This window comes from Pseudomonas hormoni (assembly GCF_018502625.1).
Lineage (GTDB): Bacteria > Pseudomonadota > Gammaproteobacteria > Pseudomonadales > Pseudomonadaceae > Aquipseudomonas > Aquipseudomonas hormoni.
The window spans coordinates 3,571,418-3,627,170 of record NZ_CP075566.1 but is presented as its reverse complement, the minus strand read 5'-3'; the positions used below and the strand labels follow the sequence as shown (position 1 = coordinate 3,627,170).

Here is a 55,753-nt window from a genome sequence, read left to right as displayed (position 1 = left end):
GCGCTGTTCGGTTTGTTGTATTACCTGCTGATTGGTGGAGGGCTGATGCTGGTGGCCTGGGCCCAGGCATTGGGGGCAACCCTGATGGTGTGCGGTGCGCTGGCGTTGCTGCTGACGTCGGTAAAAAGCAGATCCATTGCTGTTTGATCGTAGGCAACCATGCAAAGCAACGTAGGAAAAAACCGAAGGTGTGGGTCGTATTTGGACAATTTCTATCCTGAACTTCTTTCCTGAAGTTTCAGAAATATTCGGAAAAATGCCGCTGGACGCGAAGTTACAAACCCTGTGCTAGCTTGATTAGCAACTTTGAAGCGCATGGATAGTGGCTTTGGGTATCCACGGCTAAAGCCTATAAAAACTCGACATTTTCACGAGCAAGGACGCCCAGTTATGCCGTTACAGCGGCCCATTTCGTCATTACCAGCCAGCGACTCCTTCGGTAACACTTTTCAAGTGAAAGTGTCCGTTGTACCTATGACCAAGGCGTTGGCAATGCAATGGCACGAGAAAGTCCAACCGCTCGTCAATAGCCATTACGCGCATGACGGTACGACGAGCAAGAAAGTAAGGGCAGATGTTGGATGGCGCTGGCCAACTTACCTTAAGTTCGTGGCTATCCATAATTACCTTACCCGGATGCCGGGAAATGCCTCCGAAAAAGGAAAAGCAATGTGCGTTGTCGTTTCCAAGGGCGAGCAAAAATTTCCGATAGGGATGCTTTCCATTGTTCCGAAGCTCTATTGCAATGTTGAGGTGTTGAACGGCAGCGAGCGTTCACCTGGTACCTTTCTGATGCACCGTCGGAGGCTTATGAGCAGTTTTTGAATCAGCCAGTCGTTCGAGGTGTTGCCAAGGCGTTAATCGATTGCACGATTCAGGCTGCTCTGGACGAAGGCGAAGACGGGGAATCGTTGCTGCATGCAGATCCCAAGGGTGGCAGAAAACTCATTGAGTTCTACGGAGCCAGCTGCAGGATGAGACGTCTATCACCCACCAATGGCTGCATCACGGCAGTAGGGCGCCGCGGACGGCCTGAAGAATATTTCCATTTCAACGGGGCGGACGCACAGGCGTTTTCTGCTCTGTATGATGCTCGGCGATAGGCAGCCATGGGTACGCTTTGCGCTACTGAAGGCCGAAAGGTAGAGTGAATTTTATGCCAAACACCATACCTCAACTCTCAAAGGCTGAACTTGCCCACGCGCTTCGTGAATTGAAGGGGTTCAGTGCTGATCTGGATACTCAAAGTGGTTACGACGCGTCAGCCGTGCTGCTCGCTGAAATCATGGCTGACCCGATTCAACGAGACCGACTCGTTGCTTTACTGGAGCAGTTTGAAGAGGAACATCCTGAGCATTCAGCAACCGGCTGGGTAAACGACGGTTTACCCGTCGACAGGACTTCAGCGTCACCGGTTTCGGATGACCTCTATTATGATTTGCCGACAGGAACCGAAGACACTCGTTTGAGCGCAGGGTCTGCCGGAGCAACTGTGGAAAAATTCTTGAGCAAGTATAGAGAGGAAATGGTTGCCTCTCTTTCCTATGGCACTTGCATGTCCCCCGAGACGCAATATGTGCTCAAGGGGCCAGTCAGTGAGTGCTTCGAATGCACCCATTATGCTTCCTTTGACGTTGACGCCTGGAGTCGAGTATTGGTCCTGGCGGAGCAGCGATTGCAGGGGGAAGCTACTCGTCGGACTTCTTTTTTATCCAGGCTTGCGCAGGTTTTTCATGAGAACGAACCTCCAGAATGGGAGGTTCAAAAGTGCCCGATTACCGAAAATTCATTTTTAATCATTTTGAATCATGGTGCTGATCGTGCATCTATCGGATTTGTAGGCAGCGAGCAAAGTGCTTTTGTCATGGTGTCCATCAACGACAGCGCTTTGACAATCAATGAATCCTTCCAAAATACTCAAAAATTTGCAGCACGTATCGCGGACTTTTTTACCGATGCTCCAAAGTCCGGTCACAAGGCGATCCAGCATATGCTCAGAGCATTGTGATAAGGATTGTCCGGGTGTCAAAAGTGCCTACCTTCGAAAGGGCAGGCACTTAATACCAGACATGCGCCACACCCCCATTCGGGGTATGGCGCCGATCACCGAATCACCGAATAGTAAGGTCATCCGCTCATCCAGAGCCGAACTCGCTTGATAAGGTGAATTTGCTATGCGCAAGGCCCTCACGGTGATTTCCAGCCTGTTTCTCATACCTCTGATGACCCACGTCCAAGCCGCCGAAGTGAACGACAGCAACACCCTCAGGCTTTACAACTGGGCGGACTACATCGGCGAAAACACCCTCGCCGAGTTCCAGAAAACCACCGGCATCAAGGTGATCTACGACACCTTCGACGCCTATGAAACGGTCCAGGCGAAGTTGCTCACCGGCCACTCCGGTTATGACCTGGTGGTGCTGAACGCATCCCTCGCGCCGCCACTGATCAAAGCCAACGTATTCCAGCCGCTGAATAAAAAGTTGCTGCCGGGCTGGACCAACCTCGATCCGAAAGTTCTGCAGGACATGCAAGGGTTCGATGCCGGCACGGTCTACTCCGCACCCTACACCTGGGGCAGTAACGGCATCACTTACAACGTCGACAAGATCAGGGAGCGCATGCCGGATGCGCCGATCGGTTCACTGGCGATGATCTTCGATCCCAAGATCGTTTCGCGCTTCGCCGACTGCGGCGTCACCTTGGTCGACGCACCCACCGAAGTCATTCCGCTGGCGCTGAAGTACCTGGGCCGCGACCCGAGAAGTGCCGCGCCGGCAGACCTGAAAGCCGCGCAAGAGTTGCTGTTGTCCGTACGGCCGTACATCCGTAAATTCGATTCGGTCAACTACCTGACCAGCCTGCCCAATGGCGATGTTTGCATGGCCATGACCTGGTCCGGGGATTATGCGACGGCCATGGCTCGTGCCGAAGAAGCCAAGCTGAACATCAAGTTGTCCTATTTCATTCCTTCGGAAGGCTCGTTGATCTGGTTTGACAATATGTACATTCCAGCCGATGCCCCTCACGTCGCCAATGCCCACAAGTTTCTCGACTACCTGATGCAGCCCCAGGTAATGGCCGACGTCACGGATTACATCCATTACGCCAACAGTAATGCCGCAGCGACGCCGTTGCTGAAGGCCGATGTGCGCAACAACCCCGCCATCTATCCCGATGAAGAAACCCGTCAGCGCCTGTTTCCGCAAAAGACCCAGGACGCGAAAGACATGCGCGCCATGACCCGTGTCTGGAGCACGGTGAAAAGCGGCATCTAATCGTCCAACTATTCGGTTTGAGGTTTATATATGGCTACGCCTACCAGAAAAGTATTGTCCGCCATCGATGAGTCGCACTTGGTCAAAGCCGATAAAGCTCACTACATGCACGGCTATCACATGTTCGACGAACACGCCGAACAGGGTTCGTTGAACATTGTGGCCGGTGATGGCGCCTATATTTACGACACTCAGGGCAACCGCTTTCTCGATGCCGTCGGTGGCATGTGGTGTACCAACATCGGTCTGGGCCGTGAAGAAATGGCCCTGGCGATTGCCGACCAGGTGCGGCAACTGGCCTATTCGAACCCGTTCTCCGACATGTCCAACAACGTCGCGATCCAGCTATGCGAGAAGCTCGCCAGCCTGGCGCCGGGGGATCTCGATCATGTGTTCCTGACCACCGGTGGCTCCACCGCCGTCGACACCGCGTACCGCCTCATTCAGTACTACCAGAACTGCCGCGGCAAACCGGACAAGAAGCACGTCATCGCTCGCTTCAACGCCTATCACGGCTCGACCGCGCTGACGATGTCGATCGGCAACAAGGCTGCCGACCGTGTACCGGAATTCGATTACGCCAACGACAAGATTCATCACGTGTCCAACCCGAACCCTTACCGTGCGCCGGATGGCATGGACGAAGCGCAGTTCCTCGAGTTTTTGGTGCAAGAGTTCGAGGACAAGATTCTGTCCATCGGCGCCGACAAGGTCGCGGGCTTTTTTGCCGAGCCGGTCATGGGCTCCGGGGGCGTGATCATTCCGCCCAAGGGTTATCTGAAACGCATGTGGGAAGTGTGCCAGCGCTACGACATTCTGTTTGTCGCCGATGAGGTGGTGACGTCCTTCGGCCGGCTGGGCAAGTTCTTCGCTTCCTATGATGTGTTCGATGTGCAGCCCGACATCATCACCACGGCCAAAGGGCTGACGTCCGCTTATTTGCCGCTGGGCGCGTGCATCTTTTCCGACCGTATCTGGAAAGTGATTGCCGAGCCGGGCAAGGGCCGCTGCTTTACCCACGGCTTCACCTACAGCGGCCATCCGGTGTGCTGCACGGCGGCGTTGAAGAACATCGAAATCATCGAACGGGAAAACCTGCTGGAACATGTCGATGTGGTCGGCGCCTATCTGGAAGAACGCCTGGCGACACTCAGGGATTTGCCGCTGGTGGGCGATGTGCGCTGCCAGAAGTTCATGGCGTGCGTGGAGTTCGTCGCGGACAAACGCACCAAGGCGCTGTTTGCCGACGAGATCAACATTGGCGAGAGGATTCATTCCCGCGCCCAGGCCCGAGGCTTGCTGGTGCGGCCGATCATGCACCTTAACGTGATGTCGCCACCGCTGATTCTGACGTGCGCCCAGGTGGATGAAATCGTCGAAACCCTGCGGGTGTGCATTGTTGAAGTGGCGGCCGAGCTTGAGCAGAGCGGTCAGTATTTCGGCCAATGAGTTCGATGAACCCGCGGTTACGAGGAATCGGTTCACCCGCTAGACTGCGGGGCATGAGCAAACCAAACGACGACACCTTGATCGCCTTGCCCTTCGGGGCATTGCACAAATGGCATGGCGACCTGCGCGAGGCCTTCGCGCATATCGATGAGCCCGACGCGCTGCGCTATCTGGCGTCGGCGTTCGGGCATCTGGTGTCCATCGAGTCGGTGATGATCAGTCTGGAACACAAGGACCGTCCGCCGCAGTTGCTGTATCAGCGGGGCATTGCGGAGCAGTATCGGGTCTCGCTGCTCGAACGTTATTTTTCCGGGGGGTATCTGCTCGATCCGTTCTGCCTGGCCGTTGAACAAGGGTTGGCGAAAGGGTTTTATCACCTGGAAGAAATTGCCCCGGACAACTTTTTCGACAGTGAGTACTACAAGACTTACTACTTGAAGGCGGGCAGTTCGGAGGACAGCTTTTACCTGGTTGATACCGGTCATGACACGCAGATTTCCGTGAGCCTCTTTCAAGGTTTTGGCGGTGAAAGCCTGCGGGTCGAGCAATTGAACCTGTTGCGGGCCGTCGAGCCATTGGTGCGCGAATTCATCGCCGAATTCGGCCAGCGTGGCTTGCAGCATCGTGTCGTACTCCAAAGTGATCACGACGCGGGCAGGCGTGACGATCTCAAGCAAAGGGTGCAGTCGGCGTTCGAAAACTTCGGCAGCGACTTGCTGACCGAGCGCGAGCGGGAAGTGGCGCACATGGTATTGCGGGGGCACTCGGTGAAATCCACGGCCAGTCAGTTGGGTATCTCACCGGAAACGGTGCGCATGCACCGCAAGAATTTGTATTTGAAGCTGAGCGTCTGTTCGCAGTCGGAGTTGTTTGCGTTGTTTATCGAGTGGTTGCGCAAGCATTGATCCGGGATTTTCTGCCAACCCCGGAACCTTGTGGGAGCTAGCCTGCTAGCGATGAACGCCAACGATAACGCGTGCTGTCTGAATGAACGCGGTGTCTGAGCGTCCATCGCTAGCAGGCTAGCTCCCACAGGAGATTCAGGTTGACCACACCATCTGTGATCAACTGTTGCCGCTGACGAATGGCGGTGAGGGCCGGTCTGGAATCCATTGCTTCCAGTTAATAGGAAGCATTACTATTCACGCCCCGTCTTCACAGCACACCGCAATGACCCCCAAGCTGCCCCGCAGACACGGCTTTTTCGAGCATTACGAAGAGTTGGTTGGCACCTGGACCCGTCGCCTGAGAAATCGTCAGCAGGCCGAGGATCTGGCCCACGACACCTTCGTGCGGGTGCTTGAGTCCGATTCGGAGGCGGTGGCGCAACCCCGGGCGTATTTGCACCAGACCGCGCGCAACATCGCGGTGGATGGTTATCGGCGTGAGGATCGGCGGGGCGCCATGGAGTCGGAGGCGATCGATCACAGTGTGTCGTCGTCCGGCGACCCGGAGCATTTCATGCAGGCGATCCAGTTGGCTGATTCCATCGAACGGGCGCTCACCGAGCTGCCGGTCAATTGTCGCAAGGTGTTTGTCTGGCAGAAGATCGAAGGCCTGACCCAGGCCGAAATCGCCGAACGCCTGGGACTGTCCAAGAACATGGTGGAAAAGTATATGATCCGCACCCTGCGGCATCTGCGCGACCGCCTCGACGGACTGCAATCATGAGCGGCCGCGCCTTCTCACCCCCAGCCAAACAGGAACTTCCATGATGGATACTCGTGATTGCGCGTGCGGGCAAACAACGGTTCGCGATGAGGCGGCGCAGTGGTTTGTGCGTTTGCAGGAACCGGTCGTCGACGTTGAAGAGCGCCGACGTTTTGAGCTGTGGCTGAACGAGCATCCTCAGCATCGCGACGAATTTCAATTGCTTCAGGGCCTGTGGACAGCAGCAGACCTGGTGCCCGCCGCACGTCTGCAAGCCTTGTGTGAAACCCCGCCGACCCGCAGCAAACGCCGTCCGTTGCTGCGTTATGCGGTGGCGGCCAGTGCGGTGGCCGTGGCGCTCGGCCTGGGGCTGTTCAGCGGTTTGAATCAACCCACGCCTTACACCGCCGAGTTTTCGACGGCGCTGGGCGAACGTCGCCAGGTGGCGTTGCCGGACGGTTCGGTGATCGATCTGAACAGCCGCAGCCGCCTTCAGGTGCGCTATGAAAAAGGCCATCGACGCATCGAGCTGACGGAAGGCGAGGCCATGTTCAGCGTCGCGCACGACAGTGATCGGCCGTTCGTGGTCGAGGCAGGCAGCGGCAAGGTTACGGTCACCGGCACCCGCTTCGATGTGCGACGCGGCGTCGGCGACACCCGGGTCGTGGTGGAGCAGGGCACGGTCAAGGTCCAGGGGCGCGGTGCGCCCGACAACGAATTCATCAGCCTCACCGCCGGCCTCGGTACACGTGTCGATGCCCAAGGCACAGTTGCGGCGGCGTATGCCGTCAACCCAGCGGAACTGACCGCCTGGCGCAGCGGCAAACTGGTGTTCAACAACGCCAGCCTCGCCGAAGTGGCCGAGGAAGTGTCGCGCTATCGGGAGAAACCCCTCACCGTCGGCAACGACAAAGTCGGCAATCTACGCCTGACCAGCGTGTTCAAATCCGACAACACCGACGCACTGCTCAAGGCCTTGCCGAACATCCTGCCGGTGGCCGTGCGCACCCTCGATGACGGCAGTCAGGAAATAATTTCAAAATAGATTCAGGTTTTTTTCGAGTTGATCGTCTTCCTGTCCAACTGCAACTGGTTTGCATTAACAAGCGCACACTCTTGCGATCCACAGGACTACGTTCGACGTGAAAAAATCCACCGCTAAAAACAACGCCACTAAAAACAACAAGCGTCCTTGGTTGCCGCTGGCCCTAGCGCTGGCGGTCAACGTTGCGCTGCCTCAGGCCTTTGCTGCCGACGCGATCCACATCCCGGCGCAACTCCTGGGTCAGGCCCTGAGTGAACTGGGTCAGCAAACCTCGCTTCAGGTGTTTTTCAGCCCTGAGCTGGTGGCCGGCAAGCAAGCCCCGGCGGTGGACGGCAACCTCTCGCCAGAAGACGCGCTGCGCCAACTGCTGCAAGGCAGCGGTCTGCAATACCAGATCGACGAAGGTTCGGTCACGTTGATGCCTGCACCGGTTTCGGCTGCAAACGGCCCTTTGGAATTGGGCGTGACCGACATCAAAGTGGTCGGCGACTGGCTTGGTGACGCCGATGCCGCCGTGGTGCAAAACCACCCTGGCGCGCGTACGGTGATTCGCCGTGAAGCCATGGTCGAGCAGGGTGCGATGAACGTCGGTGACGTGTTGAAGCGTGTACCCGGTGTGCAAGTGCAGGAAGCCAACGGCACCGGCGGCAGCGACATTTCCCTGAACGTCGGCGTGCGCGGCCTGACTTCACGCCTGTCGCCGCGCTCCACCGTGCTGATCGACGGCGTGCCGGCAGCGTTTGCCCCTTACGGTCAGCCACAGCTGTCCATGGCACCGATCTCCTCGGGCAACCTTGAGAGCATTGACGTGGTTCGCGGTGCCGGTTCCGTGCGTTACGGGCCGCAAAACGTCGGCGGTGTGATCAACTTCGTGACCCGCGCCATCCCGGAAAAAGCCTCCGCTGAAATCGGCACCACCCTGGAAACCTCCCAGCACGGTGGCTGGAAGCATATCGACACGGCGTTCGCTGGCGGCACCGCGGACAACGGCATCGGCGTGGCGCTGTTGTACTCGGGCGTGAACGGCAACGGTTACCGTGAGCGCAACAATGGCAACGACATCGACGACGTGATTCTCAAGACCCATTGGGCACCGACCGATGTCGATGATTTCAGCCTCAACCTGCATTACTACGACGCCAGCGCCGACATGCCCGGCGGCCTGACCCAGGCGCAATACGACGCCAACCCGTTTCAGTCCGACCGCAACAACGACAACTTCAGCGGACGCCGCAAGGACATCTCGTTCAAGTGGGCGCGGCAGATCGATGACCGCACCCAGGCCGAAGTGCTGACCTATTACTCCGACAGCTTCCGTGGCAGCAACATCGCCGCCCGCGATCAGAAGACCCTCGGCTCGTTCCCGCGCACTTACTACACCCTCGGCATCGAACCGCGGGTGTCCCATGTGTTCGACGTCGGCCCGACCACCCAGGAAGTCAGCGTCGGTTATCGCTACCTCAAGGAAGCCATGCACGAAGAGGCCAGCCGTCTGGAGCTGGTCAACAACGTGCCGGTCGCGACCAAATCTTCGGATGGCCATGTCTATCAGGACCGCACCGGCGGCACTGAAGCCAACTCGGCGTACATCGATAACAAAATCGACGTCGGCAACTGGACCATCACGCCCGGTATCCGTTTCGAACACATCAGCACCGACTGGCACGATCGCCCCGTGCTCGACACCGCCGGCAAGCGCGTGCCGGAAAAGAACCGCAGCATCGAAAGCAACGAGCCACTGCCGGCCTTGAGCGTGATGTATCACATCTCCGATGCCTGGAAGCTGTTCGCCAACTACGAAACCTCGTTCGGCAGCCTGCAGTATTTCCAGCTCGGCCAGGGTGGCACGGGTGACAACACCGCCAACGGCCTGGAACCGGAGAAGGCCAAGACCTACGAGGTCGGCACGCGCTACAACGATGATGTGTGGGGCGGCGAAGTGACGCTGTTCTACATCGACTTCGATAAAGAGTTGCAGTACATCAGCAACGACGCGGGCTGGACCAACCTCGGCGCGACCACGCACCAGGGCATCGAGGCTTCGGTTCACTACGACATGGCGGCACTGGACCCACGGCTCGACGGCCTGACCGCCAACGCCGGGGTCACCTACACGCGCGCTGTTTATGAAGGCGAGATTCCTGCTTTCAAGGGCCGCGACCTGCCGTTCTACTCGCGTCAGGTGGCGACCGCCGGCCTGCGTTATGACATCGATCGCTGGACTTACAACCTCGATGCGTTTGCCCAGTCCAAACAGCGCTCGCCGGGCGTTGCGGTGAATGCCAATGGCAGCTTCTCCAACAACTACATCACCGAAGGCACCGCCGACGGCCAGTACGGCGACATTCCGGGTTACGTCACCTGGAACGTGCGGGGCGGTTATGACTTTGGCGCGCAGCTGTCGAACCTGAAAGTCGGTGCCGGGGTGAAAAACATCTTCGACAAGCAGTACTTCACCCGCTCCAGCGATAACAACGCGGGCATGTACGTCGGCGCACCACGCACGTTCTTTGTGCAGGCCAGCGTTGGGTTCTAACGAAATAGAACGAGCGATGATTAACCTGTGGCGAGGGAGCTTGCTCCCGCCGGACTGCGCAGCAGTCCCTTTCTTTTCAGATAGAGAGGGGGGCCGCTTCGCACCCCAGCGGGAGCAAGCTCCCTCGCCACAATTAATCGCAGTGCTTTTCAGACTTTCAACACTTTCCCGCCAATGGCCACCGCCACCAGCAACACCGCCATCAATCCAAACGCAAAACTCAAACTGCTGCCGTGGGCGATAAACCCGATTACCGCAGGCCCCGCCAGAATCCCCGCATAACCCAGCGTCGTAATCGCCGGCACGGCAACGCTTTCCGGCATCACCGTCTGTTTGCCCACGGCGGTATACAGCACCGGCACGATGTTTGAACAGCCAGCCCCCAGCAACGCATAACCCACCAGCGCCAGCTCCCAGCTTGGGGCGAATGTCGCCAGAAACAGCCCCCCGGCGGCCGTCAGCCCACCGAACACGACCACCCGTGTTGCGCCGAGGCGGTGGACAATCGCGTCTCCGGTCAACCGGCCCACGGTCATGGTCAAGGCAAACGCGGCATAGCCCAAACCTGCATACGCCGTGTCGATCCCGCGCTCCTGTGCCAGGAATACCGCACTCCAGTCGAGCGCCGCGCCTTCGGCGAGGAACACGATGAAGCACATTCCGCCAATGAACAGCACGATGCCGTGGGGAACGGCAAACGCCGGCCCCGAACTTTCACTGCCATACGGCAACAGGTGCGGCGCGGCTTTGCACAGCGCGATCAGCAGCAGCACGACCACCACCAGCATCGCCCCCAGCGGCGAAACCCCAAAGCCGAGCAAGGCACTGACGCCCGCCGCGCCGACAATCCCGCCCAGGCTGAACAGCCCGTGGAAACCCGACATCATGGTCTTGCCGCTGGCCCGTTCGACGATCACCGCTTGCAGGTTCACCGTCGAATCCACCGTGCCCAGGCCCGCGCCGAACATGAACAGCGCGGCGATCAGCGCCGGAATCGACGACACCGTCGCCAACAGCGGCAGCGCCGCACAGATCAACAGGGTCCCGCCGACCGCCACCCGCCGGCAACCGAAACGCGTGGCCAGAATCCCGGCCATGGGCATCGCCAGAATCGAGCCCACCCCCAGGCACAACAACAGCAAACCGAGGGTCCCTTCATCCAGCCCGGCCCGCGCCTTGGCGTAAGGCACCAGCGGCGCCCACGCGGCAATCCCGAACCCGGCGATGAAAAAAGCCACGCGCGTGGACATCTGCTCGAGGCGTCCGGGCACGAAGGTGGTCTGGGTGTTGAGGTTGGTCATATCGATCCTTGGCAAAAAACGTCGCGTCCCCAAGGGACAGTGACTCACCGGTGAGGTTCGATCAGCGTCCGGACGGTTTCGCGTTCAGGCAGGGTGACATCCTTGCACAGCCAGTCGCGGTTTCGCGATATGTTGCACGCCTGCGAAGGTTATACGGGAGGCGCCATGACGCCGTTCTACGATGCTCGAGGCAATATCTATGCGGTAGTGGCGCCTGACGTGGTGCGTCGCGAAGGGATCGATTTACCGCAACAGGCCGGTCTGGCGGCGCAAACCCGCGCGGCATGGGCGATGTCGGCCATCGAGGCGTTCTGCGCCTGGGCGCCGGGCATGCAACCGCCCGGCAGCAAGGACCATCGCAGCGATGGACTGCTGGTGGGGCCGTTTCAGTCAGCGCCGCCGTTCGATCTGTTGATCGTCAACACCGACGGCACGTTGGCTGAGCGCAGTGGCAACGGGCTGACGATTTTTTCCCAGGCGCTCAGTGATCAGGGGCTTTTTCCGGAAGGCGAAGCTTGTGTGCTCAGGGTTCATCACGACAAGGCCGATACGCCTTCACCGGGCGAAACGTCGGTGAGCGCTGCGCAGGTCGAAGGCGTGCAGGGTTTCTGGCTGGATCTGGGCAAACCGGCGTTCGGGCCGGAGGCGGTCAGTGCTCACGGGGTTGAAGGGGTGACAATGAACGGTCGCGAACTCAGCCACGTACAACCGCTGTCGGCACTGGATCCGGCCTGGTCCCGCAGCCAGTTCGTACGGGTCGGCAATCCGCACTGCGTGACGCTTGTGGAGGATGCGCAGGCATTGCCGGCCAATGAGCAGATGCGCGAAGCGAGGTTGTCCGAAGGCTTGACGCAAATTGCCTACGCCATGCCGACCGGGGCAGGGCGGCCGTGTCCGGCGGGTATCAATCTGCAATGGGCGATGCGGGAGTCAGAAGGGCGGATTGCGGCGCGAGTGTTTGAACGCGGGGAAGGCCCGACCGCGTCGTCCGGCACCAGTGCCAGCGCGGTGGCGTGTGCCGCCTGGCGAGTGGGTTGGGTGGCGGCGGGTGAGGTGAAGGTGGTGATGCCGGGTGGTACGGCGCCGATTTTGCTGGAGGAAATGGGCGGTGAATTGAGTCGGGTCAGCCTGTTTGGTACGGCGCGGTTGATGCAGTGAATTCAATATCGCCATCGCGGGCAAGCCCGCTCCCACAAGGTTGTATGTCGTACACAAATCCTGTGCACACCAGACAAACCTGTGGGAGCGGGCTTGCCCGCGATAGCGTTAGTCCAGTCAACAGAGTCAGCCCTGCTCGCCAAAAAACTCCACCACCGGCATCTGCCGCTTCATCAACACCTTCCCGCCGCGCACCGAATACAGCGGTAACCCCTGACTGCGAATCACCTCATAATCGCTGTCCGCCGAAAGAATCAGCAAATTCGCCGGCCGCCCGCGCTCCAGTCCGTAACGATCCCCGAGGTTCATCGCCTTGGCACTATTGTCGGTCACCAGGTCCAGCGCACTTTGCAGGTTGCGATACCCCAGCATGTGACAGATGTGCAGACCCGCTTCGAGCACCCGAAGGATGTTGCCGTTGCCCAGCGGATACCACGGGTCGACGATCGAATCCTGGCCGAAACAAACGTTCATCCCCGCTTCGAGCAACTCATTCACCCGGGTCACGCCACGGCGTTTCGGAAAGTTGTCGAAGCGCCCTTGCAGGTGAATGCTTTCGGTCGGGCAGGAGACAAAACTGATCCCCGAATGCCCGAGCAGGCGAAACAGTTTGGCGCAGTAAGCGTTGTCGTAAGAACCCATGGCCGTGGTGTGACTGGCCGTGACCCGCGAACCCATGTCGCGGCTGCGGGCTTCCTCTGCCAGCACTTCGAGAAAGCGCGAATGGGGGTCGTCGGTTTCATCGCAATGCACGTCCACCAGGCAGCCGGTGCGTTCGGCCAGGTCCATGAGGAATTTCACCGAGCTCACGCCCTGATCGCGGGTGTATTCGAAATGCGGAATCCCGCCGACCACGTCCGCGCCCATGCGGATCGCCTCTTCCATCAACTCGCGACCGTTACGGTACGACTCGATGCCTTCCTGCGGGAACGCGACGATTTGCATGTCGATCAAGTGTCGGCTTTCCTCGCGCACTTCGAGCATCGCCTTCAGCGCGGTGAGCTGCGGGTCGGTCACGTCGACGTGAGTGCGCACATGCTGGATGCCGTGGGCGGCCAGGGTCTGGATGGTTTTCTTTGCCCGAGTCTTGGTGTCCTCTTCGGTGATCGTCACCTTGCGCTCGCCCCAGCACTCGATGCCTTCGAACAGCGTGCCGCTCATGTTCCAGCGTGGTTCGCCAGCGGTCAGCGTGGCGTCGAGGTGGATGTGTGGCTCGACGAAGGGCGGCACCACCAGGTTACCGCCAGCGTCCAAATCATCGGGGCCCAGGGTCGGCGCTTCGGTCTGACGGGCAATGTTGCTGATCAGGCCGTTTTCCAGGTGCAACTCATGCAGGCCTTCTTGGTTGCGCAGGCGGGCGTTGATGATGTGCATCAGGTGAATCCTTTTAGAGATCTTGTAAGGGTGCGTTGGCGCTTTGCGTGTCGAATACGCCCGTCAGTTATTTAAGTTAGCGCGGTAGCGGCGATCGAGCATCGGCCGGACGTGAATATTGACCACGGCAGCGAAAGAAAAAGCCCGCCATTGATCGGCGGAGCGGCTGAAGGAACACTGTTCTCCTGTGGGAGCAGCCGGTCGACGCTCGATTGCTCGCGATAGCGTTATGACAGGCAACATCTGTGCCGAATGACACACCGCTATCGTCGGAACGCCGCCCGCAGCAAGCCGGCTCCGACAAGGAATCGAGTGTTTTCAGGGGGATTCAGGCAGGAACCGAAGCAGCGCCGCAACGATGGCCTCCGGTGCATCTTCCTGAACCAGATGCCCGGCATTGGGGATTGGGTGAAACTGCGCCCCCGGAATCATCTGCTGCAGTGCGCGGCCACGCTCGATGGGAATCCATTGGTCATCCTCACCCCACAGAATCTGCACCGGGCAACGAACCGTCGGGTACAACCCTTCAACCTCGCGGGTATAGCGCTCATCCATTTGCGCGATCTGCCGGTAAAACCCCGCTTGCCCCGGATCGCCCAGCCACGGATGGACGTAAGGGGCGAGTTCCTCGTCGGGGATTTCCCGCTTGATCGCCCCGCGAATATAGGCCGGCACGATCGCTTGCTGAATGTAATCAGGCAGCCCGCTGAAGGCCGTCTCATGCTGGCGCACATGCTGCACAAACGGCGAACCCCAAGGCGTCAGCGCCACCGGGTCGATCAGTGTCAGGCTGCGGTAATTCTTACCGTTCAACAGATGCGCGCGCAGCACCGTGGCGCCGCCGAAATCGTGGGCCACCACGTCCGGACAGTCCAGGCCCCAATGTTCCAGCAGTTGCGCCAACAGCTCGTTCTGCACGCCAAGGGATACATCACCCTCGATCTTCTCCGACAGTCCATAACCCAACAAATCGAAGTAGTGCACCCGGTGCGACGTGATGAAGTGCGGCGCAATCCGGTGCCACACATAAGAAGAGAAGGGTGTGCCATGCACAAACACCAGCGGCGGGCCATCGCCCCGAACGGCGTAGCGAACGGAGTGCCCGTTGAAGCGATAGGTCTGAGCCAGCGGCCAGTCAGTCATGGGTGCGTCCTCTTGGCGGGTACCAGCCAAAAAGCATAGGCATAAAAAAACAGCCAATGAAGGCTGTTTTTCACATCACTGACGAAACGCAGTTGCCCTTGTGGGAGCGAGCTTGCTCGCGATAGCGGCTATTCAGTCGATGAAAATGCCGACTGATACACCGCCATCGCGAGCAAGCTCGCTCCCACAGTGGTTTTGCAGTGTCCTTTTGATCTGGTTATTCCCCGCGATAGATGCAACCGCTGGTGCACGTCTCATGAATCCGAATCGCACTAAGCTCCGGCAGCAATGGCTTGAGTTCGGCCCAGATGAATTTGGCCAGTACTTCACTGGTCGGATTCTCCAACCCCGGAATGTCATTCAAATAGTTGTGATCCAACCGCTCATACAGCGGCTTGAAAATCGCCTTGATCTCCGAAAAGTCACGAATCCAGCCGGTATGCGGATCAAGATCGCCACTCAAGTGAATTGCCACTTTGAACGAGTGACCGTGCAGGCGGCCGCACTTGTGGCCGTCCGGGACGTGGGGCAGGCGGTGGGCGGATTCGAAGGTAAATTCTTTGAAGATTTCCACAGTTTTTTAAGCTCTGTCAGGTGGCGATCGCCGCAGCGATGTGGGCAGGCGGCGAGTTTAACAGTTTGTCCTGACTAAAGGGTCAGCAAGCGTTCGCCAAGGCGACCGTTGGCGGCCAGTTCAAGGAATTCATCGCCCAGCCTGCGACTCTCATCCATCGTCGCACGCCAGTATTTCTGCCGGCTCGGCGCATCGCCCATGAAGCGCTTGAAGTCGTTACGGTCTGGCAGTTTGCCGTAGGGCAGGCGCGCCAGGTAGTCCTTCGACGGCGCCAGCAGCAGAACATCCTGCAAGCGCGTGGTGCAGGCGCGGCGCCACGGCAGGGTTTTGTCGAACCAGCCGGGGATGACCCGGTCGGTGAAGTGTGGATACAGCACGATGTCGTTGCCGCTGTAGGGCAGGTCGAGGTGATAGTCCAGCAGACCACCGTCGCGGAACGTTCCGGCGCCGGCGCCCGGAAGGTCGCGCACGCCTTCCATCACCATCGGGATCGAACCCGACGCCAGCAAGGCCTGACGCAGGTTGCCGGCATTCAGCGCGACGAAGCGTGACGGGAAGTCGTTCAGCGCATGCACCGGTGGCGCCAGGCGCGGGTCGTGGATGATCAGCCGCTCGAAATGCCGCGACAGCCGCGCGCGACCGCGCAGGTTATCGGCAATCACCGACGACAGGCCCAACCCGAGGCGACCGCGATGATCGTCCGCGAGCAGGCCGTGGCTTTTGACCACCATGATGTTCAGTCGGTAATGGGCGTTGTCCAGAATCGAGGCGTCACGGCCGTCGAGCAGGTCATTGAGCATGCGCTGCGAGCTCTGGCTGATCTGCGCCATGGTCACGCCCTTGGCGAAATTTTGCTCGGTGTAGAGATGGCCCAGGCGGCGGATGCCTTCGGCGGCATCCGGCAGACAAGCACTGGCAAAGCGCCAGGAGCCGACCGATGCGCCGATCAGTGAACGCTCGCGTGGCGCGGCAGGCAGCCATTCACCGAACAGCGCCAGGTCCAGACCTTGAATTCCCAACGCCTTGGGCCCGCCAGCGGCGCCCGGTAGCGTGCCGACATCGGCGGCGTTCAAACCGTGTTCGCGGATGCGCGCGAAGGCACGAGGGCCGGCCTTGAGGGTCAGGGAAGGGAATTTGATGTGGATGGCGGTCATACCGGTCTCGATGTCGGGCAAGCGGGGGATTATAGACAGGTCAGGCAACGCCACAAATCTACTGTGGGAGTGGGCTTGTGTGGCGAGGGAGCTTGCTCCCGCTGGGTCGCGAAGCGGCCCTGAAAGTTTTGCGACTGCTTCGCAGCCGAGCGGGAGCAAGCTCCCTCGCCACACAAGCCCGATCCCACATTGTGCCGGGTGCTGATGGCGCGTTGTCATGACCAATGATGGCAATTCAGTTTCAATTAAGTTCGAATCGCTAAGGTGACCGCCGTACGCAACACATAAAAAATACGGAGACACCCCATGAAAACCCTGACTGCCCTGTTCACCGCCTCCCTCATCGCCATGACTGCCAGCCTCGCCCACGCCCGTGACCTGGGCCCCGACGAAGCCCTGCGGCTGCGCGACGCTGGTACCATTGTGTCTTTCGAGAAGCTCAACGCCACGGCACTGGCCAAACACCCGGGCTCGACAGTCACCGTAACCGAGCTGGAAGAAGAGTACGGCAAGTACATCTATCAGGTGGAGCTGCGCGACCCACAAGGCATTGAGTGGGACCTGGAATTAGACGCTGTCAGCGGGCAGGTTCTCAAGGATCATCAGGATACGTAATGAAGGTGTGTTCATTTTCACGCATGGCGCTGGTGCTTCTGGCGTTTTGCTCGGTGGTCATGGCCCGCGACCTGGATCAGGACGAAGCCCTGCGCCTGCGCCAGCAAGGCGTGATCCTGCCGCTCGAGCAGTTGTTGAAGCAGGCAATGGACCGCTATCCCGGGTCGAAACTGCTGGAAGCCGAGCTCGAAGAGAAACACGACGTCTACATTTATGAAGTCGAATTGCTGACCACCGAAGGCGTGGTCCGTGAGCTGGACGTCGACGCCACCACTGGCCAGTTACTGAAAGACAAGGAAGATTGACCGATGCGATTGCTGCTGGTGGAAGACCACGTACCCCTGGCCGACGAACTGATCGCCGGCCTCAACCGCCAGGGTTACGCCGTGGACTGGCTGGCCGATGGCCGTGACGCGGTGTATCAGGGCAGCAGCGAACCCTATGACCTGATCATCCTCGACCTGGGGCTGCCGGGTTTGCCGGGGCTCGACGTGTTGGCGCAATGGCGCGCGGGCGGGCTCGCCACGCCGGTGCTGATCCTGACGGCGCGCGGCTCCTGGGCCGAACGGATCGAAGGCCTCAAGGCGGGTGCCGATGATTACCTGACCAAACCCTTCCATCCTGAAGAACTGCACTTGCGCATCCAGGCGCTGTTGCGCCGCTCCCACGGCAAGGTCAATCAGCCGACGCTGCAGTCGGCGGGCTTGCACCTGGACGAAGGTCGCCAATGCGTGACCCGCGACGGCGCCGACATTCAGCTCACCGCCGCGGAATTCCGCCTGCTGCGTTATTTCATGTTGCACCCCGAGCAGATCCTCTCCAAAAGCCACCTGGCCGAACATCTCTACGACGGTGAAACCGAGCGTGATTCCAACGTGCTGGAAGTCCACGTCAATCACCTGCGCCGCAAACTCGGGCGCAGCGTGATCGAAACCCGTCGCGGCCAGGGTTATCTGTTTGGCGGTCAAGCGCAGTGAGGTCGATCCAGCGCCGCTTGAGCCTGGGGCTGATCAGCGTAATGGTGATCGTCGGCCTGGTGCTGGCACAAACCAGCCTGTGGCTGTTCGAAATGGGTTTGCAGCGCTACCTCGAAGCGGGCTTGCGCAACGACAGCGAAAGTTTGCTGGTGGCGTTGGTGCGTGGGCCGCAGGGCTTGCAGCTGGATGAGCGGCACCTGTCGCCGGCCTATCAACGACCGTTTTCCGGACATTACTTCCGCATCGATTTTGCCGACAGCCATTGGCGCTCGCGTTCGTTGTGGGATCAGGAATTGCCGCGCCTCGACCATCCCGGCCTGCACAGCAACCTGCAACTGGGGCCGGAAGGTCAGCAATTGCTGATCTTGCGTTCGGACTATCGCCGTTTGGGCCAGTCGATTTCCATCAGCGTCGCCCAGGACTACACCCCGGTGCGCGACAGTTTCAAGCGCATGCAGCAAGTGGGGCTGGGTCTGGGGTTGGCGGGGCTGTTGCTGATTCTGCTGTTGCAGCGGATCACCGTGCGCCGCGCCTTGCGCCCACTGGAAAGGGCCCGCGAGCAGATTGCCCAGTTACAGCAGGGCCAGCGTTCGCAACTGGATGATCAGGTGCCGGTGGAGCTTGAACCGCTGGTGGCGCAGATCAACCATTTGCTGGCGCACACCGAAGACAGCCTCAAGCGTTCGCGCAATGCGCTGGGCAACCTCGGGCACGCCTTGAAAACCCCGCTGGCGGTGTTATTGAGCCTGGCGTCCAGCGAAAAACTCGATGCCCATCCCGAGCTGCGCAAGATCCTGAAGGCACAACTGGAACAGGTTCAGCAGCGACTCAACCGCGAACTCAATCGCGCACGACTGTCCGGCGATGCGCTGCCGGGGGCGCTGTTTGATTGCGATGCGGAACTGCCGGGATTGCTCGCCACGTTGAACATGATCCACGGCGAACACCTTGAACTGAGCTATCGCGCACCGGCCGGTTTGCAGTTGCCGTGGGATCGCGAAGACTTGCTGGAACTGCTGGGCAACCTGCTCGACAACGCCTGCAAATGGGCGGATGCCGAGGTGCGGTTGGGCGTGGTCGAGACGGCTGAAGGATTTCAGTTGAGGGTTGAAGATGATGGGCCGGGGATTCCCGAGGACCAGCGCGATCAGGTGTTCAGCCGGGGGGCGCGGCTGGATGAACAAACGGATGGGCATGGGTTGGGGCTGGGAATTGTGCGCGACATCGTCGACACGTGGGGTGGGGTGTTGCGGTTGCAGGAGAGTGAGTGGGGCGGGTTGAGCGTTGTCATCGAACTCCCCAAACACTGACACGCAACCGAGTAATCCTGTGGGATTGGGCTTGTGTGGCGAGGGAGCTTGCTCCCGCTGGGTCGCGAAGCGGCCCTAAAAGTTTTGCGACTGCTTCGCAGCCGAGCGGGAGCAAGCTCCCTCGCCACACCGGCTCGCTCCCACATTGGATTGGCGTCAAACGCGGAACTGATCCATCAAACTCTGCTGCTGATTCGCCAGGCTATTGAGCGACTGACTCACCCGCGCCGACTCATTCGCCTGCCCCGACAACGACTCCGTCACGTCCCGAATCGTCGCCACGTTGTTGTTGATCTCTTCCGCCACGGCGCTTTGTTCTTCCGCCGCGCTGGCAATCTGCAGGTTCATGTCGCTGATCACCGTCACCGCATCGCCAATCTGCCGCAACGCCGTGACCGCCTGACTGACCTGCTCGACGCTGCCCTGAGCCTGACGATGGCTGTTGTTCATCGACCCCACCACATCCTGGGTGCCGCTCTGCAATTGCTCGATCACCAGACGGGTTTCTTCAACCGACTCCTGCGTACGCCGCGCGAGGTTGCGCACCTCGTCGGCCACCACAGCAAAACCACGGCCGGCTTCACCGGCACGGGCGGCTTCGATGGCGGCGTTGAGGGCCAGCAGGTTGGTCTGTTCGGCGATGGCGCGAATCACTTCCAGCACCGAGCCGATCTTCTCGCTGTTTGCTGCCAACCCTTCGACCTGCACCATGGCCGCGCTCATGTCGGCGGCGAGGTTGTCGATGCTGTGGGTGGTCTGGTCGATCACCGTCAGTCCGCGGCGAGTGGCCTGATCCGCGTCCCTTGCAGCCTGTGCCGCTTGCGCAGCGCTGCGGGCGACGTCCTGGGCGGTGGCGCTCATTTCGTGGGAGGCGGTGGCCACCTGATCGACCTGGCGATATTGCTGCTCCATGCCGGCGCTGGTTTGCGTGGCGATGGCGGAGGACTGGTCCGCCGTGCTGCGGGCGTCCTGCACCGAGCGTTTCACTTCGGCGATGATCGGTTGCAGCTTGTCGAGGAAACGGTTGAACCAGCCAGCCAACTGGCCCAGCTCATCCTTTTTGTCGTAAGCCAGACGCCGGGTCAGGTCGCCTTCACCGCTGGCGATGTCTTCGAGCATGTGTGCCACGCCAAGGATCGGTCTGGTCACGCTGCGTGCCATCAGCCACACCAGCAACAGGCCGATCAACGCTGCCAGCACACCGAGGCCGAGTTCAACCAAAGTGCCGGCGGTGTTGCTGTCATCGAGTTGTTTCTTCAGCGCTTCGGCCGGACCGATCAGGACTTTTTCCGGCACGTCGAGCAGCACGCCCCACGACTTGCCACCGGGGATCGGCTGGAACGGCGACAGCACTTTCAACTGCTGGTTGCTGTGCAGGCTTGTGGTTTTGCTGCTGGTGGCGAGCATGCGGATCAGCTCGGCGCCGCTGGTTTTGTCTACCGCATCCAGGCGCTGGCTGAGTTTGCTGGCGTCCGGGCTGTAGCCGGCGAGCAAACCGGCCGGGCTGATGATGCTGACGTTGGTCTGGCCGTCATAGAGCTTTTTGCTCGCGCCCTGACTGACCGCTTGCAGGCTGTTGAGGTTAATGTCCACCGACAGCGAAGCGATGACTTTGCCGTTGACCATCAGCGGGAACACGATGCTGGTCATCAGCACGTTCTGGCCGTCGATCACATAGAAGTAAGGTTCGATCACGCAAGGTTTGAGCGAAGTGCGCGGGCAGGTGAACCAGGCGTTGGCCGGTTCGCCGCTGGGGCCGGTGCTGGTGTCGGCCATGTCGGTTTCCGGCAGTGCCATCGACGTCACCTTGCCCGGCGTCGGTTGCGACCAGTACAGCGCGAAACGGCCCTTGTCGTTACTGCCCAGTTCCGCCTGGCCGGCGAACAGTTCGTCCTTGCCGTCCAGCCCATTGGGCTCGAACACCAGGGACAAACCGAGCAACTCCGGGTTGGCTTGCAGCGCCGACTTGACCTGGCGGGTCAGGTCTTCGCGCAGATCGAAGGCATCGAGAAAGCGCTTTTCGGCCTGATCACGCAGGAACAGCACCTGACGTGAAAAGCCGTGGCCATATTGATAGGCGTCCATGAACTGCTGGCGAATCCCCAGCGCCTGGTTTTCGCCCTGGGACTCGATTCGGGCCTGGGCGGCTTCCGTGAGCATCTCCATGCTCGAGGCTTTCACCAGCTCGGAGCTGTGCTCCATGCGATACAGCGAAAGACCTACCAGCAAGGTCACGATACCCGCCAGGCAAAGCCCGGCCAGCAGGGTGATTTTCCATTGAATGGAAAGTTGTCTGAGCGACATGGAGACGTCCTTATTCGATAAATATCTGAGACTTTGCACTGTAACGGCTGCGATTCGGCTTTCTTTATGCAGCCACCAAAGCTTTTGTGGTGTGAGTGTTTACCTGTGGCGAGGGAGCTTGCTCCCGCTCGGCTGCGAAGCAGTCGTGAATCCTGCCAATGCGGTTTGCCTGGATAAATGCCGGGGTCGCTTCGCAACCCAGCGGGAGCAAGCTCCCTCGCCACAGGGGGGCACCGGCAGTTGCCCATCATTTACTGGCCAGTCGCTTTGACACCGGCCCCACTCTGCGGCACAGTGCGCGCCCTCTAATAAAACCCATTCCTTATCCCGCTGGCGTCTCTGTGCAGACTGCCGGCCGGGCTCATTTCGCTTGCCTTGAGGTAACGATGATTAATGCTGTAATTGCCGCGGTCGGCGTCATGCTGGTGCTCAGCCTGTCCCGCGTGCACGTTGTGATCGCGCTGATTATCGGCGCGCTGGTGGGCGGCCTGACCGGTGGCCTGGGCATCGACGCCACCCTGAAAGCGTTCAACAGCGGCCTCGGCGGCGGGGCCACGGTGGCGTTGTCCTATGCCTTGCTCGGCGCCTTCGCGGTGGCGATTGCCAAGTCCGGCCTGGCCCATGCGCTGGCGGACAAGGCCCTGGCCATGGTTGACCGCCAGCACGCCAACGGTGGCGGTTCGGTCAAGTGGCTGCTGATCGGTTTGCTGTGGGTGGTGGCCATCGCTTCACAGAATATTCTGCCGATACATATCGCGTTTATTCCGTTGCTGGTGCCGCCGCTGTTGTATGTGCTGACCAAACTTCAACTGGATCGCCGGTTGATCGCCTGCGTCATGACCTTCGGCCTGATCACGCCGTACATGTTCCTGCCGGTGGGTTTCGGCAACATCTTCCTGAATGAAATCCTGCTGGCCAACGTGGCCCGCAGCGGCGTGGACATCAGCGGCATCAACGTTACCCGTGCCATGGGGATTCCGGCGCTGGGCATGGTCGTGGGGCTGGCGGCAGCGTTTATCAGCTATCGCAAGAAACGTGTCTACGACCTGGAAAAGATCGAGCAGGTCGAGCAGGTCGCGGTGCAGTACAACCCGTTGAGCCTGATGGTCGCGGGTGTGGCCATTTCGGCGGCGTTTATCATTCAGCTGTTGCTGGATTCGATGATTATCGGTGCACTGGCAGGCTTCCTGATCTTTTCGGTGTCGGGCATCGTCAAGTGGCGGGATACCGACGACCTGTTCACCGAAGGCATGAAGATGATGGCGATGATCGGCTTCATCATGATCGCCGCCTCGGGGTTTGCCGAAGTGATGAAGGCCACCGGCCAGGTGCAGACGCTGGTTGAAGCGTCGGCGTCGTGGATCGGTCACAGCAAGGGCATCGGCGCGCTGTTGATGTTGCTGGTCGGCCTGCTGGTGACCATGGGCATCGGTTCGTCGTTTTCCACGGTACCGATTCTGGCGGCGATTTTTGTGCCGCTGTGCGTGCAACTGGGTTTCAGCCCGATCGCCATCGTGTGCATCGTCGGCACCGCCGGTGCGTTGGGCGATGCCGGTTCGCCGGCGTCGGACTCGACGCTGGGCCCGACCTCCGGCCTGAACATCGACGGCCAGCATCACCACATCTGGGACACCGTGGTGCCGACCTTCCTGCATTACAACCTGCCGCTGCTGGCGTTCGGCTGGGTGGCCGCAATGGTTCTGTAAACCCCTCAAAACCTGTGGGAGCGAGCTTTTGTGGCGAGGGAGCTTGCTCCCGCTTGAGTGCGCAGCACTCACAAAAGGGGCCGCTACGCAGCCCAGCGCGAGCAAGCTCGCTCGCCACACAAACCCGCTCCCACAGGGACCGCACTCAACTTTTGATCCGGCGTGCCGTTAAAGCCTTTAACCACGCCAATAAAAATCAAAATGAGTGAACCGTCATGCGCATGAGCCTGAAGGCTAAAGTCCTGTCCCTTGCCGTCCTCCCGGTGTTGCTCTTTGCGCTGGTCATCAGCCTGACCACGTTGTTCGTTCTGCAGGAACAGGCCCGCAAGGAAGTCGAGGAGACTCGCCAGCGCCTGCTCAGCGATGCCAAGGCCACCCTGCAAAGTTACGTGGCCGTGGCGATGACTACGATCAAACCGCTCTACGACGCCGCAGCCCCGGGTGACGACGCGGCGCGGGCCCAGGTGATCAAATTGCTGTCGAGCATCAGCTACGGCAAGGAAGGTTACTTCTTCGGCTACGACTCCAACACCGTGCGCCTGTTCAAGGCCAACAGCCCCGAAGGCGTGGGCCAAAGCTTCAAGGACAACCGTGATCCGAACGGCGTCTACGTCAACCGCGACCTGGTGAAAGTCGCCAAGGACGGCACTCATTACCTGCAATACAGCTCGCCACTGCCCGGCAATACCAAGGTACTGGTGCCGAAACTCGGCTACACCGAATACCTGCCGAAGTGGGACATGGCCGTCGGCACCTCGGTCAACCTCGACGGTATCGAAGCGCAGGTGGCCGTGGTCGAGGCCAAGGTTCAGGAGCGCATGGAAGGCGTGTTACTGAGCATCATCGGCATCGCCGTGGTGGTGCTGTTGGTGATCGCCGCCGCCGGGATGCTGCTGGCGAACACAATTTTGCGTCCTCTGAACCTGATGAAAGCCAACCTCGATGACATCGCGGCGGGCGAGGGCGACCTGACCCGACGCCTGACCATCACCAGCCAGGACGAGCTCGGCCAGCTCGCCGGTTCGTTCAACCGTTTTGTCGACAAGATCCACGGCCTGGTGCGCCAGATCACCGAAATGACGTCACAGCTGACCGGGCTGGTGAATCAGGTGTCCGATCAGGCTCAGCGCTCGGATCAGGCGATGGAGCGTCAGCGTCACGAGACCGATCAGGTCGCCACGGCGATCAACGAAATGTCGGCCGCCGCGCAGGAAGTCGCCAAAAGTGCGCAAAACGCCGCCGTTGCCGCGCAGCAGACCGACGAAGAAGGCCAGGCCGCCAAGCGTGTGGTGGCCGGCAGCATCGTGAAGATTCATGCGTTGGTGGACGATATTCGCAGCAGCGGCGTGTCCCTCGACAGCCTGCAAAAGGACGTGTCGTCGATTGTCAGCGTGCTCGGGGTGATCCGTTCGATTGCCGAGCAGACCAACCTGCTGGCGCTCAACGCCGCGATCGAAGCGGCCCGCGCCGGTGAAGCGGGGCGCGGTTTTGCGGTGGTGGCCGACGAAGTCCGCGCACTAGCCAGCCGCACGCAAATCAGCACCCAGGAAATCCAGGGCATGATCGATCGCTTGCAGGCCGGTACTCAATCGGCGGTGGAAGCGATGCGCCGTTCCAGCGAGGCCGGCGACGGCACGTCCGCACAGGCGAACGAAGCGGGCGCGTCCCTCGACACCATGGCCCAGCTGATCGGCACCATCAACTCGATGAACGCGCAGATCGCCAGCGCCGCCGAAGAGCAGACCGCCGTGGCCGAAGAGATCAACCGCAGCGTGCATCAGATCGCGGTGGCCGTGGACAACGTGGCCGACGAAACCCAGCTCGGCGCCCAGACGTCCCGCAGCCTGGCGGATCTGGGTCAGCGACTGGGCAGTCTGGTCGGACAGTTCCGTATCTGATTGATGATGCCATTGTGGCGAGCGAGCTTGCTCGCGCTGGGCTGCGCAGCGGCCCCAAGAATTTGTGAGCGCTGCGCACTCAAGCGGGAGCAAGCTCCCTCGCCACAGAAGCAGGGTGTTCGATTCAGGTTCTACGGCCTGTCCCAATACGGCACCGGCCCAAAGCATTCAACATAGAAATCAATCACCGTCCGCACCTTCACCGACAACCGCCGGCTACCGGGCCAGAGCACGGCGATCTGTTGCGGCTCAAGGCTGTTGGACACCTGATAGTCCCCCAGCACCGGCACCAGCGAGCCGTTGCGCACCGCTTCACCAATCAGCCATGACGGAAACATCACCAGCCCCAGGCCTTGTTCGGCGGCCTGGGTGAGTGTGTCGGCGTGGTTGCCGGTAATCGGTCCCTTCACCGACCAGGGCGTCCAGTCCTGCTGATCCTTGCGGAAAAACCAGCGCTGCTGGCCGGTCACGCCTTTGTAGGCCAGGCATTGATGCGCCGCCAGGTCTTCGGGACGTTGCGGAGTGCCATGGCGTTCGAGGTAGGCCGGGCTCGCCGCGACCTGAAAACGATGGGGCGCCAGAATGCGCGCCTGCATGCTCGAATCGTGCAGCGAGCCGATGCGGAACAACAGGTCGGCGCCTTCCTGTAGCGGGTCGATGTAGCTGTCGGTCTGCTGGATATCCAGTTGCAGTTTCGGATAACGCTCGCACAGCCGCCCGAGCCACGGCGTCAGGTGCCGTTGCCCGAACACCACGGGGGCATTGATCCGCACCAGCCCGCTGGGTTCGCTTTGCTGTTCCTGCAAGGCTTGTTCGGCTTCTTCCAGTTGCACCAGCACCAATCGCGCATGGTGGCCGAGCATGCGTCCGGCTTCGGTGGGCGAGACGGCGCGGGTGTGGCGGTAGAGCAATTGCTGGCTCAGGGCCTGTTCCATCAACTGGATCTGGCGGGAAATCGAGGAGGGCGCCAGGCCCTCGCGGCGGGCAACTTCGGAAAAGCTGCCGTGATCGAGCACCGCGACAAACAGCCGAAGCGCCTTGAATCCCAATTCGTTGAGGCCGTGCATGACGATTCCTGCTGTGCGAGTTGCGCAAAAGTGTTGTCAGGATGCTCCCATTTATCGCAAAGCGGCGCCAGCCGATAATGCGCGCCACCACCGTCCCCTGTAGGAGCGAAGCTTGCTCGCGAAGGCGTCGTGTCAGACGCCGAATATGTCGAATGGCACGACGCCTTCGCGAGCAAGCTTCGCTCCTACAGGGGGCGTTTTTCATTTGATAATGGGTAGGTTTTCCTTATGCAATCTTCTTCAATCGACGTCGCTGCAACGCCGGCGACCAAGCCTGGACTGCGGCTGCTGCTCTTGCCGCTGGTCATCCTCGCCGGCATGGGTCTGTCCGTAGAGGCCGGTCTGCTCGGCCCTCTCGGCGTCCAGGTCGGGCACTTGTGGGCGACGCTAAGCATCTTCGGCGTTGGCTCGGCGATTCTGTTCCTGCTGCTGTTGTTCAGCGGCCCGCAACAGGGGCCGGCCTTGAACACGTTGCCGCGCTGGCAGTTGATCGGCGGCTTCCTCGGGCCGATGTACGTGGTGGTGCTGACCCTGGCCACTCCGCACATCGGCATTGCGATGACGATGATCGCGATCCTGTCCGGGCAGGTCGGCAAAAGCGTGCTGATCGACCACTTCGGCTGGTTCGGCGCCACCCGCAAAAAGGTCAACGGTGAACGTTGGCTGGCCTTGCTGCTGATTGTCGCGGCACTTGTTCTGATTGCTCGGGGTTGATGATGAATCTGATTATTCTGTTGGCGGTAGTCGTGGCCGCTGGTGCCGTGTTGAGTGTGCAGGCGGCGATCAACGGACGTCTGGGCGAAACGGTCGGTGTGCTGCGCAGCAGTTTGCTGACGTTCGTGGTGGGCGCGGTGAGCACCGGGTTGCTGATCGTGTTTTTCGAACCGGCCCATGCCGTGAGCCTGCTGGACGTGCCGAAATGGCAACTCAGCGGCGCGTTGTTCGGCGTGGTGTACATGATGGTCATGGTGGGGGCGGTGCCGCGGGTCGGCACGGCGGTCGCGACGGTAGCGGTGATCGTCGGGCAACTGGGCATGGGGATGTTGATCGATCACTTCGGCTGGCTGGGCAACCCGGCGATCGAGTTGTCCGGCAGCCGGATATTGGCGATGGTGTTGCTCGGGTTGGCGTTGGTGTTCATGTACCGCAGCAGTACACGGCAGGCCTGACCGCCCTTGATTTCCTGTAGGAGCGAGGCTTGCCCGCGAAGAACGATAACGCGGTCCACCTGAACTCATGCGGTGTCTGATTCGCGAGCAAGCTTTGCTCCTACACTAGTGAGACGGGTCGAAGCAACGGACCCCGACAACCACCACCCATGGAGTCAGACTTATGATCGACAGTGAAAGTAAATGCGACTGCCCGAAATGCTCGTGCAAACTGGGCCAGCATCCAATCGCCCGCCATGGCAAACACTACTGTTGCGAAGCGTGCGCCAAGCACCACGAACACGGTGAAGAATGCGCAAGCAAAGGGTGCAAGTGCGCCCATGGCTGACATCAGCCGCGCGCAAAAAAGTGGAGCCTATTCGGGCTCCACTTCCAGTTTCAGACTTTGATCTTCCAGCCGCTCGGTATGGCGGATGATGCCATTGAGTCGTCGTCCCTCCACCCGCACCAGTATGGTTTTCGCCTGTTCCAGATCGGGTGGCAAAGGTGACTGGACGCGTAGCGCGAAGCGGGTCGGATCATGTTCGACCTGTTCGAGGCCGACCTGACACTCGGCGCTTTTGGTGACTCGACCGAACAGCGTATCGAGGCCGTAGTCGATGTGTGCCTTGCTGGTAAGTTGTGTCGCTGTCATCCAATCCCTCCAGATCCCGCCCCTCGGTTAGTTCGCTGGCCGCCACGTGACGTTTTCCACACCGAATTTCTCCGCCATCGGTTTACTGGTCTTTTGCACCTTTTCCCGGCCAAAACGCGGGATCCGGCCCACACCCGCGTCACAACTCGCCCAGTGCCAGGCTTCCGCATTATCCATCTTGTCCAGGCGGATAATGAAAGACTTGGGGGCGCCATGAAGGGTGTATTCAATGACGAAAAGTTTTGCGTTGTTCATAAAGCCCGTATTCCTCCCTGTGGTAATAGAGGGATCGTCGGGGCTGCGGAAAATTCAGTCGGATTGTCAGACGGCGCCTGCCAGTGGCGACAAGGCGTGCGGCTGGTTACCATGCATTCTCTGAAAACCCCCAATGATTGCTGCCCATGGCCCTTGCCGCGCCCCCTGACCTGAGTGACACCGATGTGCCCGTGCAACCGCTGGCGCGCACCTACCCGCGCGGGTTATACATCGAGCCTCACGAGCATGTCTGGGGCCAGTTGCTGTATGCGATGAGCGGGGTGATGTGGGTCGAAACGCCCCATGAAGCGCTGGTGGTGCCGCCGCAACGGGCGGTGTGGCTGCCGCCGGGCGTGCCTCACGGAATCCGCGTGGTCTCGGACCTGCAGATGCGCAACATCTACCTGCGACCCTCGCTGGCAGTGACGCTGGACGCTACGGTTCAAGTGATCGAAGTGGGCGGATTGCTGCGTGAGCTGATCATCGGCCTGGTGGAGCAGGGTGACGACGGCGCGCCGGAGTATTACGAAGCGCTGGTGGGGCTGGCGCTGCTGGAACTCAAACGTGCGCGGCGCTCGCTGCTGAAAATCCCCTTGCCGGACGATTCCGACCGGCGCCTGATGAACCTGTGTCAGGCGGTCATGGCCGCGCCATCGCTGGACATTCCCTTCGAGCAACACGCCGAAAATGCCGGAGCCAGCGTGCGCACCCTGGCGCGGCTGTTCAAGGAGGGCCTGGGCATGGGCTTCGCCGAGTGGCGACGGCAAGTGCAACTGGCGACGGCGGCGGCCGAGTTGATTCAGGGCGTGGCCGTCAGCACGATTGCCCGGGAATTGGGCTATTCGCCGAGCAGCTTCAGCGACATGTTCCGTCGGGAACTGGGTGTCGCGCCGTCGCAGTTCTGCACGACCCTGTAGGAGACAAGCTCGCTCCTACAAGGTCTTCAGGTAATTTGGCCGAAATTCAGAAGTACTTGGCCGATGCTCGCCGTTGCCGGCCTCTAGACTTTGGGCATACCTCAATTGCCCACGGAGTCTGCCATGAGCTACCTCATCTCGCTGGTCATCGGTCTGGGCGTCGGTTTGCTCTACGGCGCACTGGATTTTCGTTCCCCCGCACCCCCGGCCATCGCGCTGGTGGGCCTGCTGGGCATGCTCGCTGGTGAAAAATTGTGGCCGATGGGCCGACAACTGGTCACAGGCTGGATCTCCTGAATTTTCTCCCCTTTGTTCGATGGACACTCCCATGAAAGCATTGCAGTTCGATAAAACCGGCGACCTCTCGGCCCTGCGCTATGTCGAGGTGCCGACCCCCGTTCCAGGCGCCGATGAAGTGCTGGTGCAGATCAAGGCCGCCGGCCTCAACCCCAGCGATGTGAAGAACGTGCTGGGGCGTTTTCCCTACACCACGTTGCCGCGGATTCCCGGTCGTGATTTCGCCGGCGTCGTGGTTGAAGGCCCGCAGGCATTGATCGGTCAGGAGGTCTGGGGCACCGGCCGGGAGCTGGGCTTTTTCGCCGACGGCTCCCATGCGCAATTCGTCAAATTGCCGGCCAACGGCGTGGCACTCAAGCCGACACACTTGAGCTTCGCGCAGGCCGCCAGCCTCGGCGTGCCTTACACCACGGCGTGGGATGCACTGGAACGCAGCCTGGTGACGGCGCAGACGCGATTGCTGGTGATCGGCGGCGGAGCGGTCGGCAGTGCGGCGCTGGCGCTGGCCAAGGTGCGTGGTGCTCAGGTGCTGGCAGCGGCGCGGCGGCCGGAGCAGGTGAAGGACTTGCAGGCTCAGGGCTATCAGACGCTGCAACTGGATAAACCCGAAGATCTGGGCGCGCAGGTAAACGCGGTCTATGCCGGCGGCGCTGACGTGATTTTCGACACCACCGGGTTCTGGCTGCCGGCCTCGGTCGCCGCGTTGGCACCGTTCGGCCGCATCGCGATCATCGCCGCGCCGGTGGATGGTCTGGTGCAATTGCCGGCCCTGGCGTTGTATCGCAAGGGCGGTTCGGTGGTGGGGATCAACTCGCTGCTGTACGGGGTACAGGCGTGCGCGGCGATGCTCGATCAGTTCGGCCGGTTCTTCGATCAGGACCTGTTGCCGTTGCCGCAAGGGTTGTTTGAATCGCCGTTGGCCGAAGGGCTGGAGCGCTATGCCGAGGTGAATCAGGGCAGTGGCGACAAGGTGATCTTGCTGCCCTGACTCAGTTTCTGTGGGAGCTAGCCTGCTAGCGATGGGGTGTCAGTCGACATCAATGTAGCTGATACACCATCGCTCGCAGGCTAGCTCCCACAGGTTTTTGTGTTGTTCGTTAAAGCCCCTCAAAATGACCTTGCTGTAGACTCATCCGCACCGACTTCACGAGGTGCACCCCATGAGCGAGCCGATCCGTCTGACCCAGTACAGCCACGGCGCAGGTTGTGGCTGCAAGATTTCCCCTCAGGTGCTGGAAGTGATTCTGGCCGGCAGCGGGGCGCAGAACCTTGACCCCAAACTCTGGGTCGGCAATGCCTCGCGCGATGACGCGGCGGTGTATGCCATCGATGAAGAACGCGGCGTGGTCTCGACCACCGATTTCTTTATGCCGATCGTCGACGACCCGTTCGATTTCGGCCGCATTGCCGCCACCAATGCCATCAGCGACATCTACGCCATGGGCGGCGATCCGTTGATGGCCATTGCGATCCTCGGCTGGCCGGTGAATGTGCTGGCGCCGGAGATTGCCCGGGAAGTGATTCGCGGCGGGCGTTCGGTGTGCGATGAAGCCGGGATCCCGTTGGCGGGCGGGCACTCCATCGATGCGCCGGAGCCGATCTTCGGCCTTGCCGTCACCGGGCTGGTGGAAAAGCGCCACATGAAGCGCAACGACACGGCCACCGCCGGTTGCCTGCTCTACCTCACCAAACCCCTGGGCATCGGCATCCTCACCACTGCCGAGAAGAAGGGCAAGTTGCGCCACGCCGACATCGGCCTGGCCCGCGACTGGATGTGCACCCTGAACAAACCCGGCAGCCGTTTCGGTAAGCTCGACGGCGTGACCGCGATGACCGATGTCACCGGTTTCGGCCTGCTCGGGCACCTGGTGGAAATGGCCGACGGCAGCCACGTGACGGCGCGCATCGAATACGATCGCGTGCCGCGTCTGCCGGGCGTCGAGTATTACCTCGACCAGGGTTGCGTACCGGGCGGGACGCTACGCAATTTCGACAGCTACGCCAGCAAACTCGGGCGACTGCAGGAGATGCACAAACGCGTGCTCTGCGATCCGCAAACCAGTGGTGGTCTGCTGGTGGCGGTCACCCCCGAAGGCAACGAACAATTCCTCAGCGTCGCTGCCGAACTGGGCCTGACCCTTGCGCCGATCGGTGAGCTGGTCGAGCGACAGACGAACGCGGTCGAGGTGTTTTGATGTCCAGCGACTTCACCGATTACCGCGACATTTTCCTCAATGACCGGCCGATGATGGATGCCCGCGCGCCGGTTGAATTCATCAAGGGTTCGTTCCCCGGTGTGATCAATCTGCCGCTGATGAACGACAACGAGCGGCAACGGGTCGGCACCTGCTACAAGCAACACGGGCAGCAGGCGGCCATTACGTTGGGGCAGCAGTTGGTGTCTGGCGAGATCAAGACTGGGCGTATTCAAGCCTGGGCCGATTTTGCCCGGGCTCATCCTGATGGGTACTTGTATTGTTTTCGCGGTGGCTTGCGTTCGCAGATCGTCCAGCAATGGCTCAAGAGCGAGGCCGGTATCGATTATCCGCGGGTCGGTGGCGGCTACAAGGCCATGCGTGGCTTCCTGTTGGGGACGATGGATCAGGCGGTGGCTCAATGTGATTTCGTCCTGCTGGGCGGCATGACCGGCACCGGCAAGACCGAAGTGCTCACGCAACTGCGCAACGGCCTGGACCTTGAAGGCCACGCCAACCATCGCGGCTCCAGTTTCGGCAAGCGCGCCACGGGCCAGCCGTCCAACATCGATTTTGAAAACCGACTGGCCGTGGACGTGCTGAAGAAGCGCAGTCGCGGTATCGAGCAGTTTGTGCTGGAAGACGAGAGCCGCGCGATCGGCAGTTGCGCGCTGCCGTTGCCGCTGTATCAGGGCATGCAGCAATTTCCGATGGTCTGGCTCGAAGACAGCGTTGAAGGGCGGGTCGAACGGATCCTGCGCGATTACGTAGTGGACTTGAGTGCCGAGTTCATCGAGGTGCATGGCGATGAAGGTTTCGGGCTGTTTTCCGAGCGCTTGCTGGCGAGCCTGAACAACGTTCAGAAGCGACTGGGCGGCGAGCGCCATCGGCGGATGTTGATCCTGATGGAAGATGCGCTGGCGGAACAGGCGTGCAGCGGGGCGGTGGAATTGCACCGGGGCTGGATCGAAGGGTTGCTGCGCGAGTATTACGACCCGATGTATGCGTTTCAGCGGGAGAAGAAAGGGGCGCGGATCGAGTTTGCCGGGGAACGGGGGCGGTTATCGAGTATCTGCGGGAGCGGGGCAGTCTGCGGGGGTGATGGTGTTTTTGCCGGCCCCTTCGCGGGCAAGCCTCGCTCCTACAGGTTTTGCGTCGTTCACAAAATGGGCGAACGACACGAAACCTGTAGGAGCGAGGCTTGCCCGCGAAGAGGCCCTGACAAACGCTACAAAATCTAAACCATCACCCCTCAAGTCGGACAGGTTTCCCGGCCGTTATCCAGCCCTTGCTTGTAACTGTGGCTCTGCAGACTGGCCTTGCCGTTGTGCCAGGTCAGCGTGAGCACAAACAGCGAGTCGTAATCGCTGGACTCCCAGTCTTCAGTAATTTTCTGTTTCTTGCCGACGGCTTCGCCGGCGACCTTGTTGATCAACTCGGGCAGGTAGCCGTGGGACCATGCGGTGTAGATCACCGCGTTGTGATACTTGTCGTGGAGCAGTTCATCGGCCAGGTCGCTGGTGTCATTGGCCGAGAAGTTGATGTTCACCGGCAAACCGAGCTTGATCGCGCTGGGGCTGATGGTCATCAGGGGGCGAATGTAACTGTAGGAATTGTCCAGTTCGCCTTCCTCGACATTGCGCGTCGGGTTGGCCGCAAACACGTAATTGGCCTTGCCGAATTTTTCCGGGAGCAAGGTCGCCAGATCGATGGCGCGGTTCAGGCCCTGACAATTGAGCTGGCCGAGGCCTCCGGCGGGTTTTTCCGCGTGGCGCAGGAAGACCAGCGTCTGGGTGCCGTCAGCCGGCTGGGCGCGGCTTTCACGGACTTCAAGCGACAGGAACAACGCACTGATTGCCAGCAAGGTAGGCAGCACGACATAAGCGCGATGCTTGAAGCGTTGGACGAATTTCAGAAGGTTCATCATGGCATTAGGGAGTCTTCAGCGCATTCGGTTAAGGCTGACAAACCTTTACACCCCGCGCTCCCAGCGTCGGGTGTTTTCCATGTCGTTAAGCCGGTCCGTTTCCGAAAGGGCAACACTCAGAGTCCACTGAAGCCCGTTTGGTTCGATTCCGGCGGAGTGGGCAGCAATCCACCGACAACCTTGAACGGGTTGGAGCAAAGGTTACCGGCGGGATGTTGCGGATTTATGGACACGGTACACGGGTCGGCCCCGGGGAAGGCTGCAATACATTGATCTTGCTAATCATCAATATCGATACGCCAGACATCGCACCCTTCGGCCGCTCACACTATGATCGTCTCTCTCAATCTCATCGTGGATGCTTCCCATGACCGATCTGTCTGCGTTCCCCATCACCCAAAAATGGCCGGCCCAATACCCCGAGTGGATTCAGCTCTACTCCTTGCCGACCCCCAACGGCGTCAAGGTGTCGATCATGCTCGAAGAGATCGGGCTGCCCTACGAACCGCATCGTGTGGGCTTCGATACCAACGACCAGCTGTCTCCCGAGTTTCTGTCGCTGAACCCCAACAACAAGATCCCGGCCATCCTCGACCCCCACGGTCCGGACGACAAGCCGCTGCCGCTGTTCGAATCCGGGGCGATTCTGATCTACCTCGCTGACAAGAGCGGGCAATTGCTGGCCCAGGAATCGGCGGCACGTTACGAGACGATCCAGTGGCTGATGTTCCAGATGGGTGGGATCGGACCCATGTTCGGCCAGCTCGGTTTTTTCAACAAATTCGCTGGCAAGGACTACGAAGACAAACGTCCTCGGGATCGCTATGTCGAGGAAAGTAAACGTTTGTTAAAAGTTCTTGATGGACGTCTGCAAGGGCGCGACTGGATCATGGGCGAGCGCTACACCATCGCCGACATCGCGACGTTCCCGTGGGTGCGCAACCTGATCGGTTTCTATGAAGCGGGCGATCTGGTGGGCATCAAGAATTTCCCGAACGTAACGCGGGTGCTGGAGCGCTTCCTCGCACGGCCGGCGGTGATGCGCGGGCTGGAAATACCCAAGTAGGACGTTTCGATTTCTCAGGACCAGGGCAGGCCATGCATTCATTCGATTTCAAGCAAGTAGATGTTTTCAGCCGCGTCGCGCTCAAGGGCAATCCGCTGGCCGTGGTGTTCGGCGCGGACGAGCTCAGCGATGAGCGCATGGCGGCGTTCGCCGCGTGGACCAACCTCAGTGAAACCACGTTCATCCTTGAGCCGCAGGATCCCCGGGCCGATTACCGGGTCAGGATTTTCACCACCCTGAACGAATTGCCGTTCGCCGGTCACCCGACGCTGGGCACTTGTCATGCCTGGCTCGAAGCCGGTGGCGTGCCCAAGGGCGAGGAGATCATTCAGGAATGCGGCGTCGGCCTGGTGCGGGTGCGTCGACAAGGCGCGGAGCTGGCTTTTCTCGCACCGCCACTGCTCAAGACCGGGCCGGTTGAGGCTGATGTGATGGAGCGCGTCCGGCGCGGGCTCAGGCTGGAACCGGGCGCCATTGTGCGGGCGCAGTGGGTTGATAACGGCGCGGGCTGGCTGGCGGTGATGGTCGAGGATCGCCAGCAGGTGCTGGACCTGCAACCGGATCACGCGCACATGCTCGGCCTCGCGGTCGGCGTGATCGCGCCGTGGCATCCGGAGCGCGACGGCGATGATGCACAGTTCGAGGTGCGCGCGTTCATCTCCGGCGACGGCATGCCGGAAGACCCCGCCACCGGCAGCCTGAATGCCGGGATTGCTCAGTGGTTGCTCGGCGAGGGGCTGGCGCCGGCGTCCTACGTGGTCAGTCAGGGCCTGACGATGGGGCGCGCGGGGCGGATTCGGGTCGAGAAAATCGACGATGAGATCTGGATTGGCGGTTCCGTCGTGACCTGTATCTCCGGAACCCTGACGCTGTAAAACCTGTGGGAGCGAGACCGGCTTGCCGGCGATGGAGTGTCAGTCGCCGTCAATGTAGCTGATACACCATCGCCGGCAAGCCGGTCTCGCCCCCACAGGGAACAGGGTGATTGTTGCCGAAGCGGTAAGGGTTTTTACTCCGCTGAGGTTTGTAACTGACGGCGCACAGGGCATAAGCTTTCGCCCCCTTGCGACTTTCGTCTCGTCCTCCGATTTCAGGAACCCCCATGTCCAGTCAGTTCCCCGAAGCACGTCCACGCCGTCTGCGCCGCAATGCGAGCCTGCGCAGCCTGTTCCAGGAAACCGAGTTCACCCTGAACGACCTGGTGCTGCCGATTTTCGTCGAGGAAGAAATCGACGACTTCGTGCCGATCAAGAGCATGCCCGGCGTGATGCGTATTCCGGAGTCGAAACTGGCCGGCGAGATCGAGCGCTATGCCCGGGCCGGGATCAAGTCGGTGATGACCTTCGGCGTGTCGCATCACCTGGACAGCAGCGGCAGCGACACCTGGAACGACAATGGCCTGGTCTCGCGCATGTCGCGCATCGCCAAGGACGCAGTGCCCGAAATGATCGTGATGTCCGACACCTGTTTCTGTGAATACACCAGTCACGGTCACTGCGGCGTGCTGCACAACCACGAAGTCGACAACGACCAGACCCTGATCAACCTCGGCAAGCAAGCCGTCGCGGCGGCACGTGCCGGTGCCGATGTGATCGCGCCGTCGGCGGCCATGGACGGGCAGGTCCAGGCGATTCGCCGGGCACTGGATGACGCCGGTTTCACCCAGACCGCGATCATGGCCTACTCGACCAAATTCGCCTCGGCGCTCTACGGCCCGTTCCGTGAAGCCGGCGGCAGCGCGCTGAAGGGCGACCGCAAAAGCTATCAGATGAACCCGATGAACCGCCGCGAAGCAGTGCGTGAATCGCTGATGGACGAGCAGGAAGGCGCCGACGCGCTGATGGTCAAACCGGCCGGCGCGTACCTGGACATCATCCGCGACATCCGCGAAGTCTCGCGCCTGCCGCTGTCGGCGTATCAGGTGAGCGGCGAGTACGCGATGATCAAGTTCGGCGCACAGGCCGGGGCGATCGATGAGGACCGCGTGGTACGCGAGAGCCTTGGGGCGATCAAGCGGGCGGGGGCGGATTTGATCTTCACGTATTTCGCGATGGACCTGGCGCTGGCCGGGATCTGAAAAAACACACAAACCCCTGTGGGAGCGAGACCGGCTTGCCGGCGATAGCGGTGTATCAGACACATCAATTTTGAATGTGCCATCGCTATCGCCGGCAAGCCGGTCTCGCTCCCACATTTGGACTGTGTTGAATCAGTGAGCATCAAAAAACGGCCGTATCCCGCGATCGCGGAAATACCGCTCGATCACCTTCGGGTCCGAGCACGTCTCGGCAATCGCCACATAGGTATCCGGCCGCAACAGGTAAAACCCGTTACGCCCCAGGCCTGCCGCTTCAAACGCCGGCCTCCAGTCAAACACATGCAACGGCAAGTGATGTTCGTGGCACCAGGCGATCATTTCATCGCTGGTGTCGCCGTACACATGCACCTGCCAGCTCGGGCACTTCAGCGACCTGAAATTATCCCCTTCACCGTCGTGCGCCCAAGGCAGTCGGTCACCGCCATGCACGTGTCCGGCAACGCCGGTGCTCAATGGCATCCCGCGATAATTGAGGGTGATCTGCGACACCGTACGGAACAGGAACTCGCGGGAGGTCTCGAACGAAGCCATTTTCGGCAGCAGGAATGGCGCCAGACGCATGCGCAGCAGATCGGCGACGCGCCCTTCGGCGGTGACGAAGCTGAACACCCGGTCGGTAGTGGCGACCAGTTTGCGGGCAAACGCGATGCGTTCGGTTTCATAGGTGTCGAGCAAATGCGGCGCGGCACCGCCGCTCAACACGGCAGCGAGTTTCCACGCGAGGTTGATGGCATCGCCAATCCCGGTGTTCATGCCCTGGCCGCCCGCGGGGCTGTGGACGTGGGCCGCGTCGCCCAATAGAAATGCACGGCCGCTGCGAAAGTGATCGGCCACCCGATGATGCACGCGGTAGGTCGAGAACCAGTTCACCTGTTCGATCTGCACCTTCAGATGCTCGATGGCGCGGGTGCTGATGTCTTCAAATTGCAGGGTGTCGGCGTGCTCGGCGCGTTCGTCGCGCACCGTTCCGATCAGCCGGGCGCGACCTTCGCCCGCCAACGGAAACACCGCGAGAAAATCCGCCTCATCAAGATCCAGGTGCAACTCGCCATTGAGTGCCGGCCCGCTGGCCTGCACGTCCGCCACGTAGAAAATCTGCTGGTAGGTGCCGCCGGGAAATCCGGTGTCGAGGGTTTTGCGCACGATCGAGCGGGCGCCGTCGCATCCGGCGAGGTAACAGGCCTGACAGGTTTCCTGCTGACCGTCGGGCAAGCGCAGACGTGCGGTGATGCCGTCGCCGGTTTCCTCGAAACTCTCCAGCTCGGTGTCGCGTTCCACACGGATGCCAAAGGCTTCCAGGCGTTCGATCAGCAACCGCTCGTGCTCGTCCTGAGGAAATATTTCGAGGAACGCATAGGGCGTCAATCCCTCGCCAACCCGGCTCAACGGCAAGCGTGCCACCGGTTCGCCCTTGACCCAGAAGTTGGCCGCCGCCACGCGATGTCCCTTCTGTATCACGGCGTCGCTGAGGTCGAGCTGGTGATACAACTCCAGCGTCCGCGCCTGCACCGCCAGCGCCCGTGAAGTGGTTCCGGGTGCCGATGTCTTGTCGAGAATCCGCACGCGGATCCCCAGTTTGCTGAGCCACAGTGCGAGCACCAGCCCGGTGGGGCCGGCACCGATGATCAGTACGTCGCTACGGTTCATGCGCCTGTCCTCCCTGGCGTTTGGCTCAAGTATGGTTCAGGCGAGGAGGGCCGTCAGACAGACTGCCCAACGGAAAAAGGCCCTGTAGGAGCCGGCTTGCTGGCGATGAACGATAACGCGGTCATCTTGATGCACCTCGGTGCTCCCATCGCCAGCAAGCCGGCTCCCACAGTTCTATGCGTCTGTGGAGGGAACAGTGTCTCGCCGGCACAGTCATAGCCTGCATCATGGGATTGATCGTATGGTTACCCCGGCCCAACGGATTTGATGGAGCAGCATGCAAGCCAATCGATTGATCACGAGCGCCGCGGCGCTGTTGGTGCTGGCCGGGTGCGGGACGCAGCGCAGTCAGGAAGCCCCGGCCCGGCCACCCGCCGAGGTCAAGGCAGAGATCGTGCGCCTGCTGCCGGCCAAAACCGTGGATCGCCAAGGCTGGGCCACGGACATTTACGCGGCCTTTGCCGCGCAGGACATTTATCCCTCCACGCAAAACCTGTGTTCCGTGCTGGCCGTCACCGAACAGGAATCGACCTTTCAGGTTGATCCGTCGGTGCCGGGCCTGGGCAAAATCGCCCGGGATGAAATCGACCGGCGTGCCGCGAAGGCCCACATCCCCGGCCTGCTGGTGAGCGGGGCGTTGCAAGTGAGTTCAAGCAACGGCAAAAGCTACAGCGACCGCTTGAATGCCGCGCGCAGTGAAAAGGAGCTCAGCGCGATCTTCGATGACTTCATCGGCATGGTGCCCATGGGCCGCACGTTGTTCGGCGGCTTCAATCCGGTGCACACCGGTGGCCCGATGCAGGTCAGCATCGACTTCGCCGAGCAACAGGCACGGAGTTATCCCTACCCGGTGGACGATACGATTCGGCATGAGGTGTTCAGTCGTCGCGGCGGCATGTATTTCGGCATCGCTCACTTGCTCGGTTATCCGGTGAGCTACAAACAGCCGCTGTACCGCTTCGCCGATTTCAACGCCGGCTGGTACGCGAGCCGCAATGCCGCGTTTCAGAACGCTGTGAGCCGTGCCTCGGGCATCCCGCTGGCGCTGGACGGCGACCTGGTGCGCTACGACTCGATCATGCCCGGCACCACGGAACTGGCTGTGCGTACCCTCGGCAAACGCCTGGACATGCGCAATCCGACCATCAGGGATCAACTGGAGAAGGGCAACAGCCTCGAGTTCGAGGACACCCGGTTGTATCAGCGGGTTTTCGAGCTGGCCGAACAAGCCGAAGGCCGTTCATTGCCGCGTGCGGTGTTGCCGGGGATCGTCCTGCAGAGCCCGAAAATCACCCGCAAACTCACCACAGCGTGGTTTGCCAAGCGGGTTGATGAACGTTATCAGCGCTGCATGGGGCGGGCGGGGAAGTGACCGGTTTCAAAAAGGCGTAAAAAAACCCGGCTGATGAGGCCGGGTTTTTTGTCGAGTCTTGCGGTAAAGCCATTCATTCACACTGCACGGCTTTCGATCAGACGATCCGAACCACCTTCTGCTACGCGGTTTTCGATCAGACGATCCGAGCCACCTTCTGCTACGCGGTTTTCGATCAGACGATCCGAACCACCTTCTGCTACGCGGTTTTCGATCAGACGATCCGAGCCACCTTCGGCAACGCGGTTTTCGATCAGACGATCCGAGCCACCTTCAGCGACGCGGTTTTCGATCAGACGATCAGAGCCACCTTCGGCAACGCGGTTTTCGATCAGACGGTCGGAGCCACCTTCGGCAACGCGGTTTTCGATCAGACGATCCGAGCCACCTTCGGCAACGCGGTTTTCGATCAGACGATCCGAACCACCTTCAGCCACACGGCTTTCAATCAGACGATCCGAGCCGCCTTCAGCGACAACCGGGTGAGCGGAAGAAGCGGCAAAAGCGTTAACTGCAAAAACCGAGAAAGCGATGCTGAGGAAGAGTGGGCGTTTCATGATGGTGTGCTCCGGGGTGTAGTTGTTTGGTATGGAGCTGATGTTACGCCGCGGATTTTTTATGAGAACTTCATTGACGTGATGGTGAACATCGACGGCAATGATGGACCGGGCAACTCCCCGTGCGTGAGCGTGATGTTTTATTCGTCAGCTGGGTGAGGGCAGTTGACCGGGGGGTGGCTGGCGCGTGACTTTCAGATCACCTTCACCGCCCGCCCGATGAACTGAATCGGCCCGGTAGGCTTGCCGATCGGCGAGCCGGTGCGGTTTTCAAGGGTCAGTTCGAACAATTGGTCGGGTTGCAGCGGCGGCAGTTTATCCACAGGCACCGACAGCGTTTGCCCCGGTTTGACCAAGCCCAGCGACACCGGCCCTTGCCAGCCTTCGGCCTTGGTCCAGAACTCCAGTGCCTTGTCTTCCGGAACCTGGGCGACCCCCAGCGGAATCAACTGGATTTCCCTGGGATTGCTGGCCGAAATCACCCAGCCCGGCGATTTGTCTTGTGGCGCGACCAGCACCACCAGATAGGTCGGCTTGACCGTGGTTTGCGTGAGCAGCAGCGTGCCGAGCAGCAACGTGGCCGCCAGCCCCGCAACGGCGAGCCCGCGCCACAGCGCTAAGCGATTCCACCAGGATGACGGTTCGAGAGTTGGCTGGCGGGTCAGGGCGTTGACGCTGCGCTCGATGCGTTGCCACAGCGCGGGCGAGGGCGTCTCGGGTTGGGCAAAGTCAGTCAGGCCCAACAAGCGACGCTCCCAGGTATCGACCGCCGTGCGCAGTTCGGCATCGTCGGGCAGGCGTTGCTGTACCGCGCGGCGTCGTTCGTCCGAGAGCGTACCCAACACATACTCGCTGGCCAGTTCGGCGAGTTGCTCCGGGGTCTCATCCGCAGGTCTGATCGTCATCCCATGCACTCCCGCAATGCTGTCAGGCTCCTTTTGATCCACGCTTTGACGGTGCCCAGCGGGGTGCCGAGTTTGCGTGAAATTTGTGCGTGAGAATAACCGTCGACGTAGGCGTGCAGGATGCAGCTGCGCCGCGCAGGATCCAACTGCTCCAGGCACAGATGAATGCGTGAGGAGTGCACCTGGGCATCGAAGGTTTCAGCGTCGTTCTGCACGTCGATATCGCCCTGGATTTCGCGGCTGTTGTCACGGATGAAGTTGAGCGCCAGATGCCGGGTCACGCTGAACATCCAGCCCCGTGCCGACCCCCGCGTCGGGTCGAAACCTGCAGCGCCGGCCCAGATCTTGAGGAACGCATCGTGGACGATGTCTTCGGCCAGCGCGGTGTCGCGCACCAGGCGCCTGGCCACGCCGAGCAGCCGCGGACTCTCCTGCACATACAAATCGCGCAGGGCCTGACGCTCGCCCCGGCCACAGGCGGCGAGGTGAGCTTCATAGTCGAAAATGGGTTCGGGCAAGGACACAGATCTCAGCCGTTATGTGGGGCAGTCCGAATGCAATCTAGCAAACAATCCACATCCCTGTAGGAGAGAGGCTTGCCCGCGAAGGCATTGTGTCATCCGACATCCTTGTTGGATTTTTAGACGCCTTCGCGGGCAAGCCTCACTCCTACAAGGTTTCGGTGGTCTTGACGGTTAACTCGCGGCCCAGAAAATGTAATCCGCCTGATACTTCACCACTTCCTGCGTGCCCTTGTTAGCCGCCGTGCACTCGGCGCTCGGGGCGACGCCCCCTTTGAGGGCAACACGCTGGATGTAACTGACGCCGCTCATCGCACCTTTGCCCTCGGCCGGATTGGCCTTGACCAGTTGATAGGGCAGATTGCCCGGGCTCGACGGTGCGACTGCCAGCTGGGTGCCGGTGACTTTCGAGCCATCCTTCGCTTGCCAGGTCGCCGGGGGGCCGTAGTAAGTGCCGACTTGTTTGCCAGCGCGATCATTGAGCACAGCCTTGGGCCCGACAAACACCCATTCGGTCTGGCCGGCCGCGTTGGCCTTGTCACGGCATTCGTAGGTGATTTCGCCAACGCCGGTGGTTTCCATGGCGACCTTGTGCCCGTCCGGAACCTTGATGGTGTCGGGCAGACCGTTCTGGGCAAAGGCCGCAGGCACTGCGGCGAACAAAGCGGCAAGGCAAATCAGTTGTCTGGCGTTCATGAAATTCTCTCCGTTAATGAGTCATCCGCTGTGCAGCAACAAGGGCTGCTACAGGGACTACCCGGCGGAAAGCGATTTGGATGCGGTGGCCAAAAAAAATAACTGAATACCTGTGGCGCACGCCCAACTCAGCCCCGACGCCGAACAAACTTGCGCCACAACCAGACCCACAGCATGAACAGCGGGAACGCCAGGATCAGGAAGGGCAGCGCGTAGCTGGTTTTTTCCAGCGCATCGGCGGCGCCGTCGGCCAGATTGTCGAGCAGATTGCTGAACGCCTGGCTCAGGTGCGAAGAGCGACTGCTGGCCCCGGTTGGCAGGAACGACAGCGTGACCCGATTGGTGTCCAGACGCCGCTGGTGCCCGGCGGCAATCTGCGCCAGGGCTTGCAGATCGTTTTCGATCCCGGCCTGCTCCTTGCTCAAGGTGATCAGATCGGTGACGCTGATGTCTTTGCGGGTCGCCAGTTCATCCAGGCGCTGCTGTTGGGCCTTGAGTCGTTCCTGGCGTCGGCGGGTGTCGTCCACGGCATCGGCCAGGTCTTCGGCGCTGGTGATCCGCTGACCCAGTTCGCCACCTTCGGCGGCCATCGCCACCAACGGTTCCACGCCAGCCGGTGCGATGCGCACGGTGATGTCGGCACGGCCTGCGCCTTGCTCGATGCGCAAGATGTTGCAGGCGCCGAAACGCGCGGTTTCGCACGCCTCACGTGTGGCCTGCAAGCGTGGGGCGATTTTTGCCTGGGGCAGCAACAGTTGCAGTTCGTGTTCATAGGCGAGCATGGCCCCGCCACGCCCTTGTTCACCGGCTAGACTGGCCGATGACGAATGGTCGCTCGGCGAGCAGGCACTTATCGCCAGGCAGGCCAGAATGAACCCGAAGGTACGAGAAAGTGAGGCGCGTTGGCCATCCTGTTGGCGCATGTTCTTTCCTTGAAGTGTGCTGCGGGGGATTAAAACAGAGCCCCGGGATCGCGCATCTTACCTGCATCGATCCGCCAAATGGCAGGGAACGTGACCTGTCACCACTCGTCTACTGATCATCTGTTCGTCTCGCCAGGAGCGCGATATGTATCAGCTATACGGACACCAGAACTCCGGCGCCGCCGCCATCGAAGCCGCGTTGGAGCTCTGCGAGATTCCTTACCGCTTCATCGACGTCGAGGTCTCCACGGAGGCGGCCCACGCGCTGGAGAAACTCAATCCGCTCAAGCAGATTCCGACCTTGCAGCTGCCCGATGGCAGCATTCTCACCGAAAGTGCGGCGATCCTGATCCATCTCGGGCTCACGTTTCCCAAGTCGAAACTGCTGCCGGATAACGCCGCCGAGCGCGATCAGGCGATCCGTGGCCTGGTGTACATCGTCAGCAATTGTTACGCGGCGATCGGCATCATCGACTATCCGGAACGGTGGTTGCAGGTCGCGGATAAACCCTCACGGGACAACCTCATGGCCGGCGCTCGCGAACGACTGCACTGGAGTTGGGAGGTGTTCGCCGATCAGTTTTCCGGCGAGTTGTATCTGGGCGATGAGCCGCCCGGCGCGCTGGATGTACTGGCGGCGGTGATTACGCGTTGGGCGGGCAGCCGGGAATATTTGCGCGGCGCCCGCCCCGGTTTTTTCGCCTGGCTGGAGAGAATTGACCGGCACCCGACACTGGCCCCGGTCTTTGCGCGGCATTGGCCGTCCTGAACACCTCAATTCCCTGTAGGAGCGAGCTTGCTCGCGATGGTGGGTCAGCTACATGGGTGTCGACTGACACACCATCGCGAGCAAGCTCGCTCCTACAACGGCTCGCATTACTCGCCGCGAATGTACTGCTCCAACTGACGAATCAATTCAGCCTGTTCAGCAATGGCTTCCTTGACCAGGTCGCCGATCGACAGCAGCCCGATCAACTTGCCGTTCTCCACCACCGGCAAGTGGCGCAGACGTCTGTCGGACATGATGCCCAGGCACGTATCGACGGTTTGATGGGTGTCCACGGTGATCACCGGCGACACCATGATGTCGCGCACCGGTGTGCCCACCGAAGAACGGCCGTGCAGCACCAGTTTGCGCGCGTAATCACGCTCACTGATGATGCCCAGCACTTCTTCATTCTCTACCACCAGCAAGGCACCGACGTTCTTCTCGGCCATCTTCATCAGTGCTTCCAGCACCATGTGATCCGGCTTGATCTGATGCACTTCCTGATTTTTCTGATCTTTCAACTTGAGCAGTTGGGCGACGGTTTTCATGGTGGCTTCTCGGGTGTTATCGTTGTTCTTGAAGAATCGTAGACGCAAGCGCTGAGGGCAAGGCAGAAAGCGGCAGATAACGCGCAAAAAACGTCATTCGGCGGTTTTTCTTCGATAAACCTCACCTGTCGGGTCAGTAAACATCCACAAACCTGTGCATGGCTTGCCCGAGGATCGGCACTGGAAGGGATGCTGAGCGACCCGGGATTGCATTCCCTTGCAGACGGTGGAAATGCCCGTCATGAGGCACACAACTTTTCAAGACGTTTCCTACAACGTATCTTGTTGCCGCGTTTCGGGATCGACTCCATAGTTCGGGTTCGCGGAAAACACCGCGAACGACCTTGGCCGGTCGGATTTCCGAAACGCAACAGTTGCTCCTGTTATGGCGGCTGTGTGCGGGACACCTTCGGGTGTGCCGGGTTTCGGGTACCGGTCGGCCAACCTGCACACGGCTGTCACCTTATCTTCGCTTGGCCGCGATGGGTGGTAGCTCAACTCGAGGTTCTATCATGTTCCAAGTCATGCCGCGTTACCTTCCGATCGACACCTACGACGCCGAAACACCGGTGCTCTTCGTCAACACCCACAAAGAACTCAGTGAACTCACTGCCTGCGCCATGCATCGCTTCACCGTGGTTCGCGATCTGGCAGATACGCTGACCAGCCTGAACCTGAAAAACACTTCCGACTGTGATCTGGTGCGTATCACCCGCGCCGTGCATCTGCTCATGCGTGAGGGCTGTGCTGTGCTGGATGTGGTTCAAGCGCGGGCGTTGCAGCGGGAGAATGAGTACAAAGCCACGATTTAGTGCTGTTGCCGCGGGCTCCATCGCGGGCAAGTCGGGTCGCCGCATCGCACGCTCCCACAGGATTTGCGGCGAGCACAACATTTGTGACCGCTATAAATCCTGTGGGAGCGTGGCTTGCCCGCGATGAACGATAACGCGGTCCTACTGACTCGCCCCGACAGCGTGGGAGCGCCTACATCACGAGCGCTATCGCCAGCGATGACGCGTAGAATTGCCACCTGAATCGGATTTGAGGTTGCAGTGGTGGATTTACAGCGGGGCTTCGTCCTGACCCGGCATTGGCGCGATACCCCGGCCGGTACGGAAGTCGAGTTCTGGCTGGCGACCGAGACCGGTCCCCGGCGAATCCGCCTGCCTCATCAACCGTCGGTGGCGTTCATCCCGGCTGAACAGCGCGAGCAGGCCGAAGCAGTGTTGCACGGCGAAAAAAACGTCGAGCTCAAACCCCTGGCTCTGCAGGATTTCGAACATCGCCCGGTGCTCGGCCTGTATTGCCAGCAACACGGGCAACTGATGCGTCTGGAAACCGCGCTGCGCAAGGCCGGTGTCGAGATGTTCGAAGCCGACGTGCGCCCACCGGAACGCTACATGATGGAGCGCTTCATCACGGCGCCGGTGATCTTCGGTGGCACACCGAATGCCGAAGGCCTGCTGCTCGACGCGCAGATGAAACCCGATCCCGACTACCGACCAACGCTCAGGCTGGTGTCCCTGGACATCGAAACCACCGCGCAAGGCGATCTGTATTCCATTGCCCTGGAAGGCTGCGGCGAGCGCCAGGTCTATATGCTCGGCCCGCCGAATGGCGACGACAGCGAGGTGGATTTCCAGCTCGAATACTGCGATTCCCGAACCCTGCTGCTGAAGAAACTCAACGAATGGTTCGCCCGCCACGACCCGGACGCGATCATCGGCTGGAACGTCGTGCAGTTCGATTTGCGCGTGCTGCACGAACACGCACGACGGCTGGCGGTGCCGCTGAAACTGGGGCGGGGCGGCGAAGAAATGCAGTGGCGCGAACACGGCAGCCGCAACCATTATTTCGCCTCGGCGGCCGGGCGATTGATCATCGATGGCATTGAATCATTGCGCTCGGCGACCTGGAGCTTTCCCTCGTTCAGCCTGGAAAACGTCGCGCAAACCCTGCTCGGCGAAGGCAAGGCGATCAGTACGCCGTACCAGCGCATGGACGAAATCAACCGCATGTTCGCCGAGGACAAACCGGCCCTGGCCACCTACAACCTCAAGGACTGCGAACTGGTCACACGGATTTTCGCCAAAACCCAATTGCTCACGTTCCTGCTCGAGCGGGCCAGCGTCACCGGTTTGCCGGCGGATCGCAGCGGTGGTTCGGTCGCGGCGTTCACGCACCTGTACATGCCGTTGATGCACCGTCAGGGTTTCGTCGCGCCCAACCTCGGGACGAAACCGGCGCAGGCCAGCCCCGGCGGATTTGTCATGGACTCGCAGCCGGGTCTGTACGAATCGGTGCTGGTGCTCGACTACAAAAGCCTCTATCCGTCGATCATCCGCACCTTCCTCATCGACCCGGTCGGGCTGATCGAAGGCTTGCAGCATCCTGACGACAGCGAGTCCGTAGCGGGTTTTCGCGGTGCGCGTTTTTCCAGGACCCGGCATTGCCTGCCGGCCATCGTCGCCCGGGTTGCCGAAGGTCGCGAAACCGCCAAGCGCGAACACAACGCGCCGCTGTCCCAGGCGCTGAAGATCATCATGAACGCCTTCTACGGCGTGCTCGGCTCCAGCGGCTGTCGCTTCTTCGATACGCGTCTGGCCTCGTCGATCACCTTGCGCGGCCACGAAATCATGCTGCGCACCCGGCAACTGATCGAAGCCCAGGGGCACACGGTGATCTACGGTGACACCGACTCGACATTTGTCTGGCTGCGCCGAGCCCACGGTCAGCAAGAAGCGGCGCAGATCGGCCGCGCGCTGGTGGACCACGTCAACCAGTGGTGGCGCGAGCATGTCCAACAGGAATACGGGCTGGAAAGCGCACTGGAGTTGCAGTTCGAGACCCACTACAAACGCTTTCTGATGCCGACCATTCGTGGCGCCGAAGAGGGCAGCAAGAAGCGTTATGCCGGGCTGGTCACACGTGACGACGGCACTGACGAGATGGTCTACAAGGGGCTGGAAACCGTGCGCACCGACTGGTCGCTGCTGGCCCGGCAATTCCAGCAAGAGCTTTACACGCGGATTTTCCATCGCCAGCCTTATCAGGATTATGTGCGCGAGTACGTGCGCAAAACCCTGGCGGGCGAGTTCGACGATCGCCTGATCTACCGCAAGCGCCTGCGCCGCACCCTGGACGACTATGAGCGCAACGTGCCGCCGCATGTTCGCGCGGCGCGGATTGCCGACGACTACAACGATCAGCAGGGCCGTCCGCGGCAATACCAGAATGGCGGCTGGATCAGCTATGTGATCACCGTCGCCGGCCCCGAGCCGCTGGAGATCCGCAGTGCGCCGATCGATTACGACCATTACGTCACGCGGCAGCTGCAACCGGTGGCCGATGCGATCCTGCCGTTCGTGGACGACGATTTCTCAACCCTGATTGGGGGGCAGTTGGGCCTGTTTTGAATCCAGCAGGGTTAACGTCCACGCGTCCGGGATTCCGTGGAAATACTGGTCCAGCGCTTGTTGAAACGGGCTGTTATCCGGGGCGATCTGGGCGAACAGAGTCATCGACGAATGGAATTTAAGGTCGTCCGGATGGCCAAAAATCTCCGCGATGGAGCGCTGCGGGATGTTCAGCACCAATTGTGCGCAAGTTCGCAGTCGGGACCCCAGCAAAGCATGTTTCAGATAAGCCGAGGCCTCTTCGCTCGAGTGAATGGCATATCGTTGCGACATTTCGCTGCCGCCCAGGCCGATGAATTGCGGAAAGATGAACCACATCCAGTGACTGCGCTTTCGTCCTGTGCCGAGTTCGTTTTTCACTCGCTCGAACACCGGGTCCTGCGCCTGGATAAAGCGCTGCAGGTTGAAGGCGTCAAGCTGATCGGTGCTTCTCATGAGAAGCCCTCTGACAAAGCCGCGATGGCTCAGACCATGGCCAGTCGCTGTTTGCGTTGTGGCGCGCGAAACGCTTGGTCCAGCGCCTCCAGATCCCCGGCCTCAAGCCGTAATTGCATGGCTTGCGCATTCAGATGCACGTGTTCAGGCCGAACCGCTTTGGGAATGGCGATTACACCATCCTGTCGCAGAATCCATGCCAGCGCTACCTGCGCCGGTGTCACGCCGTGACGGGCGGCCACCTGATTGAGTGTCGGGTGGGCCAGCAACGCCCCGCCCTGGCCGATGGGACAGTACGCCATCAATGGCTGCCGATGCCGCTGGCACCACGGCAGTAAATCAAATTCTATGCCGCGTTCTTCCAGGTTGTAGAGCACTTGATTGGTGGCGCACGCCGGGGAGGCCAGTTCCTGCAGGTCATCCACATCGAAATTGGACACGCCCCAACGGCCGATCTTGCCGTCTTCGCGCAGGCGTTCGAAGGCGTCGACGGTTTCTTCCAGCGGATACTGGCCCCGCCAGTGCAACAGGTACAAATCGATGTAGTCGGTGTTCAAACGGCGCAGGCTGCGCTCGCAGGCCTGGGGAATGCCTTTGCGGCCGGCGTTGTGCGGATAGACCTTGCTGACGAGAAACACCTTGTCGCGCTGGTCGGCAATCGCTTCGCCCACCACCTCTTCGGCGCCACCTTCGGCATACATCTCGGCGGTGTCGATCAGGGTCATGCCCAACTCGATGCCCAGGCGCAGCGCGGCGACTTCTTCAGCGTGTCGAGCGTGATCTTCACCCATGCGCCAGGTGCCCTGGCCAATGACGGGTACGTTGACGCCGGCCAGTTCGAGGGTCCGCATGAAAACCTCCTTGATGTAATTCAGTCGATACTTCGGTTGGCAGCAGAATAGCCCATGGGTTCCGTCCATCTGTAGCCCTGCCGGCGAGCGCGATTCAACTGAAACACCACGCTGCCAGCACTTACGGACTGCCGGCACTGCACTTTTTCGCAATCCACGGCTCTATCCCTTGCCAGCCTGCGGCGATCCCCACTGCCGGCCCATGCCCAAGTTCAAGCCCCATGGCCCGAGTTTTACCCCTCACTGCTGTGCACATCCGCCGCCACTGCCTGCTGCTCGCCGTCCTGTCGATGCTGTTCACGACCGGTTGCAGCCAGCAACAAGGCCGGGACATCGTCAGCCAGTTTCGCGAAGGCCGGCCCCAGGAATTCCTCCAGACCAGCGTCGACCGCATGGCCACCCTGGCGATGCGCGACAACCTCGATAGCCTCTACCTACTGATGAGCAAGCTCTACCTGCGCAACCCGCAGGAGCTGAAGAAATCCGGTTTCCTCGACGCCCGCACCGCAGGCAAACAGGTGCGTATGGCCATCGAACAGCAACAACCGCTGCCAACGCTGGGGGGGAAGAAAGATCTGGCGGCGCTGAGCTACGCCATGAGTCCGGAGTTCCTCGGCGACCGGGTCGGTGCCTTCATCTATGCCATCGGCAGCATGCTGGTCACCGCTCACGGCAACCGGCTCGAGTTCTACATGACCGATGCGATCAACCCGACTTTCGTCAACAACGCCGCGCGTAACATCGAGAAGGCCACCTGGATCCTCAGCCAGCGGCAGAACAAAAACGGTGAACCCTTGCTGTTCTCCAACGAGATCTCGGAGGAGGGCAGCAACCTGAGTTTCGCCGTGGAGTTCGGCAAGATCGTCGCGCGCCTGGACCTGCTGACCCAGATGCTGGACGAGCGCTACCGGCGGATCGGTCTGAATTACGCGCAGAGTCTGCTGTTCCTCAATTTCCTGCCTGTGCAGTGATCCCCAATGTGTGGACCTTTGTGGCGAGGGAGCTTGCTCCCGCTTGAGTGCGCAGCACTCACAAAAGGGGCCGCTCCGCAGCCCAGCGGGAGCAAGCTCCCTCGCCACAGAGGATCGCTCTCACAGGGAATGCATGCGCGGGAATAACGATAGACCCTATCGATATAAGTAGTTATAAGAAAAATCGCTATGCTGCGGGCCAGATTTTTCATGCGTTTCAGTGGGCGTGTTAATGGATTTCGTTAACTTCGGGTTGGTGGTTGCAGGTTTGGTGGTGGGTTTCATCGTCGGCATGACCGGCGTGGGCGGCGGCTCGTTGATGACGCCGATCCTGCTGTGGTTCGGGATCAATCCGGCCACGGCGGTGGGCACGGATCTTTTGTACGCCGCCATCACCAAATCCAGTGGTGTGCTGGTGCATCGCAAGAACAAGAACATCGACTGGGCGATTACCGGTTGGCTGACCCTCGGCAGTGTGCCGGCGGTGGCGCTGACGCTGTGGTTCCTGAGCAGTTTGCAAACCTCCCCCGACGCGATGAACGCCGTCATCAAACAGGCGCTGGGCTTTGTGCTGTTTGCCACGGCACTGGCGATTTTCTTCAAGAAGCGCTTGCTCGACTTTGCCCACAAACGAGCGGGCGGCGAGTACAACCCAAGCGGCCAGCGCTTGAATGTGCTGACCGTGATCACCGGCCTGATCCTCGGCACCATGGTGGCCCTGACTTCCATTGGCGCAGGCGCCCTGGGCACCGTGGCGTTGTTCATACTCTATCCGCTGCTGCCGACCCGCCGTCTGGTCGGCACGGAAATCGCCCACGCCGTGCCACTGACCCTGGTCGCCGGTCTTGGCCATGCCAGCATGGGCAACATGGATTGGCAGGTGCTGGGCTTCCTGCTGATCGGTTCGCTGCCGGGCATTTACCTGGGCAGTCACCTGACGGGCCGTATCTCCGATGAAGTGTTGCGTCCCTGCCTGGCCACGATGCTGGTGCTGATCGGCTACAAACTGGCGTTCTGATGTTTGCCCGGGCGTCAGTCATTCACGGGTGAATATCTCCAGCAGATGCCCGTCCGGGTCATCGAAATACACACGCCTTCCACCCGCATAGTCATTTATCTCTTCGGCGCGCTGCTTGCCCGGATCAGCCCACCACGGTTGCTTCCTGGCCTGCAGGCGCGCGAAGGCCGCATCGAAATCGTCGTCGCCGATCAGGAACGCATAGTGCTGAGAGGCTATCGGTGGGTCATTGTCGTAGTAATCCAGAGACACGCCGTTGTCGAACCTGACGATCAGCATCGGCCCGAAGGGCTCGGGGGCGGGCAGGCCGAGGAGGTCTGCCAGGTAGTTGGCCGATGTCTGCTTGTCGCGACACCAGACGATGGTGTGGTTCAGCTGAGCGCTCATCGAGAAATCCTCACGGCGGATCAGGTGGTTTGTTTATGAGTGATGAGATTAGTCCAGTCTGTTGCGCAATGACCGCCCTGACCTAAGCTTGGGTCAAGGCGAGACACAATTGCGGTGCGTCACCCGGAACGATCGCCGCGATGCGCAATCATTAGAGCGTGGATATCAAAAGGAGATGCGCATGCTCATCAGGTCATTGACCCTGACAACCCTGCTGGCGATTGCCGGCCCCTTGCTCGCCGCCGATGGCGACTCACCACTGGACATGGACAAGGGCAGGTCCCGGCCGTTGATTGTCATCGCTCCAAGCACGGTCGATCCGACGTGGGTCAGCCTGAAAAAGTCGCTGGATGAGCCGGCCAATCGCAAAGAATTCACCGACCGCAATATGGTCCTGTACACCGTGCTCAATTTGATGGGCCAGCGCGAAGGCAAAGACCTGGGACCACAAGACACGGCGGCGCTGATCCGTTCGCTCAAGTTGGGTGCCGGGGCGAAGACCAAGGTGATTCTGGTCGGCAAGGACGGCGAAAAGAAAATCGAGCAATCGGATGCGGTTGATCTGAAGACGATTTTCAAAACCGTCGACGAATTGCCGCCTACCGAGAAAGAAGCCACGGTGCCCACACCGCCGCCGGTTACTGAAGCCGCGCCGGAGAAGGGTGCCAAAGGGACAAAGCCGGGCAAACCGGCGAAGCCCGCCAAGCCACCGGAAATGCCTGACGATTGAACGCGCGCGAATCCTTTGTGGCGAGGGAGCTTGCTCCCGCTGGGCTGCGAAGCGGCCCCAATTCGGTAACCGCGTTCCATCAGATAAATTTAGGGGGCAGGTTTCACGACTGCTGCGCCGGGGATCGACCGGCGGGAGCAAGCTCCCTCGCCACAAATGCGGGGTGAGGATTATTCGGTTAATGCACTCAACACCGCATGGGCGATTTTGACCCGCTCCGGGTTCGGGTAGTTTTTGTTGGCCAGGATCACGATGCCAATGTCCTTCGACGGCACATACGCCACGTAAGCACCGAAGCCACCGGTCGAACCTGTTTTGTTGAACAGCACATTGTCCGGATGAGCCTGCGGCGGGTTCAGCCATTTGACTTTATGTGCCTCCATCGCCATCTGCGACGAGTTGCCGGCGAGCAGTTTGTCGAGGCTGATCGGGTAGCTGTAAAACTCCCAACCCAAGCCCTGGGTCATGTCGCCCACCTTGTAAAAGCCGGTATGCGTCGTGGCGATGGCCTGCTGCATCGGCGCTTCAAGGTCCGACGGTTTCATGTTCGCTTCGACATATCCGAGCAAGTCCGAAGCGCTGGTTTTCACGCCATACGCCTGCGAATCCAGTGCCCCCGGCTCAACCCTCACAGGCTTGTCATCCTTGTTGTAACCCTGGGCGTAAAGCGCCATTTGCGCGGGCGGCACCTTGAGGAAGGTGTGCTGCAATCCGAGCTTTGGCAGCAAGGTTTTTTCCATCACTTCATCAAACGGCTGGCCCATGCTGTGGGCCGCTAGATAACCGAACAGCCCCAGGCTCGGGTTCGAATACTGCCGATGGCTGCCGGAGGCGTAGACCGGTTTCCATTGTTTGAAATAGCCGAGCATCTTGTCCGGCGCATCGGCATCGCTCGGGAATTGCAGCGGCAGACCACCGGCGGTGTAGGTGCCCAGTTGCAGCACGCTGACGTGATCGAACGCACTGCCCCGCAACGCCGGCAGGATGTGGCTGGCCGTGTCGGACAGGGACAGTTTGCCACTGGCCTGGGCGTAGGCGGCGAGGGTGGCAGTGAAGGTTTTGCTCACCGAACCGATCTCGAACAAGGTGCTTTCGGTGACAGCCGTTCCGGTTTCCTTCGAGGCCACGCCGTAGTTAAAGTAATGCGGCTTGCCATCCACCGTGATCCCGACGGCCATGCCGGGAATGTTCTGTTGCTGCATGATCGGGACAACCGCGGCATTCACCACCGCTTCGATCTGCGCGTCAGTCTGACTTCCGGCAACGCAGTAACCTGCACCAAGGAGTAGTCCGAAAGCGCTGCAGGATAAGACCTTGCCGAGTTTTAAGTTATGCATGATTGAGCCGCTGTCCATAAGATTTGATGATTAAACCCGCTACACTCCGAGCGGTTTGCACATCGGTCCGCCGATGAGCGTGCCAAATCTAGTCACTTTGCCGGCCATCGACAAACGACGTTATTTCGGATGAGCCATTAGAAAAATTTGGGAGTTGGCATGATCCGCCCGCAATTACCGCTGAACGCACTGCGCGCCTTCGAGGCTTCTGCACGCCACCTGAGTTTCACACGGGCGGCGGTAGAGTTGTGCGTTACACAGGCGGCGGTGAGTCATCAGGTCAAAAGCCTGGAAGCCCAGCTCAACGTCACGCTGTTCAAACGCTTGCCCCGCGGCTTGATGCTGACCAGTGAAGGGGAGACGTTGTTGCCGGTGCTGCGCGAGTCCTTTGACCGCATCGCCGAAACCCTCGAGCGTTTCGAGGGCGGGCATTTTCGCGAAGTGCTGTCGGTGGGCGCGGTGGGAACGTTTGCGGTGGGCTGGTTGTTGCCGCGATTGGCCGACTTCCAGACGAAACATCCGTTCATAGATTTGCGCCTGTCGACCCACAACAATCGGGTGGACGTGGCGGCTGAAGGGCTGGATTACGCGATTCGCTTTGGGGCGGGTGCGTGGCACGGGATTGAAGCGGTGCGCTTGATCGAGGCGCCGTTGTCGGTGTTGTGCGTTCCCGAGATTGCCCGGCGACTGCGCACGCCGGACGATCTGTTGCAGCAAACGCTGCTGCGTTCCTACCGCACGGATGAGTGGCCCGAATGGTTTCAGGCCACCGGCCTTCCTGCCCATGCCGCTCCGCCCCGGAGCATCGTCTTCGATTCCTCGCTGGCGATGATGGAGGCGGCGCTGCAAGGAATGGGCGTGGCATTGGCGCCACCACTGATGTTCGCCCGACAACTGGCGGCGGGTGCCATCGAGCAACCGTTCGCCATCGGCATCACTACTGGCAGCTATTGGCTGACCCGCTTGCAGTCGCGTGCCGAAACGTCGGCGATGGCGGCGTTCAAGGGGTGGTTGCTGCAAACGGCGCAACTGAACGATTGAACACCGCTTAACCTGTAGGAGCCGAGCTTGCTCGCGAAGGCGGCGGCAGATCTTGCATCAACGTGACTGAGAGACCGACTTCGCGAGCAAGCTCTGCTCCTACAGGGATTTGCGGCGTTCATTTAATTGTTAGCGCACCAGGCACGGCCGCTTGTTATCAAATTTCCACCCCGGAATCAGAAACTGCATCGCCACGCTGTCGTCCCGTGCACCCAGCCCCATGCCTTTGTACAGCTCATGAGCCTTGGCCAACTGGTCCATGTCCAGCTCAATCCCTAGCCCCGGTTTCTTCGGCACTTGCACGCAACCGTCGACGATTTGCAGCGGGGCTTTGGTCAGGCGCTGGCCGTCCTGCCAGATCCAGTGGGTGTCGATCGCGGTGATGTCGCCCGGTGCGGCGGCCGCGACATGGGTGAACATCGCCAGGGAAATATCGAAGTGGTTGTTGGAGTGCGAGCCCCAGGTCAGGCCCCATTCGTGGCACATCTGCGCCACGCGCACCGAACCCTGCATGGTCCAGAAGTGCGGGTCG

At 60.5% G+C, this 55,753-nt stretch carries 56 protein-coding genes and 2 pseudogenes (2 of these 58 cut by a window edge); 36 read left to right on the top strand and 22 right to left on the bottom strand.

From position 1 onward, the window contains the following. The 9 genes from KJF94_RS16980 to KJF94_RS16940 form a co-directional block, all read left to right on the top strand. A protein-coding gene (locus KJF94_RS16980; protein WP_214377441.1) for an MFS transporter crosses the window boundary here: on the top strand, positions 1-147 show its end. 990 nt of this gene lie to the left of the window's left edge; the window shows 147 of its 1,137 coding nt (coding positions 991-1,137); its start codon lies beyond the left edge, outside the window; it ends in the stop codon at positions 145-147. Positions 148-390: 243 nt separating this feature from the next. Beyond that, positions 391-825, top strand: a complete 435-nt coding sequence (locus tag KJF94_RS16975) for a hypothetical protein (protein ID WP_214377440.1) — start codon at positions 391-393, stop codon at positions 823-825. 331 nt (positions 826-1,156) lie between these two features. Beyond that, on the top strand, positions 1,157-2,008 hold the full coding sequence (locus KJF94_RS16970) for a hypothetical protein (RefSeq protein ID WP_214377439.1): 852 nt from the start codon (positions 1,157-1,159) through the stop codon (positions 2,006-2,008). Between the two features lie 166 nt (positions 2,009-2,174). Further along, positions 2,175-3,278: a polyamine ABC transporter substrate-binding protein gene (locus KJF94_RS16965; RefSeq protein ID WP_214377438.1), complete on the top strand. Its 1,104-nt coding sequence runs from the start codon at positions 2,175-2,177 to the stop codon at positions 3,276-3,278. 30 nt (positions 3,279-3,308) lie between these two features. Then, positions 3,309-4,727, top strand: a complete 1,419-nt coding sequence (locus tag KJF94_RS16960) for an aminotransferase (protein ID WP_214377437.1) — start codon at positions 3,309-3,311, stop codon at positions 4,725-4,727. A 53-nt stretch (positions 4,728-4,780) separates the two neighbouring features. Further along, positions 4,781-5,632, top strand: coding sequence for a helix-turn-helix transcriptional regulator (locus KJF94_RS16955; protein ID WP_375379842.1), 852 nt, complete (start codon positions 4,781-4,783; stop codon positions 5,630-5,632). Between the two features lie 265 nt (positions 5,633-5,897). Continuing rightward, positions 5,898-6,398: a sigma-70 family RNA polymerase sigma factor gene (locus tag KJF94_RS16950; protein ID WP_214377435.1), complete on the top strand. Its 501-nt coding sequence runs from the start codon at positions 5,898-5,900 to the stop codon at positions 6,396-6,398. A 40-nt stretch (positions 6,399-6,438) separates the two neighbouring features. Continuing rightward, positions 6,439-7,422, top strand: coding sequence for a FecR family protein (locus KJF94_RS16945; protein ID WP_214377434.1), 984 nt, complete (start codon positions 6,439-6,441; stop codon positions 7,420-7,422). 97 nt (positions 7,423-7,519) lie between these two features. Then, the gene (locus KJF94_RS16940) at positions 7,520-9,958 is read left to right on the top strand and encodes a TonB-dependent siderophore receptor (RefSeq protein ID WP_214377433.1); all 2,439 of its coding nucleotides are present in this window, start codon (positions 7,520-7,522) and stop codon (positions 9,956-9,958) included. A 149-nt stretch (positions 9,959-10,107) separates the two neighbouring features. Here KJF94_RS16940 and KJF94_RS16935 read toward each other — a convergent pair whose 3' ends face one another. Further along, positions 10,108-11,259 (bottom strand): MFS transporter, encoded by a 1,152-nt coding sequence (locus KJF94_RS16935; protein ID WP_214377432.1) that lies wholly within the window; start codon positions 11,257-11,259, stop codon positions 10,108-10,110. A 165-nt stretch (positions 11,260-11,424) separates the two neighbouring features. Between KJF94_RS16935 and KJF94_RS16930 the strand changes: the two genes are divergently transcribed. After that, complete coding sequence (locus tag KJF94_RS16930; protein ID WP_214377431.1) at positions 11,425-12,417, top strand: diaminopimelate epimerase; 993 nt, start codon at positions 11,425-11,427, stop codon at positions 12,415-12,417. A gap of 126 nt (positions 12,418-12,543) precedes the next feature. Here the strand turns inward: KJF94_RS16930 and codA are convergent, their stop codons facing one another. The 4 genes from codA to KJF94_RS16910 all read right to left on the bottom strand — a co-directional run bounded on the left by codA (position 12,544) and on the right by KJF94_RS16910 (position 16,662). Further along, positions 12,544-13,791, bottom strand: a complete 1,248-nt coding sequence (codA, locus tag KJF94_RS16925; protein WP_214377430.1) for a cytosine deaminase — start codon at positions 13,789-13,791, stop codon at positions 12,544-12,546. Between the two features lie 318 nt (positions 13,792-14,109). Further along, positions 14,110-14,934, bottom strand: coding sequence for an alpha/beta fold hydrolase (locus tag KJF94_RS16920; protein ID WP_214377429.1), 825 nt, complete (start codon positions 14,932-14,934; stop codon positions 14,110-14,112). Between the two features lie 217 nt (positions 14,935-15,151). Next, positions 15,152-15,508, bottom strand: a complete 357-nt coding sequence (gene queD, locus KJF94_RS16915; protein WP_008056290.1) for a 6-carboxytetrahydropterin synthase QueD — start codon at positions 15,506-15,508, stop codon at positions 15,152-15,154. 74 nt (positions 15,509-15,582) lie between these two features. Continuing rightward, entirely contained in the window at positions 15,583-16,662 is a 1,080-nt protein-coding gene (locus KJF94_RS16910; protein ID WP_214377428.1) for a patatin-like phospholipase family protein, read from the bottom strand. Between the two features lie 306 nt (positions 16,663-16,968). Between KJF94_RS16910 and KJF94_RS16905 the strand changes: the two genes are divergently transcribed. From KJF94_RS16905 to KJF94_RS16890, 4 genes are read left to right on the top strand one after another with little or no spacing between them, the layout of a single operon-like run. Next, the gene (locus KJF94_RS16905) at positions 16,969-17,277 is read left to right on the top strand and encodes a PepSY domain-containing protein (protein ID WP_214377427.1); all 309 of its coding nucleotides are present in this window, start codon (positions 16,969-16,971) and stop codon (positions 17,275-17,277) included. After that, the gene (locus KJF94_RS16900) at positions 17,277-17,582 is read left to right on the top strand and encodes a PepSY domain-containing protein (RefSeq protein ID WP_214377426.1); all 306 of its coding nucleotides are present in this window, start codon (positions 17,277-17,279) and stop codon (positions 17,580-17,582) included. The genes KJF94_RS16905 and KJF94_RS16900 overlap by 1 nt, the downstream gene beginning before the upstream one ends. A gap of 3 nt (positions 17,583-17,585) precedes the next feature. Next, positions 17,586-18,254: a response regulator transcription factor gene (locus KJF94_RS16895; protein ID WP_017339720.1), complete on the top strand. Its 669-nt coding sequence runs from the start codon at positions 17,586-17,588 to the stop codon at positions 18,252-18,254. Continuing rightward, on the top strand, positions 18,251-19,564 hold the full coding sequence (locus KJF94_RS16890; RefSeq protein WP_214377425.1) for a sensor histidine kinase: 1,314 nt from the start codon (positions 18,251-18,253) through the stop codon (positions 19,562-19,564). Before KJF94_RS16895 ends, KJF94_RS16890 begins: the two co-directional genes overlap by 4 nt. Before the next feature lie 156 nt (positions 19,565-19,720). On the opposite strand, the gene KJF94_RS16885 is transcribed toward KJF94_RS16890, so the two are convergent. After that, the gene (locus KJF94_RS16885; protein ID WP_214377424.1) at positions 19,721-21,868 is read right to left on the bottom strand and encodes a methyl-accepting chemotaxis protein; all 2,148 of its coding nucleotides are present in this window, start codon (positions 21,866-21,868) and stop codon (positions 19,721-19,723) included. A 389-nt stretch (positions 21,869-22,257) separates the two neighbouring features. Between KJF94_RS16885 and KJF94_RS16880 the strand changes: the two genes are divergently transcribed. The 3 genes and pseudogenes from KJF94_RS16880 (at position 22,258) to KJF94_RS30600 (ending at position 25,472) form a co-directional block, all read left to right on the top strand. Then, a complete protein-coding gene (locus KJF94_RS16880; RefSeq protein ID WP_214384888.1) occupies positions 22,258-23,574 on the top strand; it encodes a Na+/H+ antiporter family protein in 1,317 nt (438 codons plus the stop codon). 215 nt (positions 23,575-23,789) lie between these two features. Then, positions 23,790-24,614 (top strand): annotated as a pseudogene (locus tag KJF94_RS30605) (cache domain-containing protein); the annotation flags it as partial. A gap of 36 nt (positions 24,615-24,650) precedes the next feature. Next, complete coding sequence (locus KJF94_RS30600; protein ID WP_431768160.1) at positions 24,651-25,472, top strand: methyl-accepting chemotaxis protein; 822 nt, start codon at positions 24,651-24,653, stop codon at positions 25,470-25,472. Between the two features lie 131 nt (positions 25,473-25,603). Here KJF94_RS30600 and KJF94_RS16870 read toward each other — a convergent pair whose 3' ends face one another. Continuing rightward, a complete protein-coding gene (locus tag KJF94_RS16870; RefSeq protein ID WP_214377422.1) occupies positions 25,604-26,539 on the bottom strand; it encodes a LysR family transcriptional regulator in 936 nt (311 codons plus the stop codon). A gap of 228 nt (positions 26,540-26,767) precedes the next feature. On the opposite strand from KJF94_RS16870, the gene KJF94_RS16865 reads away from it, so the two are divergent. From KJF94_RS16865 to KJF94_RS16855, 3 genes are all read left to right on the top strand, one after another. Next, positions 26,768-27,253 (top strand): DMT family transporter, encoded by a 486-nt coding sequence (locus KJF94_RS16865; protein ID WP_214377421.1) that lies wholly within the window; start codon positions 26,768-26,770, stop codon positions 27,251-27,253. Beyond that, entirely contained in the window at positions 27,253-27,708 is a 456-nt protein-coding gene (locus KJF94_RS16860; protein ID WP_214377420.1) for a DMT family transporter, read from the top strand. Before KJF94_RS16865 ends, KJF94_RS16860 begins: the two co-directional genes overlap by 1 nt. 163 nt (positions 27,709-27,871) lie before the next feature. Then, the gene (locus KJF94_RS16855) at positions 27,872-28,036 is read left to right on the top strand and encodes a metallothionein (protein ID WP_084323222.1); all 165 of its coding nucleotides are present in this window, start codon (positions 27,872-27,874) and stop codon (positions 28,034-28,036) included. A gap of 27 nt (positions 28,037-28,063) precedes the next feature. Here the strand turns inward: KJF94_RS16855 and KJF94_RS16850 are convergent, their stop codons facing one another. After that, entirely contained in the window at positions 28,064-28,342 is a 279-nt protein-coding gene (locus tag KJF94_RS16850; protein WP_214377419.1) for a hypothetical protein, read from the bottom strand. Positions 28,343-28,369: 27 nt separating this feature from the next. Further along, positions 28,370-28,597, bottom strand: coding sequence for a DUF6555 family protein (locus tag KJF94_RS16845; RefSeq protein WP_059405408.1), 228 nt, complete (start codon positions 28,595-28,597; stop codon positions 28,370-28,372). A gap of 146 nt (positions 28,598-28,743) precedes the next feature. On the opposite strand from KJF94_RS16845, the gene KJF94_RS16840 reads away from it, so the two are divergent. The 5 genes and pseudogenes from KJF94_RS16840 (at position 28,744) to mnmH (ending at position 33,108) form a co-directional block, all read left to right on the top strand. Next, positions 28,744-29,514: an AraC family transcriptional regulator gene (locus tag KJF94_RS16840; protein ID WP_214377418.1), complete on the top strand. Its 771-nt coding sequence runs from the start codon at positions 28,744-28,746 to the stop codon at positions 29,512-29,514. 123 nt (positions 29,515-29,637) lie between these two features. Further along, on the top strand, positions 29,638-29,811 hold the full coding sequence (locus KJF94_RS16835; protein WP_008035179.1) for a DUF1427 family protein: 174 nt from the start codon (positions 29,638-29,640) through the stop codon (positions 29,809-29,811). Between the two features lie 31 nt (positions 29,812-29,842). Next, positions 29,843-30,799, top strand: a complete 957-nt coding sequence (locus KJF94_RS16830) for a quinone oxidoreductase family protein (protein WP_214377417.1) — start codon at positions 29,843-29,845, stop codon at positions 30,797-30,799. 172 nt (positions 30,800-30,971) lie between these two features. Beyond that, a complete protein-coding gene (selD, locus tag KJF94_RS16825; RefSeq protein ID WP_214377416.1) occupies positions 30,972-32,006 on the top strand; it encodes a selenide, water dikinase SelD in 1,035 nt (344 codons plus the stop codon). Continuing rightward, a pseudogene (mnmH, locus tag KJF94_RS16820) lies at positions 32,006-33,108 on the top strand (tRNA 2-selenouridine(34) synthase MnmH). Before selD ends, mnmH begins: the two are co-directional and overlap by 1 nt. A 150-nt stretch (positions 33,109-33,258) precedes the next feature. Here the strand turns inward: mnmH and KJF94_RS16815 are convergent. After that, positions 33,259-33,933 (bottom strand): histidine phosphatase family protein, encoded by a 675-nt coding sequence (locus tag KJF94_RS16815; protein WP_214377415.1) that lies wholly within the window; start codon positions 33,931-33,933, stop codon positions 33,259-33,261. Between the two features lie 367 nt (positions 33,934-34,300). Between KJF94_RS16815 and KJF94_RS16810 the strand changes: the two genes are divergently transcribed. The 3 genes from KJF94_RS16810 to hemB all read left to right on the top strand — a co-directional run bounded on the left by KJF94_RS16810 (position 34,301) and on the right by hemB (position 37,076). Further along, positions 34,301-34,999: a glutathione binding-like protein gene (locus KJF94_RS16810; protein ID WP_214377414.1), complete on the top strand. Its 699-nt coding sequence runs from the start codon at positions 34,301-34,303 to the stop codon at positions 34,997-34,999. Positions 35,000-35,031: 32 nt separating this feature from the next. Next, a complete protein-coding gene (locus KJF94_RS16805) occupies positions 35,032-35,874 on the top strand; it encodes a PhzF family phenazine biosynthesis protein (protein ID WP_214377413.1) in 843 nt (280 codons plus the stop codon). A gap of 227 nt (positions 35,875-36,101) precedes the next feature. Beyond that, positions 36,102-37,076, top strand: coding sequence for a porphobilinogen synthase (hemB, locus tag KJF94_RS16800; protein ID WP_214377412.1), 975 nt, complete (start codon positions 36,102-36,104; stop codon positions 37,074-37,076). Positions 37,077-37,208: 132 nt separating this feature from the next. On the opposite strand, the gene KJF94_RS16795 is transcribed toward hemB, so the two are convergent. Further along, positions 37,209-38,744: an FAD-dependent oxidoreductase gene (locus tag KJF94_RS16795; protein ID WP_214377411.1), complete on the bottom strand. Its 1,536-nt coding sequence runs from the start codon at positions 38,742-38,744 to the stop codon at positions 37,209-37,211. Positions 38,745-39,021: 277 nt separating this feature from the next. On the opposite strand from KJF94_RS16795, the gene KJF94_RS16790 reads away from it, so the two are divergent. After that, entirely contained in the window at positions 39,022-40,116 is a 1,095-nt protein-coding gene (locus KJF94_RS16790; RefSeq protein ID WP_214377410.1) for a DUF1615 domain-containing protein, read from the top strand. 77 nt (positions 40,117-40,193) lie between these two features. On the opposite strand, the gene KJF94_RS16785 is transcribed toward KJF94_RS16790, so the two are convergent. The 5 genes from KJF94_RS16785 to KJF94_RS16765 form a co-directional block, all read right to left on the bottom strand. Further along, positions 40,194-40,673 carry a phage infection protein gene (locus tag KJF94_RS16785; protein ID WP_214377409.1) on the bottom strand — a complete coding sequence of 160 codons (480 nt, stop codon included), beginning with the start codon at positions 40,671-40,673 and terminating at the stop codon, positions 40,194-40,196. 194 nt (positions 40,674-40,867) lie between these two features. Next, positions 40,868-41,578: an anti-sigma factor gene (locus KJF94_RS16780; protein WP_214377408.1), complete on the bottom strand. Its 711-nt coding sequence runs from the start codon at positions 41,576-41,578 to the stop codon at positions 40,868-40,870. Then, positions 41,575-42,102, bottom strand: coding sequence for a sigma-70 family RNA polymerase sigma factor (locus tag KJF94_RS16775; RefSeq protein ID WP_031319051.1), 528 nt, complete (start codon positions 42,100-42,102; stop codon positions 41,575-41,577). The genes KJF94_RS16780 and KJF94_RS16775 overlap by 4 nt, the downstream gene beginning before the upstream one ends. A gap of 171 nt (positions 42,103-42,273) precedes the next feature. Continuing rightward, positions 42,274-42,795, bottom strand: a complete 522-nt coding sequence (locus KJF94_RS16770; protein WP_214377407.1) for a DUF3455 domain-containing protein — start codon at positions 42,793-42,795, stop codon at positions 42,274-42,276. A gap of 128 nt (positions 42,796-42,923) precedes the next feature. Further along, on the bottom strand, positions 42,924-43,718 hold the full coding sequence (locus KJF94_RS16765) for a DUF4349 domain-containing protein (protein ID WP_214377406.1): 795 nt from the start codon (positions 43,716-43,718) through the stop codon (positions 42,924-42,926). Positions 43,719-43,863: 145 nt separating this feature from the next. Here KJF94_RS16765 and KJF94_RS16760 point away from each other — a divergent pair, with 145 nt between their 5' ends. Further along, positions 43,864-44,487 (top strand): glutathione S-transferase, encoded by a 624-nt coding sequence (locus tag KJF94_RS16760; RefSeq protein WP_214377405.1) that lies wholly within the window; start codon positions 43,864-43,866, stop codon positions 44,485-44,487. A gap of 107 nt (positions 44,488-44,594) precedes the next feature. Here the strand turns inward: KJF94_RS16760 and KJF94_RS16755 are convergent, their stop codons facing one another. Further along, a complete protein-coding gene (locus KJF94_RS16755) occupies positions 44,595-45,035 on the bottom strand; it encodes a CBS domain-containing protein (protein ID WP_034149924.1) in 441 nt (146 codons plus the stop codon). Positions 45,036-45,547: 512 nt separating this feature from the next. On the opposite strand from KJF94_RS16755, the gene KJF94_RS16750 reads away from it, so the two are divergent. Both KJF94_RS16750 and KJF94_RS16745 read left to right on the top strand, forming a co-directional pair. Continuing rightward, positions 45,548-45,847: a hypothetical protein gene (locus KJF94_RS16750; protein WP_214377404.1), complete on the top strand. Its 300-nt coding sequence runs from the start codon at positions 45,548-45,550 to the stop codon at positions 45,845-45,847. A 243-nt stretch (positions 45,848-46,090) separates the two neighbouring features. Beyond that, positions 46,091-48,451 (top strand): DNA polymerase II, encoded by a 2,361-nt coding sequence (locus KJF94_RS16745; RefSeq protein ID WP_214377403.1) that lies wholly within the window; start codon positions 46,091-46,093, stop codon positions 48,449-48,451. On the opposite strand, the gene KJF94_RS16740 is transcribed toward KJF94_RS16745, so the two are convergent. Then, positions 48,416-48,886, bottom strand: coding sequence for a DUF1810 domain-containing protein (locus KJF94_RS16740; RefSeq protein WP_214377402.1), 471 nt, complete (start codon positions 48,884-48,886; stop codon positions 48,416-48,418). The genes KJF94_RS16745 and KJF94_RS16740 overlap by 36 nt on opposite strands. A gap of 29 nt (positions 48,887-48,915) precedes the next feature. Further along, the gene (locus tag KJF94_RS16735) at positions 48,916-49,737 is read right to left on the bottom strand and encodes an aldo/keto reductase (protein WP_214377401.1); all 822 of its coding nucleotides are present in this window, start codon (positions 49,735-49,737) and stop codon (positions 48,916-48,918) included. A 221-nt stretch (positions 49,738-49,958) separates the two neighbouring features. Between KJF94_RS16735 and KJF94_RS16730 the strand changes: the two genes are divergently transcribed. Together KJF94_RS16730 and KJF94_RS16725 are read left to right on the top strand one after the other, a co-directional pair. Continuing rightward, entirely contained in the window at positions 49,959-50,708 is a 750-nt protein-coding gene (locus KJF94_RS16730; protein ID WP_214377400.1) for a hypothetical protein, read from the top strand. A gap of 232 nt (positions 50,709-50,940) precedes the next feature. After that, the gene (locus KJF94_RS16725) at positions 50,941-51,726 is read left to right on the top strand and encodes a sulfite exporter TauE/SafE family protein (protein ID WP_214377399.1); all 786 of its coding nucleotides are present in this window, start codon (positions 50,941-50,943) and stop codon (positions 51,724-51,726) included. A gap of 18 nt (positions 51,727-51,744) precedes the next feature. On the opposite strand, the gene KJF94_RS16720 is transcribed toward KJF94_RS16725, so the two are convergent. Continuing rightward, positions 51,745-52,113 carry a VOC family protein gene (locus KJF94_RS16720; protein ID WP_214377398.1) on the bottom strand — a complete coding sequence of 123 codons (369 nt, stop codon included), beginning with the start codon at positions 52,111-52,113 and terminating at the stop codon, positions 51,745-51,747. Between the two features lie 181 nt (positions 52,114-52,294). On the opposite strand from KJF94_RS16720, the gene KJF94_RS16715 reads away from it, so the two are divergent. Further along, the gene (locus KJF94_RS16715) at positions 52,295-52,843 is read left to right on the top strand and encodes a DUF4174 domain-containing protein (RefSeq protein ID WP_214377397.1); all 549 of its coding nucleotides are present in this window, start codon (positions 52,295-52,297) and stop codon (positions 52,841-52,843) included. Between the two features lie 170 nt (positions 52,844-53,013). On the opposite strand, the gene ampC is transcribed toward KJF94_RS16715, so the two are convergent. Further along, the gene (gene ampC, locus KJF94_RS16710; RefSeq protein WP_250548172.1) at positions 53,014-54,180 is read right to left on the bottom strand and encodes a class C beta-lactamase; all 1,167 of its coding nucleotides are present in this window, start codon (positions 54,178-54,180) and stop codon (positions 53,014-53,016) included. A 159-nt stretch (positions 54,181-54,339) separates the two neighbouring features. Here ampC and KJF94_RS16705 point away from each other — a divergent pair, with 159 nt between their 5' ends. Next, positions 54,340-55,221: a LysR family transcriptional regulator gene (locus KJF94_RS16705; protein WP_214377395.1), complete on the top strand. Its 882-nt coding sequence runs from the start codon at positions 54,340-54,342 to the stop codon at positions 55,219-55,221. A 129-nt stretch (positions 55,222-55,350) separates the two neighbouring features. On the opposite strand, the gene gudD is transcribed toward KJF94_RS16705, so the two are convergent. After that, a protein-coding gene (gudD, locus tag KJF94_RS16700; protein ID WP_214377394.1) for a glucarate dehydratase crosses the window boundary here: on the bottom strand, positions 55,351-55,753 show its final stretch. 941 nt of this gene lie beyond the right edge of the window; only the last 403 of its 1,344 coding nucleotides appear in the window; the start codon falls outside the window, past its right edge — the gene reads right to left on this strand; its stop codon occupies positions 55,351-55,353.

Excerpts from the sequence above, each read along its gene's own strand:
- KJF94_RS16975 (WP_214377440.1), top strand. The coding sequence starts at position 391 with ATGCCGTTACAGCGGCCCATTTCGTCATTACCAGCCAGCGACTCCTTC.
- KJF94_RS16970 (WP_214377439.1), top strand. The coding sequence starts at position 1,157 with ATGCCAAACACCATACCTCAACTCTCAAAGGCTGAACTTGCCCACGCG.
- KJF94_RS16965 (WP_214377438.1), top strand. The coding sequence starts at position 2,175 with ATGCGCAAGGCCCTCACGGTGATTTCCAGCCTGTTTCTCATACCTCTG.
- KJF94_RS16960 (WP_214377437.1), top strand. The coding sequence starts at position 3,309 with ATGGCTACGCCTACCAGAAAAGTATTGTCCGCCATCGATGAGTCGCAC.
- KJF94_RS16955 (WP_375379842.1), top strand. The coding sequence starts at position 4,781 with ATGAGCAAACCAAACGACGACACCTTGATCGCCTTGCCCTTCGGGGCA.
- KJF94_RS16950 (WP_214377435.1), top strand. The coding sequence starts at position 5,898 with ATGACCCCCAAGCTGCCCCGCAGACACGGCTTTTTCGAGCATTACGAA.
- KJF94_RS16945 (WP_214377434.1), top strand. The coding sequence starts at position 6,439 with ATGATGGATACTCGTGATTGCGCGTGCGGGCAAACAACGGTTCGCGAT.
- KJF94_RS16935 (WP_214377432.1), bottom strand. The coding sequence starts at position 11,259 with ATGACCAACCTCAACACCCAGACCACCTTCGTGCCCGGACGCCTCGAG.
- KJF94_RS16930 (WP_214377431.1), top strand. The coding sequence starts at position 11,425 with ATGACGCCGTTCTACGATGCTCGAGGCAATATCTATGCGGTAGTGGCG.
- codA (WP_214377430.1), bottom strand. The coding sequence starts at position 13,791 with ATGCACATCATCAACGCCCGCCTGCGCAACCAAGAAGGCCTGCATGAG.
- KJF94_RS16920 (WP_214377429.1), bottom strand. The coding sequence starts at position 14,934 with ATGACTGACTGGCCGCTGGCTCAGACCTATCGCTTCAACGGGCACTCC.
- KJF94_RS16910 (WP_214377428.1), bottom strand. The coding sequence starts at position 16,662 with ATGACCGCCATCCACATCAAATTCCCTTCCCTGACCCTCAAGGCCGGC.
- KJF94_RS16905 (WP_214377427.1), top strand. The coding sequence starts at position 16,969 with ATGAAAACCCTGACTGCCCTGTTCACCGCCTCCCTCATCGCCATGACT.
- KJF94_RS16900 (WP_214377426.1), top strand. The coding sequence starts at position 17,277 with ATGAAGGTGTGTTCATTTTCACGCATGGCGCTGGTGCTTCTGGCGTTT.
- KJF94_RS16895 (WP_017339720.1), top strand. The coding sequence starts at position 17,586 with ATGCGATTGCTGCTGGTGGAAGACCACGTACCCCTGGCCGACGAACTG.
- KJF94_RS16885 (WP_214377424.1), bottom strand. The coding sequence starts at position 21,868 with ATGTCGCTCAGACAACTTTCCATTCAATGGAAAATCACCCTGCTGGCC.
- KJF94_RS30600 (WP_431768160.1), top strand. The coding sequence starts at position 24,651 with ATGACGTCACAGCTGACCGGGCTGGTGAATCAGGTGTCCGATCAGGCT.
- KJF94_RS16870 (WP_214377422.1), bottom strand. The coding sequence starts at position 26,539 with ATGCACGGCCTCAACGAATTGGGATTCAAGGCGCTTCGGCTGTTTGTC.
- KJF94_RS16865 (WP_214377421.1), top strand. The coding sequence starts at position 26,768 with ATGCAATCTTCTTCAATCGACGTCGCTGCAACGCCGGCGACCAAGCCT.
- KJF94_RS16860 (WP_214377420.1), top strand. The coding sequence starts at position 27,253 with ATGATGAATCTGATTATTCTGTTGGCGGTAGTCGTGGCCGCTGGTGCC.
- KJF94_RS16855 (WP_084323222.1), top strand. The coding sequence starts at position 27,872 with ATGATCGACAGTGAAAGTAAATGCGACTGCCCGAAATGCTCGTGCAAA.
- KJF94_RS16850 (WP_214377419.1), bottom strand. The coding sequence starts at position 28,342 with ATGACAGCGACACAACTTACCAGCAAGGCACACATCGACTACGGCCTC.
- KJF94_RS16845 (WP_059405408.1), bottom strand. The coding sequence starts at position 28,597 with ATGAACAACGCAAAACTTTTCGTCATTGAATACACCCTTCATGGCGCC.
- KJF94_RS16840 (WP_214377418.1), top strand. The coding sequence starts at position 28,744 with ATGGCCCTTGCCGCGCCCCCTGACCTGAGTGACACCGATGTGCCCGTG.
- KJF94_RS16835 (WP_008035179.1), top strand. The coding sequence starts at position 29,638 with ATGAGCTACCTCATCTCGCTGGTCATCGGTCTGGGCGTCGGTTTGCTC.
- KJF94_RS16830 (WP_214377417.1), top strand. The coding sequence starts at position 29,843 with ATGAAAGCATTGCAGTTCGATAAAACCGGCGACCTCTCGGCCCTGCGC.
- selD (WP_214377416.1), top strand. The coding sequence starts at position 30,972 with ATGAGCGAGCCGATCCGTCTGACCCAGTACAGCCACGGCGCAGGTTGT.
- KJF94_RS16815 (WP_214377415.1), bottom strand. The coding sequence starts at position 33,933 with ATGATGAACCTTCTGAAATTCGTCCAACGCTTCAAGCATCGCGCTTAT.
- KJF94_RS16810 (WP_214377414.1), top strand. The coding sequence starts at position 34,301 with ATGACCGATCTGTCTGCGTTCCCCATCACCCAAAAATGGCCGGCCCAA.
- KJF94_RS16805 (WP_214377413.1), top strand. The coding sequence starts at position 35,032 with ATGCATTCATTCGATTTCAAGCAAGTAGATGTTTTCAGCCGCGTCGCG.
- hemB (WP_214377412.1), top strand. The coding sequence starts at position 36,102 with ATGTCCAGTCAGTTCCCCGAAGCACGTCCACGCCGTCTGCGCCGCAAT.
- KJF94_RS16795 (WP_214377411.1), bottom strand. The coding sequence starts at position 38,744 with ATGAACCGTAGCGACGTACTGATCATCGGTGCCGGCCCCACCGGGCTG.
- KJF94_RS16790 (WP_214377410.1), top strand. The coding sequence starts at position 39,022 with ATGCAAGCCAATCGATTGATCACGAGCGCCGCGGCGCTGTTGGTGCTG.
- KJF94_RS16785 (WP_214377409.1), bottom strand. The coding sequence starts at position 40,673 with ATGAAACGCCCACTCTTCCTCAGCATCGCTTTCTCGGTTTTTGCAGTT.
- KJF94_RS16780 (WP_214377408.1), bottom strand. The coding sequence starts at position 41,578 with ATGACGATCAGACCTGCGGATGAGACCCCGGAGCAACTCGCCGAACTG.
- KJF94_RS16770 (WP_214377407.1), bottom strand. The coding sequence starts at position 42,795 with ATGAACGCCAGACAACTGATTTGCCTTGCCGCTTTGTTCGCCGCAGTG.
- KJF94_RS16765 (WP_214377406.1), bottom strand. The coding sequence starts at position 43,718 with ATGCGCCAACAGGATGGCCAACGCGCCTCACTTTCTCGTACCTTCGGG.
- KJF94_RS16760 (WP_214377405.1), top strand. The coding sequence starts at position 43,864 with ATGTATCAGCTATACGGACACCAGAACTCCGGCGCCGCCGCCATCGAA.
- KJF94_RS16755 (WP_034149924.1), bottom strand. The coding sequence starts at position 45,035 with ATGAAAACCGTCGCCCAACTGCTCAAGTTGAAAGATCAGAAAAATCAG.
- KJF94_RS16750 (WP_214377404.1), top strand. The coding sequence starts at position 45,548 with ATGTTCCAAGTCATGCCGCGTTACCTTCCGATCGACACCTACGACGCC.
- KJF94_RS16740 (WP_214377402.1), bottom strand. The coding sequence starts at position 48,886 with ATGAGAAGCACCGATCAGCTTGACGCCTTCAACCTGCAGCGCTTTATC.
- KJF94_RS16735 (WP_214377401.1), bottom strand. The coding sequence starts at position 49,737 with ATGCGGACCCTCGAACTGGCCGGCGTCAACGTACCCGTCATTGGCCAG.
- KJF94_RS16730 (WP_214377400.1), top strand. The coding sequence starts at position 49,959 with ATGGCCCGAGTTTTACCCCTCACTGCTGTGCACATCCGCCGCCACTGC.
- KJF94_RS16725 (WP_214377399.1), top strand. The coding sequence starts at position 50,941 with ATGGATTTCGTTAACTTCGGGTTGGTGGTTGCAGGTTTGGTGGTGGGT.
- KJF94_RS16720 (WP_214377398.1), bottom strand. The coding sequence starts at position 52,113 with ATGAGCGCTCAGCTGAACCACACCATCGTCTGGTGTCGCGACAAGCAG.
- KJF94_RS16715 (WP_214377397.1), top strand. The coding sequence starts at position 52,295 with ATGCTCATCAGGTCATTGACCCTGACAACCCTGCTGGCGATTGCCGGC.
- ampC (WP_250548172.1), bottom strand. The coding sequence starts at position 54,180 with ATGCATAACTTAAAACTCGGCAAGGTCTTATCCTGCAGCGCTTTCGGA.
- KJF94_RS16705 (WP_214377395.1), top strand. The coding sequence starts at position 54,340 with ATGATCCGCCCGCAATTACCGCTGAACGCACTGCGCGCCTTCGAGGCT.